58 protein-coding genes and 1 pseudogene are annotated in these 56,223 nt (G+C 69.7%); 34 read left to right on the plus strand and 25 right to left on the minus strand.

Annotation, left to right across the window (positions count from 1 at the left end):
- Positions 1 to 158 precede the first annotated feature (158 nt).
- From ACFYPD_RS27180 to ACFYPD_RS27195, 4 genes are read right to left on the minus strand one after another with little or no spacing between them, the layout of a single operon-like run.
- Entirely contained in the window at positions 159 to 875 is a 717-nt protein-coding gene (locus tag ACFYPD_RS27180) for an isochorismatase family protein (RefSeq protein WP_387119220.1), read from the minus strand.
- Positions 872 to 2,296, minus strand: a complete 1,425-nt coding sequence (locus ACFYPD_RS27185; RefSeq protein WP_387119223.1) for a dihydroorotase family protein — start codon at positions 2,294 to 2,296, stop codon at positions 872 to 874. The genes ACFYPD_RS27180 and ACFYPD_RS27185 overlap by 4 nt, the downstream gene beginning before the upstream one ends.
- Positions 2,293 to 3,180: an oxaloacetate decarboxylase gene (locus ACFYPD_RS27190; RefSeq protein ID WP_387119226.1), complete on the minus strand. Its 888-nt coding sequence runs from the start codon at positions 3,178 to 3,180 to the stop codon at positions 2,293 to 2,295. Before ACFYPD_RS27190 ends, ACFYPD_RS27185 begins: the two co-directional genes overlap by 4 nt.
- Positions 3,177 to 3,881, minus strand: a complete 705-nt coding sequence (locus ACFYPD_RS27195) for a GntR family transcriptional regulator (RefSeq protein ID WP_387119229.1) — start codon at positions 3,879 to 3,881, stop codon at positions 3,177 to 3,179. The genes ACFYPD_RS27190 and ACFYPD_RS27195 overlap by 4 nt, the downstream gene beginning before the upstream one ends.
- 679 nt (positions 3,882 to 4,560) lie before the next feature.
- Between ACFYPD_RS27195 and ACFYPD_RS27200 the strand changes: the two genes are divergently transcribed.
- From ACFYPD_RS27200 to ACFYPD_RS27250, 11 genes are all read left to right on the plus strand, one after another.
- Positions 4,561 to 5,724 (plus strand): NAD(P)H-dependent flavin oxidoreductase, encoded by a 1,164-nt coding sequence (locus tag ACFYPD_RS27200; protein ID WP_387119232.1) that lies wholly within the window; start codon positions 4,561 to 4,563, stop codon positions 5,722 to 5,724.
- Positions 5,709 to 6,626: an ABC transporter permease gene (locus tag ACFYPD_RS27205; RefSeq protein ID WP_387119235.1), complete on the plus strand. Its 918-nt coding sequence runs from the start codon at positions 5,709 to 5,711 to the stop codon at positions 6,624 to 6,626. Before ACFYPD_RS27200 ends, ACFYPD_RS27205 begins: the two co-directional genes overlap by 16 nt.
- Positions 6,623 to 7,558, plus strand: a complete 936-nt coding sequence (locus tag ACFYPD_RS27210) for an ABC transporter permease (RefSeq protein WP_387119238.1) — start codon at positions 6,623 to 6,625, stop codon at positions 7,556 to 7,558. Before ACFYPD_RS27205 ends, ACFYPD_RS27210 begins: the two co-directional genes overlap by 4 nt.
- An 8-nt stretch (positions 7,559 to 7,566) precedes the next feature.
- Positions 7,567 to 8,640, plus strand: a complete 1,074-nt coding sequence (locus tag ACFYPD_RS27215) for an ABC transporter ATP-binding protein (RefSeq protein ID WP_387119241.1) — start codon at positions 7,567 to 7,569, stop codon at positions 8,638 to 8,640.
- A gap of 7 nt (positions 8,641 to 8,647) precedes the next feature.
- Positions 8,648 to 9,703 (plus strand): ABC transporter ATP-binding protein, encoded by a 1,056-nt coding sequence (locus tag ACFYPD_RS27220; protein WP_387119244.1) that lies wholly within the window; start codon positions 8,648 to 8,650, stop codon positions 9,701 to 9,703.
- A 64-nt stretch (positions 9,704 to 9,767) separates the two neighbouring features.
- Positions 9,768 to 11,273 (plus strand): ABC transporter substrate-binding protein, encoded by a 1,506-nt coding sequence (locus ACFYPD_RS27225; protein ID WP_387119246.1) that lies wholly within the window; start codon positions 9,768 to 9,770, stop codon positions 11,271 to 11,273.
- A 73-nt stretch (positions 11,274 to 11,346) separates the two neighbouring features.
- Positions 11,347 to 11,997, plus strand: a complete 651-nt coding sequence (locus ACFYPD_RS27230) for a cysteine hydrolase family protein (RefSeq protein WP_387119249.1) — start codon at positions 11,347 to 11,349, stop codon at positions 11,995 to 11,997.
- 32 nt (positions 11,998 to 12,029) lie between these two features.
- On the plus strand, positions 12,030 to 12,917 hold the full coding sequence (locus tag ACFYPD_RS27235; protein ID WP_387119252.1) for an amidohydrolase family protein: 888 nt from the start codon (positions 12,030 to 12,032) through the stop codon (positions 12,915 to 12,917).
- Positions 12,914 to 14,305, plus strand: coding sequence for a phenylacetate--CoA ligase family protein (locus tag ACFYPD_RS27240; protein WP_387119255.1), 1,392 nt, complete (start codon positions 12,914 to 12,916; stop codon positions 14,303 to 14,305). The genes ACFYPD_RS27235 and ACFYPD_RS27240 overlap by 4 nt, the downstream gene beginning before the upstream one ends.
- 16 nt (positions 14,306 to 14,321) lie before the next feature.
- The gene (locus ACFYPD_RS27245) at positions 14,322 to 15,131 is read left to right on the plus strand and encodes an aspartate/glutamate racemase family protein (RefSeq protein WP_387119257.1); all 810 of its coding nucleotides are present in this window, start codon (positions 14,322 to 14,324) and stop codon (positions 15,129 to 15,131) included.
- Positions 15,132 to 15,146: 15 nt separating this feature from the next.
- Positions 15,147 to 15,932: an IclR family transcriptional regulator gene (locus tag ACFYPD_RS27250; RefSeq protein ID WP_387119260.1), complete on the plus strand. Its 786-nt coding sequence runs from the start codon at positions 15,147 to 15,149 to the stop codon at positions 15,930 to 15,932.
- 106 nt (positions 15,933 to 16,038) lie between these two features.
- On the opposite strand, the gene ACFYPD_RS27255 is transcribed toward ACFYPD_RS27250, so the two are convergent.
- The 14 genes and pseudogenes from ACFYPD_RS27255 to ACFYPD_RS27320 all read right to left on the minus strand — a co-directional run bounded on the left by ACFYPD_RS27255 (position 16,039) and on the right by ACFYPD_RS27320 (position 28,095).
- Positions 16,039 to 16,215: a hypothetical protein gene (locus ACFYPD_RS27255; protein ID WP_387119263.1), complete on the minus strand. Its 177-nt coding sequence runs from the start codon at positions 16,213 to 16,215 to the stop codon at positions 16,039 to 16,041.
- Positions 16,216 to 16,274: 59 nt separating this feature from the next.
- Positions 16,275 to 17,020, minus strand: a pseudogene (locus tag ACFYPD_RS27260) (CaiB/BaiF CoA transferase family protein); the annotation flags it as partial.
- 166 nt (positions 17,021 to 17,186) lie between these two features.
- Positions 17,187 to 18,032, minus strand: coding sequence for an IclR family transcriptional regulator (locus ACFYPD_RS27265; protein WP_387119266.1), 846 nt, complete (start codon positions 18,030 to 18,032; stop codon positions 17,187 to 17,189).
- A 46-nt stretch (positions 18,033 to 18,078) separates the two neighbouring features.
- Positions 18,079 to 18,240 carry a hypothetical protein gene (locus tag ACFYPD_RS27270; protein ID WP_387119269.1) on the minus strand — a complete coding sequence of 54 codons (162 nt, stop codon included), beginning with the start codon at positions 18,238 to 18,240 and terminating at the stop codon, positions 18,079 to 18,081.
- Positions 18,206 to 19,090 (minus strand): alpha/beta fold hydrolase, encoded by an 885-nt coding sequence (locus ACFYPD_RS27275; RefSeq protein ID WP_387119272.1) that lies wholly within the window; start codon positions 19,088 to 19,090, stop codon positions 18,206 to 18,208. Before ACFYPD_RS27275 ends, ACFYPD_RS27270 begins: the two co-directional genes overlap by 35 nt.
- Positions 19,087 to 20,451: a M20/M25/M40 family metallo-hydrolase gene (locus tag ACFYPD_RS27280; RefSeq protein ID WP_387119275.1), complete on the minus strand. Its 1,365-nt coding sequence runs from the start codon at positions 20,449 to 20,451 to the stop codon at positions 19,087 to 19,089. The genes ACFYPD_RS27275 and ACFYPD_RS27280 overlap by 4 nt, the downstream gene beginning before the upstream one ends.
- Positions 20,452 to 20,478: 27 nt before the next feature.
- Positions 20,479 to 21,222, minus strand: coding sequence for an SDR family NAD(P)-dependent oxidoreductase (locus tag ACFYPD_RS27285; RefSeq protein ID WP_387119278.1), 744 nt, complete (start codon positions 21,220 to 21,222; stop codon positions 20,479 to 20,481).
- Between the two features lie 99 nt (positions 21,223 to 21,321).
- Complete coding sequence (locus ACFYPD_RS27290) at positions 21,322 to 22,176, minus strand: ABC transporter permease (protein ID WP_387119281.1); 855 nt, start codon at positions 22,174 to 22,176, stop codon at positions 21,322 to 21,324.
- A 13-nt stretch (positions 22,177 to 22,189) separates the two neighbouring features.
- The gene (locus ACFYPD_RS27295) at positions 22,190 to 22,969 is read right to left on the minus strand and encodes an ABC transporter ATP-binding protein (RefSeq protein WP_387119284.1); all 780 of its coding nucleotides are present in this window, start codon (positions 22,967 to 22,969) and stop codon (positions 22,190 to 22,192) included.
- A gap of 71 nt (positions 22,970 to 23,040) precedes the next feature.
- Entirely contained in the window at positions 23,041 to 24,162 is a 1,122-nt protein-coding gene (locus ACFYPD_RS27300) for an ABC transporter substrate-binding protein (protein ID WP_387119287.1), read from the minus strand.
- 61 nt (positions 24,163 to 24,223) lie between these two features.
- Positions 24,224 to 24,610: a nuclear transport factor 2 family protein gene (locus ACFYPD_RS27305; protein ID WP_387119290.1), complete on the minus strand. Its 387-nt coding sequence runs from the start codon at positions 24,608 to 24,610 to the stop codon at positions 24,224 to 24,226.
- Positions 24,610 to 24,921: a hypothetical protein gene (locus ACFYPD_RS27310; protein ID WP_387119293.1), complete on the minus strand. Its 312-nt coding sequence runs from the start codon at positions 24,919 to 24,921 to the stop codon at positions 24,610 to 24,612. Before ACFYPD_RS27310 ends, ACFYPD_RS27305 begins: the two co-directional genes overlap by 1 nt.
- Positions 24,921 to 25,997, minus strand: a complete 1,077-nt coding sequence (locus ACFYPD_RS27315; protein ID WP_387119295.1) for a class I SAM-dependent methyltransferase — start codon at positions 25,995 to 25,997, stop codon at positions 24,921 to 24,923. Before ACFYPD_RS27315 ends, ACFYPD_RS27310 begins: the two co-directional genes overlap by 1 nt.
- 70 nt (positions 25,998 to 26,067) lie before the next feature.
- Complete coding sequence (locus tag ACFYPD_RS27320; protein WP_387119298.1) at positions 26,068 to 28,095, minus strand: FAD-dependent oxidoreductase; 2,028 nt, start codon at positions 28,093 to 28,095, stop codon at positions 26,068 to 26,070.
- Positions 28,096 to 28,593: 498 nt separating this feature from the next.
- Between ACFYPD_RS27320 and ACFYPD_RS27325 the strand changes: the two genes are divergently transcribed.
- The 3 genes from ACFYPD_RS27325 to ACFYPD_RS27335 all read left to right on the plus strand — a co-directional run bounded on the left by ACFYPD_RS27325 (position 28,594) and on the right by ACFYPD_RS27335 (position 31,638).
- Complete coding sequence (locus ACFYPD_RS27325) at positions 28,594 to 29,406, plus strand: hypothetical protein (protein ID WP_387119301.1); 813 nt, start codon at positions 28,594 to 28,596, stop codon at positions 29,404 to 29,406.
- 2 nt (positions 29,407 to 29,408) lie between these two features.
- Entirely contained in the window at positions 29,409 to 30,608 is a 1,200-nt protein-coding gene (locus ACFYPD_RS27330; RefSeq protein WP_387119304.1) for an FAD-dependent oxidoreductase, read from the plus strand.
- 115 nt (positions 30,609 to 30,723) lie between these two features.
- Positions 30,724 to 31,638 carry an IclR family transcriptional regulator gene (locus ACFYPD_RS27335; RefSeq protein WP_387119307.1) on the plus strand — a complete coding sequence of 305 codons (915 nt, stop codon included), beginning with the start codon at positions 30,724 to 30,726 and terminating at the stop codon, positions 31,636 to 31,638.
- Here ACFYPD_RS27335 and ACFYPD_RS27340 read toward each other — a convergent pair.
- On the minus strand, positions 31,578 to 32,189 hold the full coding sequence (locus tag ACFYPD_RS27340; RefSeq protein ID WP_387119310.1) for a cysteine hydrolase family protein: 612 nt from the start codon (positions 32,187 to 32,189) through the stop codon (positions 31,578 to 31,580). The two genes, ACFYPD_RS27335 and ACFYPD_RS27340, sit on opposite strands and share 61 nt — an antisense overlap.
- Before the next feature lie 169 nt (positions 32,190 to 32,358).
- Here ACFYPD_RS27340 and ACFYPD_RS27345 point away from each other — a divergent pair, with 169 nt between their 5' ends.
- The 16 genes from ACFYPD_RS27345 (at position 32,359) to ACFYPD_RS27420 (ending at position 50,133) form a co-directional block, all read left to right on the plus strand.
- Entirely contained in the window at positions 32,359 to 33,153 is a 795-nt protein-coding gene (locus tag ACFYPD_RS27345) for an ABC transporter ATP-binding protein (RefSeq protein ID WP_387119313.1), read from the plus strand.
- A gap of 21 nt (positions 33,154 to 33,174) precedes the next feature.
- Positions 33,175 to 34,047 carry an ABC transporter permease gene (locus ACFYPD_RS27350; protein ID WP_387119316.1) on the plus strand — a complete coding sequence of 291 codons (873 nt, stop codon included), beginning with the start codon at positions 33,175 to 33,177 and terminating at the stop codon, positions 34,045 to 34,047.
- A gap of 124 nt (positions 34,048 to 34,171) precedes the next feature.
- Positions 34,172 to 35,239 (plus strand): ABC transporter substrate-binding protein, encoded by a 1,068-nt coding sequence (locus tag ACFYPD_RS27355; RefSeq protein WP_387119319.1) that lies wholly within the window; start codon positions 34,172 to 34,174, stop codon positions 35,237 to 35,239.
- Positions 35,236 to 36,984, plus strand: coding sequence for a thiamine pyrophosphate-dependent enzyme (locus tag ACFYPD_RS27360; RefSeq protein WP_387119322.1), 1,749 nt, complete (start codon positions 35,236 to 35,238; stop codon positions 36,982 to 36,984). Before ACFYPD_RS27355 ends, ACFYPD_RS27360 begins: the two co-directional genes overlap by 4 nt.
- Positions 36,977 to 38,401, plus strand: a complete 1,425-nt coding sequence (locus ACFYPD_RS27365) for an aldehyde dehydrogenase family protein (protein ID WP_387119325.1) — start codon at positions 36,977 to 36,979, stop codon at positions 38,399 to 38,401. Before ACFYPD_RS27360 ends, ACFYPD_RS27365 begins: the two co-directional genes overlap by 8 nt.
- A complete protein-coding gene (locus ACFYPD_RS27370) occupies positions 38,388 to 39,668 on the plus strand; it encodes an MFS transporter (protein WP_387119328.1) in 1,281 nt (426 codons plus the stop codon). Before ACFYPD_RS27365 ends, ACFYPD_RS27370 begins: the two co-directional genes overlap by 14 nt.
- Before the next feature lie 97 nt (positions 39,669 to 39,765).
- Positions 39,766 to 40,965: a CaiB/BaiF CoA transferase family protein gene (locus ACFYPD_RS27375; RefSeq protein WP_387119331.1), complete on the plus strand. Its 1,200-nt coding sequence runs from the start codon at positions 39,766 to 39,768 to the stop codon at positions 40,963 to 40,965.
- 28 nt (positions 40,966 to 40,993) lie between these two features.
- On the plus strand, positions 40,994 to 41,860 hold the full coding sequence (locus ACFYPD_RS27380; protein WP_387119334.1) for a cyclase family protein: 867 nt from the start codon (positions 40,994 to 40,996) through the stop codon (positions 41,858 to 41,860).
- Positions 41,853 to 43,277: an MmgE/PrpD family protein gene (locus ACFYPD_RS27385; protein WP_387119337.1), complete on the plus strand. Its 1,425-nt coding sequence runs from the start codon at positions 41,853 to 41,855 to the stop codon at positions 43,275 to 43,277. The genes ACFYPD_RS27380 and ACFYPD_RS27385 overlap by 8 nt, the downstream gene beginning before the upstream one ends.
- Positions 43,278 to 43,361: 84 nt before the next feature.
- The gene (locus tag ACFYPD_RS27390; protein ID WP_387119340.1) at positions 43,362 to 44,807 is read left to right on the plus strand and encodes a dihydroorotase family protein; all 1,446 of its coding nucleotides are present in this window, start codon (positions 43,362 to 43,364) and stop codon (positions 44,805 to 44,807) included.
- A complete protein-coding gene (locus tag ACFYPD_RS27395; RefSeq protein WP_387119342.1) occupies positions 44,804 to 45,685 on the plus strand; it encodes an HpcH/HpaI aldolase/citrate lyase family protein in 882 nt (293 codons plus the stop codon). Before ACFYPD_RS27390 ends, ACFYPD_RS27395 begins: the two co-directional genes overlap by 4 nt.
- Before the next feature lie 176 nt (positions 45,686 to 45,861).
- Positions 45,862 to 46,707, plus strand: a complete 846-nt coding sequence (locus tag ACFYPD_RS27400) for an FAD:protein FMN transferase (RefSeq protein ID WP_387119345.1) — start codon at positions 45,862 to 45,864, stop codon at positions 46,705 to 46,707.
- Positions 46,704 to 47,267 carry a flavin reductase family protein gene (locus tag ACFYPD_RS27405; protein WP_387119347.1) on the plus strand — a complete coding sequence of 188 codons (564 nt, stop codon included), beginning with the start codon at positions 46,704 to 46,706 and terminating at the stop codon, positions 47,265 to 47,267. Before ACFYPD_RS27400 ends, ACFYPD_RS27405 begins: the two co-directional genes overlap by 4 nt.
- Before the next feature lie 60 nt (positions 47,268 to 47,327).
- Positions 47,328 to 48,170: an alpha/beta fold hydrolase gene (locus ACFYPD_RS27410; RefSeq protein WP_387119349.1), complete on the plus strand. Its 843-nt coding sequence runs from the start codon at positions 47,328 to 47,330 to the stop codon at positions 48,168 to 48,170.
- Positions 48,167 to 48,925 (plus strand): alpha/beta fold hydrolase, encoded by a 759-nt coding sequence (locus ACFYPD_RS27415; RefSeq protein WP_387119351.1) that lies wholly within the window; start codon positions 48,167 to 48,169, stop codon positions 48,923 to 48,925. Before ACFYPD_RS27410 ends, ACFYPD_RS27415 begins: the two co-directional genes overlap by 4 nt.
- Complete coding sequence (locus ACFYPD_RS27420; RefSeq protein WP_387119353.1) at positions 48,922 to 50,133, plus strand: LLM class flavin-dependent oxidoreductase; 1,212 nt, start codon at positions 48,922 to 48,924, stop codon at positions 50,131 to 50,133. Before ACFYPD_RS27415 ends, ACFYPD_RS27420 begins: the two co-directional genes overlap by 4 nt.
- A 9-nt stretch (positions 50,134 to 50,142) precedes the next feature.
- Here ACFYPD_RS27420 and ACFYPD_RS27425 read toward each other — a convergent pair whose 3' ends face one another.
- Together ACFYPD_RS27425 and ACFYPD_RS27430 are read right to left on the minus strand one after the other, a co-directional pair.
- The gene (locus tag ACFYPD_RS27425; RefSeq protein ID WP_387119356.1) at positions 50,143 to 50,892 is read right to left on the minus strand and encodes a FadR/GntR family transcriptional regulator; all 750 of its coding nucleotides are present in this window, start codon (positions 50,890 to 50,892) and stop codon (positions 50,143 to 50,145) included.
- On the minus strand, positions 50,841 to 51,239 hold the full coding sequence (locus ACFYPD_RS27430) for a tetratricopeptide repeat protein (RefSeq protein ID WP_387119359.1): 399 nt from the start codon (positions 51,237 to 51,239) through the stop codon (positions 50,841 to 50,843). Before ACFYPD_RS27430 ends, ACFYPD_RS27425 begins: the two co-directional genes overlap by 52 nt.
- 127 nt (positions 51,240 to 51,366) lie before the next feature.
- Between ACFYPD_RS27430 and ACFYPD_RS27435 the strand changes: the two genes are divergently transcribed.
- Genes ACFYPD_RS27435 through ACFYPD_RS27445 form a run of 3 tightly spaced genes read left to right on the plus strand, consistent with a single transcriptional unit; the run spans position 51,367 to position 53,632 of the window.
- Complete coding sequence (locus tag ACFYPD_RS27435) at positions 51,367 to 51,762, plus strand: GntR family transcriptional regulator (protein WP_387119362.1); 396 nt, start codon at positions 51,367 to 51,369, stop codon at positions 51,760 to 51,762.
- Positions 51,759 to 52,667: an ABC transporter ATP-binding protein gene (locus tag ACFYPD_RS27440; protein ID WP_387119365.1), complete on the plus strand. Its 909-nt coding sequence runs from the start codon at positions 51,759 to 51,761 to the stop codon at positions 52,665 to 52,667. Before ACFYPD_RS27435 ends, ACFYPD_RS27440 begins: the two co-directional genes overlap by 4 nt.
- The gene (locus ACFYPD_RS27445; protein WP_387119368.1) at positions 52,655 to 53,632 is read left to right on the plus strand and encodes an ABC transporter permease subunit; all 978 of its coding nucleotides are present in this window, start codon (positions 52,655 to 52,657) and stop codon (positions 53,630 to 53,632) included. The genes ACFYPD_RS27440 and ACFYPD_RS27445 overlap by 13 nt, the downstream gene beginning before the upstream one ends.
- A gap of 128 nt (positions 53,633 to 53,760) precedes the next feature.
- Here ACFYPD_RS27445 and ACFYPD_RS27450 read toward each other — a convergent pair whose 3' ends face one another.
- From ACFYPD_RS27450 to ACFYPD_RS27460, 3 genes are all read right to left on the minus strand, one after another.
- Positions 53,761 to 54,027, minus strand: a complete 267-nt coding sequence (locus tag ACFYPD_RS27450) for an integrase core domain-containing protein (RefSeq protein ID WP_387119401.1) — start codon at positions 54,025 to 54,027, stop codon at positions 53,761 to 53,763.
- A gap of 249 nt (positions 54,028 to 54,276) precedes the next feature.
- The gene (locus ACFYPD_RS27455) at positions 54,277 to 54,642 is read right to left on the minus strand and encodes a DNA polymerase ligase N-terminal domain-containing protein (protein WP_387119371.1); all 366 of its coding nucleotides are present in this window, start codon (positions 54,640 to 54,642) and stop codon (positions 54,277 to 54,279) included.
- Positions 54,643 to 54,692: 50 nt separating this feature from the next.
- The gene (locus tag ACFYPD_RS27460) at positions 54,693 to 55,046 is read right to left on the minus strand and encodes a ThuA domain-containing protein (RefSeq protein ID WP_387119374.1); all 354 of its coding nucleotides are present in this window, start codon (positions 55,044 to 55,046) and stop codon (positions 54,693 to 54,695) included.
- A gap of 47 nt (positions 55,047 to 55,093) precedes the next feature.
- Here ACFYPD_RS27460 and ACFYPD_RS27465 point away from each other — a divergent pair, with 47 nt between their 5' ends.
- Positions 55,094 to 55,453, plus strand: a complete 360-nt coding sequence (locus ACFYPD_RS27465; RefSeq protein ID WP_387119377.1) for a hypothetical protein — start codon at positions 55,094 to 55,096, stop codon at positions 55,451 to 55,453.
- Between the two features lie 372 nt (positions 55,454 to 55,825).
- Here ACFYPD_RS27465 and ACFYPD_RS27470 read toward each other — a convergent pair.
- Positions 55,826 to 56,223, minus strand: a 398-nt coding sequence (locus ACFYPD_RS27470) for a hypothetical protein (RefSeq protein ID WP_387119380.1), incomplete at its 5' end; no start/stop codon positions are given.

Below are 56,223 nucleotides of genomic sequence, written 5' to 3' on the forward strand. Positions count from 1 at the left end.
GGTGGGTGGGCGCCCCGGTGCGGGACGCCCTTTTGTTTATGGGGGGGGGGGGGGGGGCCCCGGGCCCCCGGCCCCCCGGGGGGGGGGGGGGGGGGGGGGGGGGGGGCGCCCCCCCCCCCCCACCACAGCGCCGGCGACCACCACGTCCATGTCCGTGCTTAACCGGTCACCTTCGCCGGACGACGGGAGCGCAGCCGCTCCAGCAGCCGGTCGGTGCCGGTCACGTCCGCGTACTTCTGGGCCATGTCGAAGAGGTTGACCTCGTGTACCACCGGACTGCGGTCGTAGACCGCGTCGGCGGGCACGGTCACCTTGAAGTTGTACGAGAAGGCGTCGACCACACTGGATCGGACGCAGCCGGAGGTTGTGGCACCGGTGACCACGATGGAATCGGCGCCGACGTCGATCAGGTAGCTGGCGAGGGGGGTGCCGAAGAATGCGCTCGGGTGCCGCTTGGGCAGCAGGATGTCGCCCTCGACCGGGGCGATCTCCTTCACGAACTCGTAACCGTACGTGGGGATCGACATGATTCCCGGCACCTTCGCTCCGAGCCGGCCCGCGTCGTATGACGCCTTCGGCGCCACGTGGGGGTAGAGCACCGGCAAGTCGTTGGCCCGGAACTCGGCCAGCAGCTCGGCGATCCGCTCCACGGCGTCCCAGCCCACGTCGCCGCAGCTGGTGGTGAACTCCTCCACGGCGGCGTCGAACGGCTGCCGGCGGGTGCCGACCGTACGGTACTGCACGTCGATGATGAGCAACGCCGGCCGTGCGCCCAGGCCGACCGGACTGCCGAAGCCGGCGCGGCCGTACCGCCGGATGGTCTCGTTGTCGACCACCCCGGCGCCGCCGACGGTCCACGGTTGCTGCGTATTCATGGCTGGTCCTCCTCGCTGCCGTGCACGGCTCGCAGCGCGACCGAGCCGCTGTTGTGACGGGTCAGGTAGCGGCCGGTCGCCGTGGTGTCCAGCTGCCCGTCGCGGACCGCGAAGTGCCCGCGTACCAGGGTGTGCACGACCCGGACCGGCACCTTGCGGCCCTCCCATGGGGTGTACTGGGCGGCCGAGTGCTGCTCGTCGGCGGTGATCGTGGTCGTCCCGTCCAGGTCGACCACGACCAGATCGGCGTCGGAGCCCACCCGGATGGTGCCCTTGCGGGGATAGAGGCCGAACAGCTTCGCAGCTCGTGTGCTGGTGGCGTCCACCAGCCGGGCCAGGTCGACGCCGCGGGCCAGCCCCTCGGCGAGGGTGAGCGGGAAGAGCACGCCCACGCCGGGGAATCCGGCAGAGGCAGTCCAGATGTCCTTTTCCTTGAACGACCGGTGCCGGGCGTTGTGGTCCGAGCCGATCGTGTCGACGCTGCCGTCGGCCAGCCCCTGCCAGAGCGCCTCGACGTCGGCGGGGGTGCGCAGCGGCGGGTTCACCTTGCCGTAGGTGCCGCAGTCGGACTCGACGCTGAGCGTCAGGTAGTGCGAGCAGGTCTCCACGAACAGGTTCGGGTACGCCGAGCGCTGCATCCGGGATACGTCCAGCGCCGCCTTGCTGCCGGTGTGCACGGCGTACATCGAGGCGCCGGTGACGCTGGCCAGGTAGGACACCCTTTGCAGCGCCTCGGCCTCCACGTATGGCGGTCGCGCAGCGTTCCACGCCCACAGCGGCCCCTGCTCGTTGTCCGGCCGGGCGCCTTCGCGCAGCCGGCGGACCAGCTCGATGTTCTCCGGGTGGGGGTTGACCATCGCGCCGTGCTCGGCGGTCAGCCCGAGCAGCTCGTACATGAAGGCGTCGTCGTTGCCAGGCATGCCCAGGTAGGCGCCTTCGTCACCGCGAAAGTTCATGAAGAACTTGAAGCTGGAGACCCCCAGCTCGCTGACGTACGCCGGCAGTGCCCGCAGATGCTCGGGCGTGCCGAGGACGAAGTGGAACCCGAAGTCGGTGTGCGAGTGCTGCTCCATCACGGCCCGCGCCTCGACGAAGACGCTCTCATACGGGTCGGCGCTCATGAGGTACACCAGCACGGAGGTGACCCCGCCCGCGACGGCGGAGGCGGACTCCAATGCCGCGTCGTCTGGGTCCTTCGGCACCCGGATGTCCTTTCCGAGGTGTACGTGCGGGTCGATGGCGCCGGGTAGGACCATCGCGCCGTGCAGGTCGACCGTCTCGGCGGCGGCGCCCGGAGCGTCCGGGGCGACGATCCCGGCGATCCGACCCCTGGCCAGGAGCACGTCGACCTCGGTCAGCCCGGTGCCGTGCAAGAAGACCCGCCCGCCTTGCAACCGCAGGTCGACTCGGTCCGCGTTCATGCCGCCTCCTCCTTCCGGCCGACCGCGTAGCGGCGGTCCACGTCGTCGAACTCGGGCTTGCGAACCAACGCCTGCCGGTCTGTCCAGGTGATCATGAGGCCCTCTGCGGCACGAGTGTCGCCGTGCTTTGCCAGGTGGGCCAGGACGGACCGCATGCCGACCACCGCGCCGCGCATTGCGGCGTTGGCGTACAGCGCGATGGCGAAGCCCAGGTCGGCCAGCTCATGCCGGGACATCAGCGGGGTAAGGCCGCCCTCGACCATGTTGGCCATGTGCAGGCCCGCTACCTGGCTGGTGACCTGGCGCAGTTCGTCGACGTCCCGAGGTGCCTCAACGAAGAGGACGTCCGCCCCCGCTTCCCGGTAATGTGCGGCCCGCTCGCAGGCGGCGTCGATGCCGTCGACGGCCCGCGCGTCCGTACGGGCGATGATCACCAGGTTTTCATCGTCCCGAGCGTCCACCGCGGCGTGGATCTTGCCGACCATCTCCGCGGTGGAGATGACCTCCTTGCCGGCGAAGTGGCCGCACTTCTTGGGACTGACCTGGTCCTCGATCTGGATTGCCGCAGCACCGGCCCGCTCCAGCCGCCGTACCGTGCGCTGTACGTTCAGGGCGTTGCCGAAGCCGGTGTCGGCGTCCACCACCAGCGGGATCTCAACCGCGTCCGCCATCGCCGCCACGTGATCGGCCAGTTCGCTCATGGTCAGCAGGCCCAGGTCGGGCATGCCCAGGTAGGTGTTGGTCACGCCGGCGCCCGAGACATACACCGCGCCGAAGCCCGCCTCCTCCACGATTCGCGCGGCGAGCGCGTTGGGCGCTCCGGGCAGCAGCAGCGGTGGGCCGCTACCCGCGAGCAGCTCCCGGAGCCTGCGGGTGGTCCTCATGGCTGGTTCCTTTCGTTGGCCGGCTCCTCGTCGAACGGGAGACCGAGGACGGAGATAGCGCTCTCCATCGAGTGGTGGAGGTGTTCAGCCATCAGTCGGGTGGCCAATTCCTGATCCCGCGCCCGCAGCGCATCGAGGATGTCGGTGTGCTCGACGATGGCCGCGCGCGCCCGGGTAGGTCGATGGGCGGACATCGTTCGGGCAAGGGAGATCTGCCGCTGAGCCTCCAGCGCCGCGGCCAGCAGCGCCGGGTTGCCGACGAGCCTCACCAGCTGCAGGTGGAAGTCCAACTCCGGCGGATATGCCGGGTCCGCGCTGCCGCTGAGCCGGTTCTCCGTCTCGTCCAGCATCGCGGCGAGGCCAGCCAGGTCGTCGTCGGTGGCGCGCTGACAGAGCAGGCGTACGGCGTGCAGTTCCAACGCGGCGCGCAGTTCGTAGAGCTCGGCCACCTCGGCCCGTTCGAAGGTGCGGACGAAGGCACCGCGGTGACTGATCACCGTGAGCAGACCCTCGCTGGCCAGGCGCTGGATCGCCTCGCGCAGCGGGCCTCGGCTGATGCCAAGGGATGCGGCGAGGATTACCTCGTTGAGCCGCTCACCGGGCTTGAGCTCACCGTCGAGGATCATGTCGCGCAGCACCGACTCGGTACGCTGGGAAAACGTGCTGTCGCGGGTCAGCCGCTTGCTGACGGGCTGGGTCACCGGGGCTCCTTCTGGTCGTCACGCAGGCTGGCACCGGCAGTTTCCTGCACCCGCAGGGCGGCTACGAGCGTCACTGCCGCAGTTGCCAGGAACCGGCGAACCTCGGCGTCTCGGCTTGCCTGCTGCCGTGCTGGGCATGCTGATGGCCTCTCAGCTTGAGGGAGCGGGCGTCCGCCGGTGTGTCCCAACCCGCATCTGACCAGGAAGCCTGCCTACTGTCAACAGTTGGCAAGCCTGCCACCGGTCAGATGGGCCGCTGATGTCCTGCCCGTCGGGGTCGCGAACACGTCGTCTCGGTGTCTGATCGCGGCTACTCGCCCCAGCCCGCCTGTGCGGCCGGTCTCTCACAGCTACCACCTTGAAGGCCAGAAAGATGCTCCACATAGGTCTATCGGGAGGGTCGAAGCATTTTGGGGCAGTTGGGATCCGTTCCGCTGACAGGAACGTCGAAGACAAGAAGTCATTTGATACGCCTCTGGTCAACGGCCATTGGTTGCGGTAGCTTCCACTAACGCGCCTCTAGCAGTGCTTTTGAGAACCGAGGGGCATCTAGCCTCTCGCTCGATGCTGATCCGCTTAGCGGAACGACCTTGATGGACGGCTAACAGGAGGACTCCCCGTTACTGCGCTGGCGCCGGTCCGGGCCACGCCATCGGACCGGCGATTGGAGTCGAGGACTATGACGAACAGCAGGCTTCTACAAACGGAGGCTTGTCGAAGATTGGGCGTCAGCCTCCCGATTGTCGGTGCGCCGATGGGCGGGGTGGCCGGCCCAGAACTAGCCGCAGCGGTGTCCTCCGCCGGCGGTCTCGGCATGCTGGGACATGCCAACAGCGATCTCGCCGCAGTGCGCGAGGAGATTAGGCACGTCAAGGATCTGATCGACAAGCCGTTTGGTGTCGGACTGCTGTTTCCCACAAGCGACCGGACCGAGCCACCCGGTCTTGTACACGAGCCGCCACAGGACTCGCCGCCAGAACGCAACCCATTGCCCCTGTTCCTACGGCAGTTCCAGGCCGTGCAGCCGGCTGGTGTGCCCGCACCGTCGCGGTCGCCGAGACCCAGGCGTGTCCGTCCATACAGCTTGGAGGCGGCCGAGCAACGGCTCGACATTGTGATCGAGGAGAACGTCCCGGTGCTGGCGTGCGGGCTCGGCACGCCGGCACGGGTGGTCAAGCGCGCCAAGGCACATGGCATTCAGGTGATCGCGCTGGTCGGCAGTCGCCGTGCAGCAGTCGAGGTCGAGGAACGCGGCGTCGACATCGTGGTGGCGCAGGGGCACGAGGCCGGTGGGCATACCGGCCGCACCACGACCTTCGTCCTCGTCCCCCAGCTCGTCGACGCCTTACGGATTCCGGTGCTCGCGGCCGGAGGGATCTCGGACGGCCGACAACTTGCCGCTGCCCTGATGCTGGGGGCCTCCGGCGTGCTGCTGGGCACGCGTCTGCTGGCAACACCGGAGGCGCGCACAGCCGACAGTCACAAGGCCCGTGTCGTGGAAATGCGGGAGGACGACACGGTGGTGTCCCGCTGCTACACCGGCAAGCCGTCCCGAGTGCTCCGGAACGCGTTCACCGACGCGTGGAAGGGCCACGAGAACGAGATCCTGCCGATGCCGGAGCAGTGGGAGATGGTGGAGCCGGTGGTTGCCCCAGCCAAGGCGGCCGGCTCGCTGACGTTGGCGAACTGGCCGACCGGGCAGGGCGCCGTTCTGGTCCGGTCGATCGCGCCTGCCGCGGAGGTGGTTCGGCAACTGGCGGCGGAGGCGGCAGCGCTCATCTCGAACGGCGGTAGCGGAGGGGAAAGGTCCGACCGGGAGGGGGCGCGGTGCTCAGGTTCGTGATCCGCCGGCTTCTGCAGGCCGTGCTCACCGTCTTCGGAGTCCTAACCGCGACGTTCTTCCTGGTTCGGCTCAGCGGCGATCCCACCAGCCTGCTGCTGCCCGTCGAAGCCAGCCAGCGCGACATCGACCGGCTGCGCACCGAGCTGGGCCTGGACGAGTCGCTGCCGAGGCAGTACCTCACGTTCCTCGGCAACGCGTTGCAGGGCGATTTCGGCGAGTCGCTGAGGCACCACAGCTCGGCGCTCGGTCTCGTGATCGAGCGACTGCCGGCCACGCTCGAGCTCGCGGCCTGCGCGTTCGTGCTCGGCCTGCTGCTCGCGCTCCTCACCGGCGTCGGCCTGCGGCTCGCGGGAAGTCATTGGCTGCGGACGGTGGTGATGTGGTTGGCCTTCGTCCGGCAGGCCATCCCGGTGTTCTGGTTCGGACTGTTAATGATCCTGCTGTTCGCCGTCACCCTCGGCTGGTTCCCGTCGCTGGGATACGGCGGATTGCAGCACCTGTTCTTGCCGGCGGTGACCCTGGGCACGTACGAGCTGGCCCTGTATCTCCGGCTGTTCAACTCGGCCTTCGCCGAGGAACAGGAACAGGACTACGTACGGACCGCATATGCCAAGGGGCAGAGCAAGGCCGGTGTCGTGCTCCGCCAGATGCTCCCCAACGCGCTACTTCCGCTGATCACGATCGCGGGCATCAACCTGGGCGTGCTGCTCGGCGGAACGGTCGTGACCGAGACCGTGTTCAGCTGGCCCGGCGTCGGCCGGCTGATCGTCCAGTCGGTGAGCCAGCGGGATTATCCGGTGACGGTGGCCGGTGTCTTCCTCGTCTCCTTGGTCTTCGTCCTAGTCAACCTTTTGGTCGACCTCCTCTACGCCGTTCTCGACCCGCGGGTCAGGCTGTCATGACGATCTTCACCCGGCGTACCTCAACGCAGCCCGACGTCACCGCCCCGGTGGCGGACCCGGCCCGCCCCGGCGCGCTCCGACGGCGCCGGCCAATGCTGTCCGGCACCATGCTGCTGGCAGCCGCACTGCTGGTCGGTGTAGCCGTCCTCGTGATCATCGTGCCGTTCTTGCCCGGCTACGACCCGTACGGCCAGGACTTGGGTCGGGGCCTGTTGCGGCCGATGCAGTCCTTCAACGGCGACCTCTTTCCGCTCGGTACCGACAGCCTCGGCCGCGACCTGCTGAGCCGCCTCGCGCTGGCGGGGCGGGTATCGGTCCTGATCGGGCTGAGCGCCGTGGTCGTCAGCCTGCTGATCGGCGTGACGCTCGGCCTGATCGCCGGGTATTTCCGGGGGGTTGCGGAAAACGTCATCATGGGACTGGCGGACCTGCAGTTGGCCATCCCCAGGGTGCTGCTTCTGATCGCGGTGGTCGCGGTAATCGGTCCGAGTGTGCTGAACCTGACCGTGTTGCTCGCCCTGACCAGTTGGGTCGCATACGGCCGGATCGCACGGGCGATGGCAATGTCGTTGCGGGAGCGCGAGTTCGTGCTCTCGGCGGTGACCCAGGGCGCGACGGCCGGCTGGAACATCCGCAAGCACCTGCTACCGAATGTCGTGCCGCAGATGCTGATCGTCGGATCGTTCGAGCTGGGCCAGATCATCGTGTTGGAGGCGTCGCTCAGCTACCTGGGCCTCGGGGTCCAGCCACCCTTGCCGAGCTGGGGCTTGATGATCAGCGAGGGGCAGGACTACCTGAATTCGAACCCTTGGCTCTCGGTGCTGCCCGGGATCGCGATCTTCATGCTCGTCGGCGGGGTCCAGTTCCTCAGCCAGCGGTTCACCGCCGAGAGCCACCAGGATCTCGACATCACGGCGAAGACGTCGGTGTAGGAGTTGATGTGTCCGGACAACCAGACCGCGAAGCCCTGCTCTCCGTACGCGATCTCGTCGTCGAGTTTGCCGCACCGGACGGGTTCCACCGCGCTGTGGACGGAGTCTCCTTCAACCTCTACCCGGACGAGGTTCTGGGCGTAGTCGGCGAGTCCGGCTCGGGTAAGAGCGTCACGATGCTCGCCGTCATGGGCCTGCTACCGCCCGCACGTGCCCGGGTTGTTGGCGGGGAGATCTGGTACCGCGGGCGAAACCTGCTCACGGTGCCCCGCAAGGAGTTCCAGGCGTTGCGGGGCGGCGACCTCTCGATGATCTTTCAGGACCCGATGACGTCGTTGAACCCGGTACGCCGGGTCGGGAGCCAGATCGCCGAAGCGATCCGGCTGCACCGTTCGACTCTGTCCCGCTCGCAGGTCCGCGACCGGGTGGTGGAGTTGCTCGGCGTGGTGGGCGTGCCCGCGCCGGAGCGACGCTATCGTCAGTATCCGCACGAGTACTCCGGCGGAATGCGACAGCGGGCGATGATCGCGATGGCGATCGCGAATGAACCGTCCGTGCTGATCGCCGACGAGCCGACGACCGCGCTGGACGTGACGATCCAGGCGCAGGTGCTGGACGTATTGGCCGAGGCTCGCGGGCGGACCGGCGCCTCGGTCATCCTGATCACCCACGACCTGGGTCTGATCGCGGAAACGGCGGATCGAGTCGCGGTGATGTACGGCGGTCGAGTCATGGAGCTGACCGGCGTAGAAGAGATCTTCGCCGCGCCGAGGCATCCGTACACCGTCGGGTTGCTGGCCAGCCTGCCGAAGCTGGATTCGTCCGCCGACGTGCTCTACTCGATTCCCGGCCAGCCGCCTGGCATTCGCAACCGGCCCTCCGGGTGCGTGTTCCACCCGCGGTGTGGCATGCGACAGGAGCGCGTCGAGTGTGTGGAGAGGATTCCGGTCCTCGAACCTGTTGGCGACCCCGGCTCCGCTACGCCGCACAGCGCCGCCTGTCACTTCGTCGGGGAGACCGCCGAGTGGCGGCAGCGGGTGTCCACCGACGAGGTTCCGGCCGGCAATCCGGTGGGAGGGTGAGTTGACCATGGCCATCGACAAGGCTCGTCCCGGCGCCCAAGACACGGGGCCTGGGACGGACGAGGCACTGCTGCGAGTGGTGGATCTGCACACCCACTTCAAGATCCGAGGATCGGGCGGCTGGCGGAAGGACGCCCTGCGGGCCGTCAACGGGGTGTCGTTCAATGTGGCGCGGGGCGAGACGTTGGGCCTGGTCGGCGAGTCCGGCTGCGGAAAGACCACGCTCGGCCGCACCATCCTGGGGTTGCATGCCGCAACCAGCGGCGCGGTCCATGTCAGCGGAACCAACCTGGTGGGGCTACGGGGTCGCCGTCTGCGCCGGCACCGCAGCGGCATGCAGGTCGTCTTCCAGGACCCGTACGCTTCGCTCGACCCCCGCATGAGTGTGCACGACGTGATCGCCGAGCCACTGCGTATCAACGGCATGTACCGCCCGGAGCGGGTGGCGGAGTTGCTGGAGCAGGTCGGGCTCAGGCACGACATGGCGAGGTCGCGACCCGCCGAGTTCTCCGGCGGTCAGCGACAGCGGATCGGTATCGCTCGTGCCCTCGCTCTCCGGCCGGAGCTGCTGATCCTCGACGAGCCAGTGTCGGCCCTCGACGTATCTGTCCAGGCCCAGGTCATCAACCTGCTCAAACGCCTTCAGCGGGAGCTCGGGCTGACCTACCTGTTCATCGCTCACGATCTGTCCGTGGTTCGGCACATCTCGCATCGGGTGGCGGTGATGTACCTCGGCAAGATCGTCGAGATCGGCGACCGCGATCAGGTGCTTCGGAACCCGACGCACCCGTACACCCAATCCCTGCTGTCCGCAGTACCGGTACCGGATCCGGTACGGCGGGACGCGCGACGCCGGATCGTCCTGAAGGGCGACATTCCCAACGCGATCAACCCACCCTCGGGCTGTTCGTTCCGCACCCGATGCTTCCGTGCCGAACCGAGGTGCGCGACCGAAACGCCGGCGCTGGTCGAGCGCGTCGGCCCCGGCCGGCTCACGGCCTGCCACTTCGCTGCACCAGATCTGGTCAGTGACCGGGCCGCGACGGCGACTCCGGCCCCATGACGAGAGTCTTGTTGGAAACCCACGTGATTCCTCGAGGAGAGACATGTTTCGTCGACTAGGGAGAGTGAAGCCGCGCGCAGTTGCCGCGGTGATGGCTGCGCTGGGCCTGGTGTTGGCCGGATGTTCCGGTTCTCCCGTTGAGAACGGGGAAGAGGATCGCCTGGTGGTGGCGCAGAGTTCGGACATCCTGACCATGGATCCGAGCGTCGACACCTCACCGATCAGTCTCAATGCATTCAAGAACGTCTATGATCAGCTCACCGATATCAGCGCAGACGGCGACGTGGCCCCGCAGCTGGCCAGCTCGTGGGACTCGTCCGCGGATGCCACCACCTGGACATTCACGATTCGCACCAACGCCAGCTTCCATGACGGAACACCGGTCACGGTCGATGACGTCATCTGGACCTACAAGAAGATCATCGCCGACACCAAGTCGCCGGTGAATACCTACCTCTCCGACGTGGCCGACATCGAGCGGGTGTCCGACGAGCAGATCCGCTTCAAGCTGAAGAAGCCTTTCGCACCCTTCGACCGGCAGGTGTCGCTGATCTCGATCATGCCGCAGAAGGCGTACGAGAAGATGGGCGCCGCCGAATTCGCGAAGACGCCCATCGGTTCCGGTCCGTTCAAGTTCGTCAGCTGGCAGAAAGACACCCAGCTGGAACTCGCGGCCTTCGACAAATACTGGAAGGGCGCGCCGGCGATCAAAACCTTGATCTTCAAGCCGGTGCCGGACGAGAGCGCAAGGCAGGCCGGCCTCATCTCCGGCGAGTTGGACGTCGTGCCGGTCCTGCCGCCGTCGTCCCTCCAGCGAGTGAAGTCCACCAAGGGCGTCCGGGTTCAGCAGGTGGCCAGCAACCGGGTCCTCTATCTGGGCTTCAACGCCACCCAGGCTCCGCTTGACGACTTGAAGCTGCGCCAGGCCATCGACTACGCGATCGACCGCGAGGCGATCTCTCGCGACCTGCTCAAGGGCCTGGGCAAGCCGATCGGTCAGGTGGTGGCTCCGGTCACCTTCGGCTATGACCCGAACGTGGCGCCCGCCAAGTACGACCCGGCTCGTGCCAAGGCGCTGGTCGCCGAGTCGAAGTACGACGGGCGGCCGATCGTGTTCCAGTACCCCAACAACCGCTACGCCTTCGGCAACGAGGTTGCCCAGGCGGTCGCCGGCTACCTGGGTGCCGCCGGCATCAAGGTCGAGATGAAGGGCATGGAGTACTCGGCCTTCTTCCCGCTCTGGACGGGCAAGAAGCTCAGCGGCATCCACATGTTCGCCTACGGTCCGTCCATCATGGATGCCGAGCTGCCGCTGGGCAGCCTCTATGCATCCACATCACGGGGCTACTGGTCGAACGAGCAGGTCGACAAGCTGATCGAAGAGCAGCGTGCGGCCAGCAACCCCAAACAGCGTGCGGAGCTGATTGGCCAGATCTGGCGCCTCAGCCAGCAAAACGTGCCATACGCGTTCCTCTACAACGAGGTTCAGGCGTACGGAATCAGCGACCGGGTGAAATGGGAGCCCCGCCCGGACGAGCGGCTGCTGTTCCAGCAGGCATCGATTAAGTAGCCGACATGGGAAACATGCTCAGCAACCGGGCTGCGGCCGAATCGGCGGGAGCCGTCGAGCGGAGGTGGCGCAGGTGACGGCTCCTGCAATCCGGGCGGACCCAGCGCGAACGGCGCTGGTGATCGTCGACATGCAGAACGACTTCTGCCACCCGAGCGGCTACTACGCTGGAGCGGGGCGGGACATCTCGGCGCTGCACGCCACGATCGGGCCGGTTCGGCGGCTGCGGGACCGGGCCCACGACGCTGCTGTGCCGGTGGTCTTCACCCGGCTGTTGCACGACACCGCTCGCGGACCGATGGAGCGGCGGCATGACCTGGTGCCGCGCCGGTGGACCGCTTCCGGACGCCGGTTGGAGCCCGGCTCCTGGGGGGCGGACATTGTCGCGGACTTGACCCCCCGGCCGGACGAACTGGTGGTCGACAAGGCCGGTTACTCGGCCTTCGACGGCACCGGGCTGGAGCGGTGGCTGCGGGAACGACAGATCAAGACCCTGCTGCTGGCCGGCGTGGTCGGTTACGCCTGCGTCCTGGCGACCGGCTTCGCTGCGTTCGACCGGGACTTCGACGTACTGCTGGTCTCCGACGCCGTGGGGAGTTGGGAGCCGGAGCTGGGCAGGTCAGCGCTGTCCATCGCGGATCTGCTGCTCGGCTGCGCGGCTCCGGCGGACGAGATCGTGTTCGAGTCACATCGAGGGACGGGCGCCCCGGTCCCCCCGGGATGAGCCAGGACCCGACAACGGAAGGAGCGCGGTAAATGTCATATGCTTTCGGGGCGATCGACACGGTGTGCAACTTCGAGTTCGCCGACCCGGACATCGAACGGCCGGAATGGTCCAAGACCTTTATCACCGGGAAGATCGGCGCCGATCCGTCCTCGGTCGGCTCGTTCACCGTCGAGTCGTTCATTGAGAAGATGGACAGGGCCGGTGTCGAGCACGCTTTCCTGATCGCGGTCAAGGCGGGCAGCATCCAGCACAAGATCCACCGGCGGGTCGCGTACGAGAAGGTCGCCGAAGTGGTCCGGCAGTACCCGAACCGGTTCAGCGGCCTGGCCGGGGTGGACCCGACCGAGGGGATGGCCGGGCTGCGCGAGCTGGAGTGGGCGATCACCGAGCTGGGATTCGTCGGGGCGCACCTGTATCCGCACTGGTTCGAGCTTGCACCGGACCATGCCAGGTACTACCCGATCTACGCGAAGTGCGCCGAGCTGGACGTGCCGATCCAGATGCAGGTCGGCCACTGCCTGCGGTACTCCGAGGAGCGCCCGCTGGCCAGTGTCGGGCGCCCCATCACCCTGGACACGATCGCCTGCCACTTCCCGGAGCTCAAGCTGGTCGGCATCCATATCGGCTGGCCGTGGGTGGAGGAGATGATCTCCGTGGCGTACAAGCATCCCAACGTCTACATCGGCTCCGACGCGTATGCGCCCCGGTACTGGTCGCCGCACTTCGTCCACTTCATCGACTCCTGGGGCAAGAAGAAGGTGTTGTTCGGCACCGACTTCCCGGTGATCGATCCCGAGCGGGCCCGTAAGGAAATCGAGGAGTTGGACATCCGTCCCGAGTCCCGGAAGCTGTTCCTCCGGGACAACGCCATCGATCTTTATCGGCTGAACCTGCCCAAGGCCGAGGAGGTGCGATGACGGCGGAGGCGTCCCTCGCCGACCTGACCCTGCCGGATCTGCTGTTCCGGCCGCCAGCCGAGGTCGGCGCGTTGCAGGACCGGCTGTTGGCCGAGACCGTTGAGCGTTGCTACCGCGGTCATCCGTTCTATCGCCGACTGATGAAGCAGGAGGGCCTGGAGCCCCGGCACATACGCAGCCGAGCAGATCTGTCGCGGCTGCCGGTTACCCGCAAATCGGACTTCCTGGCGGACCCCGAGGCATTCCGGTTGCGCGCTGACGACGCGACGCTGCTGGAAAAGACGCTGTGGAAGGTGATCTATACCACCGGAACCACCAGCGGGCAGCCGGCACCGGTCTACGTGACCTCGTACGACCACTACGCCTACATGTACCTTGCGTCGCGACGGCAGGACCTCATCGGGATCCAAACCACCGACGTGGTCGCCAACCTGTTCCCGCTGACGGAGTTCCCCATGGGGGCGTACTCCCGAGCAACGGACGAGGCGGCCGCCTGCGGTGCCGGCATCGTCTTCGCCCACCCGGGTCGGCCCGGCTCCCCCTTCCCGCTCCACCGCGGCCTGAGCGAAGCCGTCCAGCTGGTCGAACGCCAACGGGTCACGGTGTTGTGGGGGATCGCGAGCTTCGTCCGGCGGGTGCTGGTGCACGCCCGGGAGGTGGGAGCGGACTTCACCGCGGTGCGGATGGCGATGATCACCGGTGAGGCCGCTTCCGGGGCGATGCGCGAGGACCTGCGGCGCCGGCTGCAGGAACTGGGCTGCGTCGACCCGCGGGTGGTGAACAGGTATGGCTCCACCGAGCAGGGCGCGAGCATGGTGGAGTGTCAGGAGGGGAGCGGATTCCACAGCCTTGCGCCGGACCAGGTCTTCCATGAGGTGGTGGACGCCGACACCGGCCAGCGGCTGGCTGATGGAAAGCTGGGAATGCTGGCATTCAGCCACCTGATCCGACGCGGCACCGTGTTTCTCCGATACCTTGTCGGCGACGTGGTGTCGATGACGCACGAAACGTGCCCGCACTGCGGCCGTAGCTGCCCCCGCCTCACCTCGCAGCCGGTGCGCAGCGGGGACTTCGTGAAGGTGAAGGGCACGCTGGTGAACCTTCAGGTGCTCCGCGACCAGTTGGAGCACGAGGAGTCGATCCAGGAATACCAGATCGTGCTGCGGCCCGTCGACGAGCACGACGAACTGTCGGTGGATGAATTGGTGATCAGACTGGCCGTGACACCGGGAACGGAGCAGGGTGTGGCATCAGCCGTGACAGCTGCCGCCGTGCGTACTACTCACGTCCGACCACGGGTCGAGTTCGTCGAGCCGAGCGAGATTTTCAACCCGGCACAGTCGATCAAGCCCGTCCGGGTGCTGGATCTGCGGCCGACGCGGGTGTGAACGGAGATACTGGGATATGGCTCGCATCTGGTTTCAGAAGCACACCGTCGCCGGCCGGTTGCCGGGGCTGGACGAGATGTACCACCAGCACTTCGATGCGGTGCGCAGCGCCGGCACCGAGGTGGTGGTTCATACTCTGCCGGAAGCCACCTACCCGGATCGGATCCCGGCCGGGATGGTGCGATACGGCGCGGTGGAAGCGTTGTTCGCGCCGTACTTCGCGGCGACGGCCCGCCGCGCGGAGAAGGAGGGCTACGACGCATACGTGATCGGCACCAGCCAGGATCCGGGGCTGTGGGAGGCCCGGGCCCTGGCGAGCATTCCTGTCCTCGCCTACGGCGAGACGGCATTCCACTTCGCGGCGATGACCGGGCGCCGCTTCGCGGTGGTTGGGTTCATCCCCGAGCTGCGAGAGCCGATCGAGGAAAACATTCGCCGGTACGGGCTGACCGACAAGCTGGTCGGGTTCGAGTACTCGCCCGAACTGGGGCCGGAGGCCGTGGTCGACGCACTCAACGGTGATCCCAAGGCCTTCCTCGCCGCGTTCATCGAGACGGCAACCAGAGCGGCGCGCCGGGGGGCCGAGCTGATCGTGCCGGGCGAGGGGCTGCCCAACGAGATCCTCGTCCACGCCGACGTGCGACAGATCGCGGGCGCGGCCGTCCTGGACGTCGACGGGCTACTGGTCCGGATGGCGGAACTGCTGGCGGGCCTGCGGTCGTCCGGCATAGCGCCGGATGCCGAAACCGGCTACCGTTCCCGGCGGCCGGACGAGGCCGTGCTTGACCACATGTTCGACCTCTTCGCCCCGAAGGTCCTGAAGTAGGACGGGAAGACTCCGATGACCGCGACATACGGCGACGCCGAGGCCGGCACTACCGCAGCAGCACGGGTGGCCGACGTGCTGCTGCTGTTTCTCGGCGGCCCTGAATCGCTCGGGGTCACCTCGATCGCTAACCACCTCGGCCTGAGCAAGGCCGTCGTCCACCGCATCCTGGTCTCTCTGGTCTCCCGAGGTTTGCTCGCAATGGACGGGAAGACTCGGCGGTACCACCTGGGCCCGGCCGCCGCAGCCGTGGGTGCGCGCGCCCTACGCGGGCTGGATGCACGGGAGATCGCCCTGCCGGTGCTCACGCGGCTGCGGGACGAGACCGGTGAGACGACAACGCTGTCAATGCGGGTGGATCGGGCGAGGGTATACGTGGAGCAGGTCGGGTCGCCCCGAGAGATCCGCATGTTGGTAGCGCTCGGCCGGCGCTTTCCGCTGCACGCCGGCAGCTCGAGCAAAGCAATCCTGGCATTCCTTCGCACCGACGTCCAGGAGCGAATCCTGTCGGAGCCGCTGGAGCGGTTGACCGACCAGACGATTGTCGACGTCGCGGCACTCCGCGATGAGTTGGCCAGAATCCGTCGGTCGGGCGTCGCGACCTCGCTTGGGGAACGCCAGGCGGGGGCTGGGTCGGTCGCCGCGCCATTGTTGGGATTGGATGGCTACTCGGTGGGGGCGATCAGCGTGTGTGGACCGGCTGAGCGCTTCGGCGGCGACCGGTCCCACCAATACCAATCATTGGTGTCCGAGGCCGCCCAGGCCATCTCCCGGAAGCTCGGGTGGGGAGGACCGCTCTGACCGGTTCGCCGGCTGTTCCCCTCCCGAATGTATCCAGATTCCAGCCAGCGAGCGGACGGTCATGGCGGCCGGCGGGATCGCGGCCGCCAGACCGATGCCGCAGTGGTCAGCCGGCCAACGCGCCCGCCCGCCGTACCACCTCGGCCGCGGTGCGGACCACGGCCCGGTCCAGCATTCGACCGTCGGCGTCGGTCGCCACACCGGAGCCACGGCGTTCAGCCCGCTCCATCGCCTCCAGCACGGCCCGCGCGGACGCCAACTCGGCGGCGGTGGGAGTGAACAAGCGGTTCTGGCAGTGGTGGCCACGGGGATTCCTCGCGTTTCGCTCTAGTCGCGGCGCCGTCAGGCGACGACGTTGCGGGCTTTCAGGTCGGCGATCTCGGCCGGGTCGCAGCCGAGCTCGTCGACGAGCAGAGAGTCGGTGTCGGCACCGGGGTCGCGTCCGGTGAACCGGATTCGGCCCGGCGTCTCCGACATCCGCCACATCACGTTGTGCATCCGCATCGAACCCAGGTCGGGGTCGTCCACCACAGTGATCATCTCGGTGGCCTGGACGTGCGGGTCTTCGACGATGTCCTTGGCGTTGTGGATTGGGGCGACGGCGGCACCGACCTCGGCGAACGCCTGGGTCACCTCGTCCCGGGTGCGCTCACCGATCCAGCCGCCGACGTACGCGTCGAGCTCATCGGCGTGCGCCACCCGCCCGAGGCCGGTACGGAACCATGGCTCGTTGATCACCTCGGGGTGGCCGACCAGCCGAAGGACCCGCTCGGCGATGCTTGGGCACTGGTGGACACGGCCGCCCACGAACCGTCTTTGGTCTCGTACGTGTTGCGGGGCGCGTTGTTGGTGGAGCGGTTGCCCTGCCGGCGTTCCACCACGCCGAGCTGGTCATAGATGGTCGGGCCGGGCCCGACGGCGGTCATGATCGGTTCCAGCAGACTCATGTCAATGACCTGGCCCCCGCCGCCGGAGCGCTCCCGGTGCCAAAGCGCCATCATCACGGCGGAAGAGGTGGTGATCCCGCAGATGCTGTCGGCCAGGCCGAACGCGGGCAGCATGGGCGGCCCGGCGGTACCGGTGAGGTGGGCGAAGCCGGATCTGACAGCACAGTGGCCCGGCCAGGATCGTCGAGACGTCCAGGACCCGCAGGCCCGTCAGCGGTCCGTTGCTCACCTGTTCCACCTCCCCAGTCATTGTTTGGTTTAGCGGAACGCGATTCCGCTGCGCAGAAAGTCCTGTCGTACCTACTGGTCAATGCCGCGTCGCGACCGGATCCGTCCCGCCTGTGGCGATGCGCTGCGCGGGCGCCCGGAAGCCAAGCTCGCCAGAGATCTCCGCCGCCGCCGCAGCGACGAGGGCGCCGTGCGCCGCGCAGACTTCGGGCGTGAACCGGTCCTGTGGCCCGCACAGCGAGATCGAGCCGAACACCTGGCCGGTGGAGTAGCGCACCGCCGCCGCCACGCTTCCCGCGCCGCTCTGCCTCTCGCCTTTGCTCACCGCGTACCCATGGCGCCGGATCCGGGCCAGCTCCGCCCGCAGCTGTATCGCGGAGGTGATGGTGGACGGTGTGACCGCCTCCAACGGCTGGTTGTCCAGATAGTCATCGACCTCTGTGTCGGATAGCGCCGCGAGGATAGCCTTGGAGGACGACCCGGAGTGCAGCGGATGACTGGTGCCCAGCGACACTGACATCCGCACCTCGTGCGACGAGAGCACCTGGTCGACGTAGACCCGGTACCAGCCCTGCCGTACCGACAACGTCGCGGTCTCACCGCTGGTGCGCACCAGCCGGACCAGGTACCGGCGGGCGATGTCCGGCACGTTCATGGCGCGCAGCGCAGCCAGTCCCACCGTCAGTGCGCCCGCGCCGAGCCGGTATCGCTTGGTCTCCTCGTCGAAGTTGAGGAACTCGTCGGCCACCAGCTCCTTGAGGATCCGGTGGGCGACCGCTTTCGGCAGCCCCAGCTCCCGTGCGATGGCCGACACGCCGAGGCTCTCCGGGGCACGGTCAGCGATGATGTTGATAACGTCGAGGGCACGCCCGAGGCCCGACCGGGCCCGACTGGCATCACTCGCGATGACGGGTGTCGTGGTCATCCTCAGTCCTTCCTGTCGATGTACGGGGGCGGGAACCGCCGGAGCATCAGGTGGGTGCGACGGGTGTGCCGGCTGGCAGGCCCTCGACCTGTTGGGGCCGTTGGACCGCGATGACCAGCGCCACCGAGGCGAGCACGGCCAGACCGGCGACCAACTGCCGGCCGGTGAACCTTTCATCCAGCGCCATCATGCCGAGCAGCGCCGCCACGGCCGGAGCCGCTGTCCCGAGCCTCATGCCGACCCTCCTGTCCCAGGTCGGCCCGCACCTGCGCGGCCACCGCGGCCGCGAACGCCTCGGGCTGCTCGTCGGCGACGAAGTCCGTCCCCCCTGGAATGGTGACCAGCGGCGCGTGCGGCAGCGCGGCCCGCACCTGCGGCGTCATCCGGTCGAGCAGGTCGTCGGCCCCGTGCAGCAGCACGATGGGCAGCCCGTCCAGCGCGGCGGTGTCCACGTGGTGGTCGAAGACCGCCCGGTAGGCCGTGGCGTAGTCCGGTCCGGTCAACAGGTACTCGGTGACCTGTCGGTTCGCCCCCTCCGGGGTCAGCCTCGGGTAGAGGCCGTGCACCCGGTCCCAGATCACCCGAAGGTGCTCGCCGTCGCGCGCCGGGACGTAACCCGGGGCATACGACCGCTTCTTCTCTGTCCGCTCCTGCTCGTCATAAAGCGGGATGCCCTGCAGAATCAACCGGTGCACCCGCTCCGGCGCGCGCATCATCGCCTCGGCCCCGATGATCGCGCCGGTGTGCTGCCCGAGCAGGTGCAGCCGGGGCAGATCGAGGGCGTCGGCGACCTGCCAGACGGCCTCGGCGTACTCGGGAATGGACCAGGGGCGTGGCGGCGGGTCGGACATGCCGAACCCCGGCGTGTCCAGGGCAATGACCCGCAGGCCCTGCTGCGCCACCGGCTCGACGACGGCGTCGTACGTCGCCGACGACAGCGGGGACTGGTGCAGGATCAGCAGCACGGGGCAGTCGGCGTCGCCGCCGTGGCGGTAGTGCACCTGTCCCCACGGCACGTCGACGTATCCCCGGCGGGCCACACCGCGTGCCCGGCTCACCGCGCCACCGCCATGGCCGCCATGATCTCGATGACGTGCTTGATTCCGGCCCGGTAGTCGTCCAGCCGGATGTGCTCGTTCGGTCCGTCCACTCCGGAGTCGGCCCGCGAGACGCCGATACCGACGATTGGGCGATCGGCGAGCACCCCCTGGTTGCCGATCCACTGCGTGTACGGCTCGATCACCGGCTCCGTCCTGTGCACCCGTCGGGCCGCGTCGGCGACCAGCGCGACGAACGGATCCCGGTGGTCGGTGATGTTGGGCCGGCTGATTGCCATCACGTCGATTCGCAGGTCACCGAAGCCGGTCGAGGCGAGGCGGTCCTGGATGCAGCCCAGCACCCGCTCCGGGTCCTGACCGGGGACCAGGCGGATTTCGAGCTTCGCCGACGCCGTCGACGGGATGCCCAGCGTCACGTCGTCGCGCATGTCCCCGCCGGCGAACCCGGCGACGGTCAGGGTCGGCACGGTACGGATGGCCACTGCCGCCTGCCGGTCGTCGAGATCCCCGGTGAACCGCTCGACCTGCGCCCGCTTGCGCAGGAAGTCCCCGTCGAATGCCACGTCCGCCAGCAACTCGCGCTCCGCGTCGGTTGGCGGCCGGGCGTCGTCGGCGAAACCGGGGATGGTCACGGTCCCGTCGGGGCGCTGCAACTGGGCCAGGGCGGCTGCCAGCCGGGCCGTCGCGGCCGGCAGCAGCGCGGTGTTCTGGCTGGTCAGGTCCCGGGGCAGCGTCTGCGCGGTGAGCCGCAGGTAGAGCACGCCCTTCTCGCCGAGCTTGAGCAGCGGCCGGTCGTCGCCATCGAGCCAGGAGTTCTCCCACAGCGCCGCGTTGCTGGCGAGACGGTCCGCGTGCGCCTGCACAAAGGAGCCGAGGCCTGGGCTGTGCAGCCATTTCTTGCCCTCGAAGATGATCCTGCTGGTGACCGGCGGGGTGAGGCCGGCCAGCCGCCAGGCCGCCACCGCGTGGATCCGGGACATGACGACGCCCTTGTCGTCGGCCACGCCCCGGGCGTAGAGCCGCCCGTCGTGGATCTCCGCCGCATATGGCGGGCTGATCCAGTCGTCGTCGCCCCCGGCCGGCTCGACCTCCACATCGTAGTGAGTGAAGTGCAGTAGTGCCTGGTCACCCTCCCCGGGCACCTCGGCGAGCACATACGGGTAGGACTGTTCCCAGGGGATGACTTCGGCGGTGCCGCCCCAGCGGCGTACCGAGTCGGCGATGAACTCGGCCGTGGCCGCCATCTGCTCCGGCTCCTGCCGGCGACTGCGAATGCGGCACAGCTGCTGCAGCTCCTCGACGAACTCGTCGAAGTGCGCGTCGACCGCCGCCAGGGCGGCCGCAGTGTCAGGGTGTGGCATGCGGTTCCTCACACGGGGTGGCAGGGCTCAGTGGATGGTGACGCCGCCGTCGACGAAGATCGTCTGACCGGTGATCATCGATGCGGCGTCGCTCAGCAGATAGGCGACCGCGTTGGCTACGTCCTGCGGCTCAGCCATCCGACCCAGCGGGATGGTGGCCATCTTGTCCGTCAGGTATGCCGGGTCGCCGCGAACGTCGGAGGTCATGTCGGTGGGCACGATGGTCGGCCCGACCGCGTTGATCCGGATCTGGTCCGGTGCCCACTCCAGGGCCAGGACCCGCGCCATGTGCATGACGCCGGCCTTGCTCACGCAGTAGCCCAGCGTGTTCAACACCGCGATGTGGCCGTTGGTGGACCCGATGTTCACCACCGCACCGCGGGTGTCCCGCAGGGCCGGGAATGCGGCCTGGCACATCCGGAACGTGCCGGTCAGGTTGACGTCGACGACGGCGGTGAAGTCCTCCTCGGACATCGTCGCCGCCGGCCCCCGGCGGACCACCCCGGCGTTGTTGACCAGGAGGTCCAGGCGGCCGTGCCGGTCCACGACCTCCGCGGCCAGGTCGGCGCAGGACCGCGCCGAACGCACGTCCACGTGGTGCCGCGTGTGCGTACCGCCGGTCAGTCCGCTGTCCCAGTCGTCGAGGACGTCGGCCTGGGCCACCGTTGCCCCTCGCTGCGCGAGAGTGGCGGCGATGTGGGCGCCGATGCCGCGCGCCGCGCCGGTGACCACGGCCACCCGGCCGTCGAACCGGTTCGGATCAATTGTCATGGCGTACTCCGTGCCTCCCGGGGCCGGTCAGCGGCCGTGCGGACGGACCCCCGCTCGACCCGTGTCCGGCACACGTGATACCGCTCCCGTCCAGGGTCGTCATGCCCCGATCACCTTGCTTTCCTCGGCCCAGAAGGCCACCCGCTTCTGCACCAGTCGGATGACGAAGTGCGCCACCAGCCCCATCACCGACAGGACCACCAGAACGGCGAACATGCCCGCGATGTCGAAGTTGTAGTTGGTCTGGAGCAGCAGATAGCCCAAGCCCTCCTTGGCACCGATGAATTCACCGACGACCGCGCCGAGGATGGCGAAGACGATGCCGATGTCGAGGCCGGCGAAGATGAACGGCAGTGCGCTGGGCAGCCGCACCATCCGGAAGATCTGCCCCTTGCTCGCTCCGAACACGGTTAGCATCTGGATCTTGTCGGCGTCGGCCGCCCGCAGCCCCTCGACGACGTTGACCAGCATCGGGAAGAACGAGATCACCGCCGCCATGACCACCTTGCTGGTCAGGCCGAAGCCGAACCAGACCACGAACAGCGGGGCCAGTGCGACCTTCGGCACGGTCTGGAAGGCGACGATGTAGGGCATCAGGGTGGCCTCGACGACCTTGATCTGGGAGATGAAGGTGCCGAGCAGCACCGCCGCCCCCACGCCGATGACGAACCCGACCAGCGCCTCCTGGCTGGTCACCCAGAGGTGGCCCCAGAACAGGTCGTCGCCGAGCTCCCGCCACAGGGAGTCGACCACCTGCGACGGCCGCGGCAGGACGTACTCGTCGACACCGATCAGCTGGATGCCGTACTCCCACAGCAGCACGACCACGACGAAGACCGCCGGGACAAGCCAGAGCTGCGGCTTCTCCCGGAAGTCCAGCCGCCGCCGGGCGGAGCCGCCGGCCGGCGACGTCGGTGGCTCGGCCGGCTTGTTTACCAAGTTGGTTGTTGCCATGGCTGCCCCCTGGTCAGTCGATTACGCCAGCGGCGTTGAAATGCCGGCGGATCCGTTCCACGTAGACCCCGGCCCGGTCGGAGGACATGACGCTGAGGTCGCGGGGCCGCGCCAGGTCGATCGGCATGATCTCGGCGATCCGGCCCGGCCGGGGGCTGAGCACGACCACCCGGTCGGAGAGGAACACCGCCTCCGGGATGGAGTGGGTGACCAGCACGATGGTCTGCCCGCTTTCCTGCCAGATCCGCAGCAGTTCGACGTTCATGTACTCGCGGGTCATCGCGTCGAGCGCGCCGAACGGCTCGTCCATGAGCAGAACCGCCGGGTCGTGCACCAACGCCCGGCAGATACCGGCCCGCTGCTGCATGCCGCCACTGAGCTCGTGCGGGTACTTACGCTCGAAGCCGTTGAGGCCAACCATGTCCAACAGTTGCTGGGCGCGTTCCCGGTGTCGGCGGGGATCCAGCTTCTGAATCTCCGCCGGCACCATCACGTTGTCGAAGATGGTGCGCCAGGGCAGCAGCGTCGGTGCCTGGAACACCATCCCGACCTCGGGAAGGGGCTTCGTCACGTCCCGCCCGGCGATCCGCACGGTGCCCCCGGTCTTCGGGCTCAGCCCAGCGAGGATCTTCAGCAATGTGGTCTTGCCACATCCGGACGGTCCCACAACCGAGATGAACTCGCCGCGGCGCACGGTCAGACTGATGTCGCTGAGCGCATGGGTCGGGGTCGACTTGCGGGGCCGGTACTCCTTGTCCAGCCCGGCGATCTCGATCCAGGAACTCTCCGACACCGATGTCGGTGTCTGCGTCCGGCGGGCCGTCGCCTTGATGGCCATCGAAATCCCTTCCGCTTTCGCTACTGCTAGCTGGCGGTGTAGTGGGCGGCCTTGTCGAGCACCGCGGCCTTGTCGAAGTTGTTGGCACCGGAGAGCAGGCTCGGGTCCCACAGCTTCTTCAGATCGACGTCACCCTTGATCTGACCCGCCTCCTTGGTGTACGCCTGCGTCTTTGCCCACTCCTGGTCACTGATCGCGCCCCAGTTGGCGAACTGCTCCGGGGTGCCGCTGGCCGGGGTGGCCGTCTTCAGCCAGGCCGTCAGGCTCTTGGTGTCGGCCGCCAGCCGTTCGTCGACGGGCTTACCGGCCAGGATCTGCGGGAACACCTTGTAACCGATCCGCATGGCGGCTTCCGGGTTCTTCGCCGAGAAGAGCATGGCCTTGTACGACGCGCGCAGGAACCGCGTGTAGACGTCCTTCTTATCGGCGAAGTCGCGCCCCCCGCCGGCGAAGGTCAGCGAGCGGATGCCGCTGAAGATGTCCGGGTTGTTCAGGTACTTCAGTTGGGTACCCGAGTCCTCGATCACCGCGTACGCCTGAGTGTAGAGCGCCAGCATGTCCACCTTGCCGCCGTTGAGGGCGGCGGCGGCCTGTGCGCCGACACCCACCGGCAGTAGTTCGACATCCTTGGCCGGGTCCAGCCCAGCGGCCTTGACATAGGCGCGGGCGTACGGGGCGGAGCCGGATGCCAGGCTGATCACACCGATCTTCTTGCCGCGCAGGTCGGCGCTGCCGGTGACCGTGCTGTCCGGCTTGACGGCCATCACCCACGGCCAGTTCTGCACCAGGCCGCCGATCGCCTTGATCGGGACGTTCTTCTCGGCCGCGCCGAGCACCGAACCCGCGTCGGCGGCGCTGATGTCGGCGCTGCCCGAGGCGACCGCCTGCAGGGCGGCGACCGAGCCGTCGGCGTTGATGGTCTCGACGGTCAGCTTCTCCTCGGCGAAGTAGCCGAGTTCCTTGGCGACCGCATAGACCGCCACCTCCTCCTTGGGGCCGATCACCGCGGAGGCGATCGCCATCGTCACCTTGGCCTCCTTGCCGGCCCCACCGCCGGCCGTGGCCCCGTCATCGGAGCCACCGTTGCAGGCGGACAGGACCAACGCGGCGGCCAGCGCCGCCGGGAGCAAACCCCACTTGCGTTTCATCTCAAACACCTCGTCATCAGTTGGAAGGTTCGGTCGGCCGCCGAAGGCAGCCGACCGTCGATCAGGTGTTCAGCAGCGAGGCGACCAGCGCCAGGTCGTTGTAGACGTGCTGCTCGACGATCAGCCCGCCGTCGAGGACGAACACGTCCGCGTAGCGGATGTCGTCGAACGGGCTGCCGTCGAGCCACTGCCCGAACAGCCTCCCGAGGGAGGTCACCGAGATCCGTCCTTCGGCCTCACCCACCAGGTATCGGTCGCGGTGCTTGCGCACCCACCGGTAGGTTCCGGTGGACGCGGCCGCCATCTGCGCCAGCGAGGAGTACTCCCGCTCGCCGGGAAAGACCAGCCGCGCTCCCGGCGCGAGGAGCCGGCCGGCCTCGTCGAGCTTGCGGTCCTCGCACAGTTGCAGGTAGCGGTCGACCAGGCGGGTCGGGTCGGGGGTACCCATCAGTCGGTCTTGCCGCTCAGTGCCGCGTCCCACTGGTCCCGCAGCGGGTGCTCGGCGGGTCCGTGCTCGGTGAGGATGCGCATCAGTCGGGCCAGCAGCTCCTCCCGCTCCCGGTCGAGGACCTGCTGTTCCTCCTGCCGGGCCACGAAGCCGTCGACGGCGTCCGCGGCGAGAACGTCTCCTCGAACCAGCAGCGCCTCCACGACGCGCAACCGCTGGCGGGTCACGTGCAGCTCGGTGGAGAGCTGCAACACCAGGTCGAGCAGCTTGCCGACCTTGGGGTCTCCGAAGTAGTCGAATTCGGTGCTCATCACGCCTCCGGCTTGGTCGCGGACAGTACGGCCCAGGGGAAGTGCCACTCCGATCGGTCGCCCCAGCCCTGCGGCTGGACGCCGTTGCGGCGCTCGTCGAACGGAGTCCAGGACACGTTGGTGAGGCCGGCCTCGGTGCACGCCGCGATCAGGTCGGAGCCGAACAGGGCCCGGAAAAAGGGCTCGTTGTTCCGCTCGGCGTGCTCGTAGATGGTGGCGTCACGCAGCGGATCGCCGGTGAGCATGAACTCCAGGAACCGCAGTGAGCCGCCTGGCTTGAGCAGGCGGGCCACTTCCTCGATCGTTTCCCGGATCGCATCTGCCGGCATTTCGTGCAGCACCATCGTCCCGGTGACCACATCGCAGCTGTCGGCCTCGATGCCGGTGGCCCGGCCGTCGGCCTGCCGGTAGTCGATCGCCAGCCCGGCCGCCTCCGTCTCGGCGTGGGCGAGCCGCAGCCCGGGGGCGGCCAGATCCACGCCGATCACCTGCGCCGTCGGGTACCGCCCCACCAGCGGGCGGGTGCTCTTGCCGAATCCACAGCCGACGTCGACCACCCGGGTCGCCGCCCACAGCTCCGGCAGAGCGGTCTCGGTGAACAGCTTGTGGAACTTGTAGCCGTCGTTGTCGCGCAGCATGACGATGCGCGCGCCGAACTCGTACACGTACGCAGACATGTCGTCGGAGAAGAAGCAGCCGGGCTGGATGTGGATGTCGTAGTCGGTGTACCAGTCCGGCAGGTCCAGCTCCGGGTGTAGCTCGAGAGAGCCCTTGGTCTGCTCGGGTAGCGCCCTCATCTGGTTGACCAGCTCCTCGCGGCGACTCAGCACTGCGTCGCCGGCGAGCTTCCACAACATCTTCTGCTGCACCCGCTCGAGGTGACTGAACCACGGGTACAGCGGCAGGCCGCGCAACACCTGCCCGGCGTCCGCGACGGTCGTCGCCGGCGCGCCAGCGACGTCGTACTCCTTTCGCAGTGCCGGGTAGACGGTGTCCGCCCAGCGCTTGCGCAGACTTAGGACGAAGTCCACGGCGGAACGCTCATCCAAGGTGAGGCGCTCCTCGACATCGAGCATGTCTCGACTCCTCTTCGGACTGTGGTGGGGGAGGGTCGGCCAGAGCGGTCCGGACGACCGGCCGGCCGGGTCAGTGGGCGTACAGCACCCGATGCGCGGATGCGGTGTCGTAGCTGCCGAGGAACGCGCCCGCCATCCGTCCCTCGTAGACGGCCTCGAAGGCGGTGCGGGGGGCGTTGGCGTCGCCGACGAGGTGGATCCGGGGCCCGTCGGGCAGCGCGTCGAGCTTCCGATACAGCTCGTCGTCGGCGTGTGCCGAGCCGGCGTCGACCACCATGGAGACCCCGCCGATATTGAGATCTTCGCCAGCGAGAGCGCCGGTGAGGGTGACCGCGGAGGCGCCCGCGCCGCGGACGGTCCGCAAGGGATGAGCCACGATTCCCAGGTCCGCGAAACGCTTGAGTAACGCCATCCGCGAGTACGTGGTGATCCGGGCGCTCACTCCGGCGGTGGGCGAGACCAGGTGTACGCGGGCACCCCGCCGGGCGAGGTTCTCCGCGACCGAAGCCGCCGCCCAGGTACCCTCGTCGTCGAGGACCACAACGGCGCCGGAGGGCCGGAAGGCCGGATCGGCCAGTTTGTCGACCGCCTGCCAGAGGTCGATCACCGGCGGGCCGCCGGGCAGTGGCCGGCGGGCGGGGCGGGAGCCGGTCGCCAGGATCACGTCCTGGTAGTCGCTGGCCAGCACTTCCTCGACGCTGATCCGGTGGCCGAGTCGTACCGATACGCCGGCGGCCTGCACGCCGCGTGCGAGGTCGCGGGTGAGCAGGCCGAACCGCTGCCGACCGAGGACTCGTGCGGCTAGCTCCACCTGGCCGCCGAGCTGCCCACGCGCCTCGACCAGGGTGACCTCGTGTCCGGCCCGCCGGCCCGCGAGCGCGGCCTCCAGGCCGGCGGGGCCACCGCCGACCACGAGGACCCGGTGCGGACCAGCCGGTCCGGGCAGCTCCGGCCAGGCTTCCGACCATTCGCGCTCGGCGCCAACCTCCGGGTTGACCACGCAGGAGATCGGCAGGTTCGTCTCCAACCGGCCGATGCAGCCCTGGTTGCAGGCCAGGCACGCGCGCACCTCGTGCTGGCGGCCTTCGGCCGCCTTGCGGACCAGGTGCGGGTCCGCGATGTGCGGGCGGGCCAGGCCGACCAGGTCTGCCTCGCCAGCGGCGATGAGTTCGGCCGCCTCCGGCAAGCTGTCGAGCCGGCACACCGCCAGTACGGGTAGGTCGGGGAATTCCCGCTTGAACAGGGCGGCGTGGTACCGGAACGGGGCGTGGCCGAAGCTCATGTCTGCCATCTGGGTCGCCAGCGAGCAACTGCCGTGGTAGGCGGAGTGGCTGACGTGTACGTACGCCAGCGGATACTCGGTGCGCAGCTTGCCGACGATCTCCAGCACCGCGGCCGGGTCGAGCCCGCCAGGGAGGAACTCGTCGGCGCTGACCCGCAGCCCGACCGGCAGCTCGGGGGCGGCGGCCAGTACCGCCGCCAGCACCTCGCGAGTGAGGCGCATCCGGTTGTCGAGGCCGCCGCCGTACGCGTCGTCGCGGGTGTTGGTGTGGGGCGAGAGGAACTGCTGGAGCAGGTGGCCGTGGCCAGCGTGGACCTCCAGCCCGTCGAAGCCGGCCTGCCGCATCCGCCGGGCCGCCGCAGCGAACGCCGCGACGACGACGGCGATGTCCCGACGTCCCATGGCGTGCGGCACGTGCGCGCCGGCCGCCCACGGCACCGGGGACGATGACCACGCGGCGGTGCGGGTGGCGTCGCCGTTGGCCTGCCGCCCGGCATGCATGATCTGGGCGAACAAGTGCGCGCCGTGGGCATGGACGGCCTCCGTCACCCTTGCGTACGCCGGAATCGACGAGTCGTCGAAGCTGCCGAGGCTGATGCTGCGACCCGCGCTGGTCGGGTGGACCCGGATCGCCTCGGTGATGATCAGGCCGACGCCACCCTTCGCCCGCTCCTCGTGGTAGGCGACGTGGCGCTGCGTCGGCACGTTGTTCCGGCCGAAGTTGGTGGTGTGACCGGGGACGAAGACCCGGTTAGGGAGTTGGAGAGAACCGAGCTGAACGGGGGAGAGAAGGGTACGGAGCTTTTCGTCAGGCATGCTCGGGCTTCCTAATTCGGGCCGCGCTCGGCTGGGCCGAGAGCGTTCGGATAAGCCGTACGCCGTTCGATTGAGTGGAACGGTAGGACCGGCGTTCGTGGTCCGTCAATGGGCTACCGTTGAGTAACTTCTTGAATCGCAACCCCACTGGGTGCTGTTCCGCCCAGCCGAACGGTTCCCGGGCTGGTGGGGGGTTTCACCAGGGGTCCAGCTCGTGACGCCGATCAACTTCCGCCTCGTCCGGTCCTGGCTGATCGGCCTCCACCCTCGTGAGCGGGAGCCTGCGCCAATCGGGATCCGGCAGAGCGAGATTGGGGTGCGTACGCCGCCGGGGAGGCCTCAGGCTCGGGTGCTCCCAGCTCAGGAAGCGTCTGGTGCCCGGGCGGCCTGCGTGGGCGGTGGGTTGACCGCGTTCCGGCGCAGGCCCTATCGTTCCAGCACGTAGAACGGCGTACGGCTGAGTCGAACGACTTGAGGGGCGTAATGATCGAGACGGCTGTGGGTGCCATTGTTCCGCCAGCCAACCCGACGGTGGAGCCCGAGCTGCGCCGCCTGCTGCCCTCCACCGTCCGCTACCACGTTGCCCGCCTACCAGTCGTGGACGGGTCGCTGGCGCAGCGACTCGATCAGTACGCCGAGCAGTTGCCGTCGTCCGTCTTCGGCTTGCGGGGTCTGGGCCTGCGGAGCGCGTATGTCGCGTGCACTGGCTGTTCCTACCGACCCGGACGGACGGACCAGGAGCTCGACCAGGCGGCGACCGAGCAGCTCGGCGCGCCGGTGTTCGGCGCCGCGACCGCAGTGCGGCGGGTGCTCGATCACCTCGCGGTGCGATCACTGACCCTGGTCTCACCGTATCCGGACTGGCTTACCGAGCAGGCGGCGACGTTCTGGCGGGCGACCGGCCGCACGGTCGCCGAGATCGTGTCCGTGCCCGGCACGGGTGCCATCTACGACCTTGCCTCCACCACGGTGCGGGACGCCGTGCACCAGGCGTTGCGGTCGCTGGCGAACGGGGCCCCGCTCGGGCGCGCGGTGCTGATCACCGGCACCGGCGCACCCAGCCTGGACGCGCTCGACCAGCTCGTGCCGGAGGCACCCGTGCCGGTGCTCTCCTCGAACCTGGCTGGCGCATGGCTGATGTTGGAGACCGCCGGCGCGGGTCACCTGGCGAGCGGGTCGCAGAGCGAGGCGCTGCGCCACCTGGCCACCACCATGGCCGCACCCACCGCCACGGGAGTCGCACCCGTTGCAGCGGGAGCTGCGCCCTCCACCACCGAAGTCGTCGGCGACGTCGCCGACGGGAAGGAGTGAACGTGGCGCTGCCTGGCCGCCCCGTGGAAGCGCCGGTCGTCGTCCTCGGGGGCGGGCCGGTGGGCATGGTCGCCGCCCTCGCGCTGGCCCGACGAGACATCCCGGTGATCGTCCTGGAACGTGGCGACGACGAGGTGCGGTCGGAATGGCGGGGTTCTACCGTGCACCCGGCGACACTCGAACTGCTGGACGAGCTCGACCTCGCCGCGCCGATGCTCAAGGAGGGAGTCCGGGCGCACCACCTGGACTACCGCGACCTTGAGCTGAGCGAGTCCGCCCGCTTCCCCTACGAGCTGTTGGAGCGGGAGACCCGGTATCCCTTCCGGTTGCAGTACGAGCAGTACAAGCTGGTCCGGCAGTTGCGCCGGGCGGTCGACGGGTCGCCCAATGTGGACATGCGGTTCGGGCACGACGTGGTCGGGCTGCGCCAGGACGACACGCGCGTCGAGCTGGACGTGACGGTCGGCGGGGAGCGGGTGGTGGTGGCCGGTCGCTGGGCGGTCGCCGCCGACGGCGCGCACAGCATCGCTCGCAAGCTGCTCGACGTCCCGTTCCCCGGCTTCACGTACCCCTTCCTCAGCCTGGTGGTGGCGACGCCGTTCCGGTTCGAGGACGCCCTGGCCGACCTCGGGACGGTCGGATACTGGTCCGGGCCGCGCGGCCGTTTCTCCCTGATCAGGACGCCGGACGTCTGGCGCGCCGCGCTGTCGACGGCCACCCGCGTTGACGACGACCCTCCGCCGGGTACGCACCCGGACTTCCACGCCGCCGTCGACCTGCTGCTCAAGGGCTGCCTCGATCCGCGAGAGCTGCCGTTGAGTCAGCACCAGATGTACCGGAGCCACCAACGGCTCGCCGCATCGTTCCGGCTCGGCCGGGTGCTGCTCGCCGGCGATGCCGCCCACCTGAGCAGTACGACCGGTGGCATGGGCCTGAACTCCGGCATCCATGACGCGATGGCGCTCGCCGCCGCGTTGGCCGCGCCCGACCAGGAGACCGCCACCTCTGCCTACGCCGAGCGTCGCCGAGCGGTGGCCGAGCGTTTCGTCCAGCCGGCGACGACGGAAAGCCGTACGTCGGCGGACGCGGTCGACGTGGCCGTGCGCCGAGATCGGCTGGTCCGCCTGCGGGCTCTTGCAGAGGACCCGGCGGAGGCCACAAGGTATCTGCGGCGTGTCAGTATGCTCGGCATCCAGAACTAGGCATGCTTGGATTCGAGGACTATGCGCCGGGCGTTCGCGGGCTGTCGTGCCTGCCGGTGTGCGGACGATGCATCGACGACAGGTCATGGTCGAAGATAGGGGATCGGCGGTGCCGGTGAGTGAGCCAGCGGACGGTAACCGCTACACCACGAGCGGTCTGGGTCGCGCGTTGGCGGTGATTGACCTCCTCGCCGAAGGTAGCCCGGAGATGATCGGGGTGTCCACCGTCGCGCGGGAGCTGAACCTGCCCAAGGCCGTGGCGCACCGCATCCTCAAGGAGCTGACCGCGAACCAGTTCGTCACCTTCGACGAGGGCACCCGGCGGTACCGGCTCGGGCCGGGCGCCCTGGCGGTCGGTCTGGCCGCGCTCCGCGCCATCGACGTCCAGGCGATCACGAACCGGCACATGCGGCGGTTGGTGGATGCCACCGGCGAGACCGCGACGTTGTCGATGCGTCAGGGCTGGATACGGGTTTACACCGACCAGGTGCTCTCGCCGCACGAGATCCGGATGTCCGTCACGCTCGGCTCCCGACATTCGCTCTCCGCGGGCTCCTCGTCCAAGGCGATCCTGGCGGCACTGTCGGACGCCGAGGTGGAGGAGTACCTGACGACCCATGAGCTGACCCCGGTCACCCCGGCCACCATCACGTCGGTCGAGCAGCTCCGCGACGACCTGCGGTCGGTCCGCAGGCAGGGCTACGCGGTGAGTCGGGGCGAGCGTCAGCCGGGTGCGGCGAGTGTGGCGGCGCCCATCCGCCTCGCCTCCGGGGAGGTCTACGGCTCGCTGTCGCTGTGCGGCCCGGCGGACCGCTTCTCGCCCCGGCTGCTGGCCGAGTACGGCGACCTGGTGGCCGACGCGGCTCGCCAGGTCAGCGCCGAACTGGGCTATCTGCCCGCCCAGGAGCAGGAGCAGCAGCAGGCCGCGGCGGACCCGGGGCCAGCGATCCCCAGCCGGCCGGCCCGGCGTCAGGCCTCCCGGGACCAGCCCGCGACCAACTCGGCCGAGGTCGTGGCCTCGCAGAAGTAGAACCCGAGGTTGCGAATCGCCGCGTCGGCGAGGTCCGCGCGGGTCCAGCCGACCAGGTCGGTCGGCATTGTGACGGCCAGGTCGGCCATGTAGGCGTCCCGGATGGTGGAGTCCACGCAGACGTTGGCCGCCGTGCCGACCACCACCACGTGGTCGCGTCCGCGTGCGCGCAGCAGGTTGTGCAGGGGAGTCCCGACGAAGGCGCTGTAGCGCGTCTTCTCCAGGTGGCAGTCGCCCGCTGCGGGCACCAGGCCGTCGGCGAGCTCCGCGCCCCAGGAGCCGGCCGCGCAGACGCTGAGCGGGCTGCGGCCCATCGCCTCGGCGCGCGCCTGCCGCGCCGGTGACACCAGCTGTTCGTGGGCGGCCTGCCGCACCCAGGCCACCAGGCAGCCGGCGGCCCGGGCCCGGTCGAGGAAGTCCGGCAGCCGGCCGGCGAGCTCGGCGTTGACGCGTACGTCGGCCCCGAGCGCCGCCATCGCGCCGGTGGGGGAGCAGAAGTCCTTCTGCATGTCGATGACCAGTACGGCCGTGCGCAGGGGCGGGTATTCCATTCGGTTCCTCCTCGAACGGGGGAAATGGCGCGACCGGCGGGCGGAGTCCGCCGTGCCAGGCCATTGACCTTGGCGCTGAACATAGCTTACGTTCGCACCAACAGAACGGCGTACTGCACAAGCGAACAGTCTCGCGGGTGCTGCCAGTCGGTCGGCGACAGGGGAAGCCATGAGTGCGATCACAGTGGAGGGCGTCAGCAAGGTCTTCGCGGGCGCGAACGGACAGTCGATGCTCGCCCTGAGCGACGTGTCTCTCGACATCGCCGACGGTGAGTTCGTGGTGCTCCTCGGCCCGTCGGGCTGCGGCAAGACCACGCTGCTGCGCATCATCGGCGAGCTGGAGAGCCCCACGACGGGTCGGGTGCGCCGCGACCACGGCGGGCCAGCCGACGGAGCCGAGAAGCCGTTGGGCTTCGTGTTCCAGGAAGCCACCCTCATGCCGTGGCGGTCGACCGCCGCGAACGTCGCCCTGCCGCTCGAGATGGCCGGCGCCGGGCGGCGGGAGCGGACGGCCCGGGTCCGCGAGATGCTGAGCCTGGTCGGGCTCGCCGAGGCGGAGGAGAAGTACCCGCACCAGCTCTCGGGTGGTATGCGGCAGCGGGTCTCCATCGCCCGGGCGCTGGCACACGACCCCAAGGTGCTGCTAATGGACGAGCCGTTCGGCGCGCTCGACGCGCAGACCCGCGACACGATGAACGTCGAACTGCAGCGGATCTGGCTGGAGACCCGCAAGACGATCGTCTTCGTGACCCACTCCGTCTCCGAGGCGGTGTTCCTGGCCGACCGCATCGTCATGCTCGGGACGAAGCCCGGCCACATCCACTCCATCACCGAGGTGACGCTGCCCCGTCCGCGCACCGTGGACATGACCGAGTCCGCCGAGTTCCGCCACCTGGCCGCCGAGCTGCGCCGCCAGATCGGCGAGGTCCAGGACACCGAAGCCCGCCCTGCCCTCTCGGCCTGACCAGCATTCGAGGTGCCGCACGTGACCAACATCGACCAGCGCCACCGAGCGCCGACGTCGCCTCCCGGGCAGCTGCTGCAGCCGCCGCGACCGAGCTGGTCGCAGCGGCTGCGCAACAACCGCTGGCTGTCCTTCTACACCAGCCCGCTGCTGATCGCGCTGTTCATCCTTGCGTGGAAGCTCTACGTGGAGGCCACCGACCTGTCGCGGTTCGTACTACCGCCGCCGGAGGCGGTGTTCCGATCGTTCATCGAGCAGATCATCGACCCGTTCGTGTGGCAGCAGCACATCTGGACGACCTTCTACGAGGTCATGATGGGCCTGGTCCTGGCGATCGTGCTGGGTGTCGGACTCGGCCTGATGATCGGCAAGTCGCCGCTGTTCGACCGCATCAGCCGGCCGTTCATCGTCGGCACCCAGGTGGTGCCGAAGGTCGCGCTGGTGCCGCTGTTCATCCTCTGGCTGGGCTTCGGTCCGTCGTCGAAGGTGGTCATCGCCGCGCTGCTCGCCTTCTTCCCACTGCTGATCAACACCTCGTTCGGCGTCCGCTCGGTACCGCGCTCCATGCACGACCTGATGACGACGTTGAAGGCGTCGCGCTGGGAGCGGTTCAGGCGGGCCGACCTGCCGTACACCACGCCGTTCATCCTGGCCGGCATGGAGTTGGCGGTCGTGCAGGCGACCATCGGCGCGATCGTCGGTGAGTACCTGGGCGGCGACAAGGGGCTCGGCCGGTACGCGGTCAACCTCCAGAACGGCCTACAGGTCGACCGGCTGTTCGGCGCGATCCTGATCATGGCTCTGTTCGGCTTCACCCTCTACAGCATCGTGACCAGCGTCCGCCGGCTGCTGATCCCCTGGCACGAGTCCGTGCAGCCGCGACGCACCCCCTGACGGGACGTCGCCGCCACATCCCCCACATCCCCTGGTCAACGCCGCAGCGCGGCGCTGGCGGATCTCCTCTTGCCGTTATCCGTCCGCACATCCCCCATCCTTTCAAGCCCCCCGGGAGACTCCCGTGACAGAGAACCGTTACCTCGGTGCGCCGGTCTCGCGGCGCTCGTTCCTCCGGCTCGGTGCCACCGCCGGGCTTCTGGTGCCCAGCGTCGGAGGCCTGACCCTGCTCACCGGCTGCGGTGACGATGAGAAGACCAACCCCGACGGCAGCCTCCCCGGCACGTACATGACCGCGTCCGGCATGACCCTGAGCTTCGTCGAGACGATGGTCGCCAAGGAACGCGGCTACTTCTCCGACTACGGGCTCAACCTGGAGATCAAGGGCGGTCAGGGCACCGCCACGGCGATCCAGGCCGTGCTCGGTGGCTCGGCCGACCTGACCCGGGCGAACGGCATCAACGCGATCATCGCGGTGGCCAACGAGCAGGCGCCGTTCATTACCATCGCCAGCGTGCGGCAGAAGTCGCAGTTCGAGGTGGTCTCCCTGCCGGACGACCCGATCAGCGACCCGGCTCAGCTGGCCGGCCGTACCTGCGGCATCGTGTCGACCGGTGGCGCCACCGAGAACCTGCTCGACGTCATGCTGATCAATGCGGGCGTCGACCGCAAGTCGGTAAAGCGTCCGGTCACCGGCGTCGGCACCGCCGCGTACGAGTTGGCCCGCAAGGGCCAGGTCGACGCGTGGATCTGCGTCAACACCGACCGGGCCACCATCCAGAGGGACGTCGGCAAGGTCAACTTCTTCAGCACCGACGACTTCGCGCCGATGCCGTCCGACTCGTACAACACGAGTCTGAAGATGGTGGAGTCGGGCAGCGACATGCCAGTGAAGTTCCTCGCGGGCGTGCTCAAGGCCATGGACTACGCCAGCAAGGAGGAGAACTGGGACCAGGTCATCAACGACCTGCGCAAGTACAACCCCGAGGCCGACCCGAAGCAGGCGCGCGCCGAACTGCCGCTGTTGGTGGAGAGCTGGCTGGCGGCCGGACCGGACAAGACCCTGCAGATGAACGAACAGGTCTGGGCCAAGGGCCAGGAGAGCCTCGTCAAGGCCGGTCTGGTCAAGTCCACGGCGCCGATCGACAAGCTCATCCACCCGGAGTACCTCGAGCGCGCGAGGAAGCTGTGACCGCCGCAACCACGCCAGGCGCCGGTGACAGCGCCGCTGCCGCCGTCCTGGCGTCGGCCGCGGCCAGCGGCGTACAGCGGCTCTGGTTCACCAGCGGCTCCGAGCTGACCTCGTTCCAGGAGGCCGCCGCGCGAGCCCGGCACGCGGGCGAGCCGACTCCGGAGATCGTCACCTGCCCGCACGAGCACGTCGCACTTACCGCGGCGATGGGCGACACGATGGTCTCCGGTCGACCTGCCATGACAGCCGCCCACGCCGACCTCGGTCTCCTGCACCATGGCGGTGCCATCCACAACGCGATGTGGGGCGACCACCCTGTGCTGATCATGTCGGGTTACCCGCCGACCCGCGCGGAGTCGCGGACCTCACCGGTGTTCTGGAAGCAGCAGCGCTGGGACCAGGGCTCGATCGTCCGGCAGTACGTGAAGTGGGACTACAAGCTGTCGGCCCTCGACGACCCCGGCCTGATCGTTGCCCGCGGCCTGCAGGTCGCGCTCGCACCACGACGCGGTCCCGTGTACCTGGCCGTGCCGGAGGAGGTGGGCCGGCACCCCGTCCCCGCCACCGGACGGGTCCCCAGCGCACAGGCGCTGGGCGTCCCGGTCCTCGGCCCCGGCGACGCCGGGGTGGTCAGCGAGGTGGCCCGCCGCCTGACGACAGCCAGGCGACCGGTCATCGTCACCGACCGCGTCGGCGAGTACCCGCGCGCCGTGGCACTGCTCGCCGAACTGGCCGACAGTCTCGGCGTCGAGGTACGCGCCACCCGGTACCGGATGAACCTGCCCGACGACAGTCCGTGGCGCTCGACCGCGCCGCTGGACGAGTTCGATGTCGTCGTCGTCCTGGACCACCCGGTGCCCTGGATGCCTGCCATGGAGCAGCCGCGCGACGACGCGTGGATCGGCTGGGTGGGACCCGACCCGATCGAGAGCCGCGTCCCGCTGCACGAACTGCGTGCCGACGCCCGTACCACGGCCGACCCGGCGGCGTTCCTCGCAGCCGTGCTGGGCGAGGTGGGCGGGGCTGGGGCGAGCGACGCCGACCAGGTGCGACGGCGCCGGCAACGACCCCCGGTCGACGCCGCGGCCCGGCCGGAAACCAGCGGCGTCCCTGCCGCCGGCATGCCCACCCCCGCGCTCATCGCCGCGGCGCTGGACCGGCACCTGAGCCCCGACGACCTGCTCACCTGGGAGGTATTCGACACGGCCACGGTCACCCGCACGAAGCCGGGCACCCTGTTCGAGAAGGGCGGCTCCAGCCTGGGCTGGTCGGTCGCGGCGGCGACCGGCGCGAGCATCGCCTCCGGCGGCGCCCACGCGGTGGCGGTGACCGGCGACGGGTCGTACCTCTTCGGCTCACCGGATTCCTGCCTGTGGCTGCAGCAGCAGCACGACGCCCCGGTGGTCACCGTGGTGGTCAACAACGGCGGCTATCGGACCGGCACGACCACGCTGGCCGCCCACTACCCGGGCGGGTTGGCCGCCGCCGAACCCACAGTGATCGGCGGCCACCTAACCCCCTCGCCGGACTTCGCGGCGCACGCGCGTTCGCAGGGCTGTTACGGGGAGCGGGTGGTCCGGGCGGCGGATCTCGCCGCCGCCCTGGACCGGGCCCGGACCGCGGTCGAGCGCCACCGCGTCCCCGCCGTGCTGGACGTCTGGGTGCCCGAACACCTCACCGGGTCGATGGACCCGGGACGCCGGGAGCGTGCCCGTACGACGACCGAAGGGAGCAACGATGGTTGACGTCTTCTCACCCATCGACGCCCGGGTACTGGCCCGCCTCACCCCCGCCACGCCGTCCGACGTAGACGTCGCGGTCCGCGCGGCGCGTGCCGCGCAACCGGCCTGGGCACGGCGCACCGCCGGCGAGCGCGGCCGGATCCTGCACGCGGTGGCCGACCTCATCGAGGCCAACCTGGAGGAGTTGGCCGAGACCGAGACCTGCAACACCGGAAAGATCCTCGGTGACACCCGCCGGGAGGTACGCCGGGCCGCGGGCACGTTCCGCTACTACGCCGGCTGCGCCGAGCAGGTACGCGGCGAGACGATCCCGGTCGGTACCGAGTACCACACCTACACCGTGCCCGAGCCGTACGGCGTGGTCGCCGGCGTCATCCCGTGGAACGTGCCGTTCTTCTTCGCCGCCAAGAAGATCGCGCCGGCGCTCGCCTTCGGCAACGCCTGCGTGCTCAAGCCGGCCGAGGAGACGCCGCTGACCGCCCTGCGGCTGGCCGGGCTGCTCGCCGAGGCAGGTGTTCCGGAGGGCCTGGTCCAGGTCCTGCCAGGGGGCAGGGAAACCGGCGCCGCGCTGGTGTCGCATCCGGGCGTCGACCTGATCGTGTTCACCGGGCACCACGAGACCGGCAAGGCGATCGCCCGTACGGCGGCGGCCAACCTCACGCCGGTCGCGCTGGAACTCGGCGGCAAGTCGCCACAGGTCGTCTTCCCCGACGCCGACCTCGACCGGGTGGTCGACGCGGTGGTGCTGGGTGTCTTCGCCTCCTGCGGTCAGATGTGCATCGCCGGCTCGCGGCTGCTCCTGCACGAGTCGATCTACGACGACGTGCTCGACCGGGTGGCCGAGCAGGTACGGGCGCTGCGGGTGGGCGACCCGTTCGAGGAGGAGACGGACCTGGGTCCGCAAATCACCGCGGCACAGCGGGACAAGACGTTGGGGTTCATCGCCGAGTCCCACTCGACCGGCCGGGTGGTGGCGCAGGCGGCGCTCCCGGACGACGTGCGGTTGCGCGACGGCTTCTACGTACCGCCGACGGTGGTCGACCGGCTGGCCGACGGCGCGCGCCTCCTGCGCGAGGAGGTCTTCGGGCCGGTGTTGGCGGTGTCGTCGTTCCGCGACGACGCCGACGCGCTCCGGATGGCCAACGACTCGCTGTTCGGCCTGGCCGCCGGCGTCTGGACGGCCGACATCGCCCGGGCGCACCGCTTCGCCGGGCAGGTCCGGGTGGGCACGGTGTGGATCAACACCTATCGGGTGCTGTCCGACCTCGTTCCGTTCGGTGGCGTCGGCCTGTCCGGGTACGGCCGGGAGAACGGGACCGAGGCCGCGCGCCTCTACCTGCGTCCGAAGTCGGTCTGGACGTCGTTGACGACGGGATTACCGCAGGGCTACGGGCTGGGAGGCGCGGGTGCCGCAGGCTGACCGCACAGCCACGGCGGCCACCGCGGAGGTGGGGCGCAGCGCTGCCGCGCTGCTGCGCGACCGCCGCTTCGGCCCGTACTTCTTCGGGTCGCTGGCGTCGAACACCGGCACGTGGTTCCAGAACGTCGCGGCGATCCTGACGATCTACGCGCTGACCCGGTCCGCCTTCATGGTGGGGCTGGTCACCGCGTTGCAGTTCGGGATGCAACTGGTGCTCGCCCCGGTGATCGGGGCGGTCGCCGACCGCGCTGACCGACGGCTGCTGATCGTCGTCGGTCAGACGCTGGGCGGTCTGGCCGCCGCGGTCCTCGCCATGCTGGCGTTCCTGGATCAATTGAACCCGTGGCTCATCCTGGCCTTCGTTGGACTGTCCGGGGTGGGACAGGCGATCACCGGACCGTCCGCGCAGGCGCTGGTGCCGAACATCGTCGGGCGCGCCGATGTCGCCCAGGCGATCGCCCTGCACTCGCTCACCTTCAACCTGTCCCGCGCGATCGGCCCCGTCGTCGGAGCGGCCACCTACACGCTGGCTGGCGCCGGTACGGCATTCGCCGTCAACGCCGGCAGCTTCCTGGTGTTCGCCCTCGCGCTGGCCCGCGTACGGCTGCCCCGGCCCGAGGGTGGCGTGCGTCCGCGGGGGCGGCTGGGGGTGTTCGGCGGCGTCGCCTACGTGCGCGACCGCCCCGACCTGGTGCGCTGCCTGGTCGCCGTGGCCCTCATCGGCCTGGCGATGGAGCCGATCAACACGCTCTCCCCGCTGTTCGCCGAGAGGTTCGGTGGTGGGGACGTCCTGGTCGGCATCTTCATCACCTGTTTTGGGGTTGGCTCGGCGCTGATCGCCAGCTGGGTCGGCAGGCTGCGACTGGTGGTGGGCAGCGGCCGGACGGGTGCGCTCGGCGTGCTCGCGCTGGGCGCCGGGATGACGGTGCTGGCGGTGAGTTCCGGCCCCGTGATGGCCGTCGTTGGCATCGCCGTGGCGGGCGCCGGCTATCTGCTCGCCGTCAGCGACGTCAACGCCACCATGCAGCAGGGTCTGGCCGACGCGGTGCGCGGCCGCGTGATGGCGTTGTGGTCGATGTGCTTCCTCGGCATCCGTCCGTTCGCCGCGATGCTGCACGGCTGGCTGGGCGACACCTTCTCCGCCCCGGTCGCAGCGTTCGTCGCGGCCGTGGCTGCGGTGGCCGCCGCCGTGGTCCTGAGCGACCGGCTGCCGGCGCCCGGTTGGCTGAGGTCGCGTCGGAAGGCTGCCGGTCCCGACGCGGAGTAACGGGGATGTCGGCGCGTTGACCTCGCGTTCGATCCCGGACTACTCTGCTGAGCGAAACGCCGTTCGCTTGACGCGAACGATTTGGAATGGAGGGCCAGTGCGCGACGGACCGCTGACCGGACTCCGCGTCATCGACGCCTCGACGATCCTGGCCGGGCCACTGTGCTGCCAGATCCTCGGCGACTTTGGCGCCGACGTCATCAAGATCGAGCACCCGGTAGCCGGAGACAGCATGCGGGGGCACGGCCACGCCAAGGACGGCGTGCCACTGTGGTGGAAGGAGATCTCCCGCAACAAGCGGACCGTCGGGCTGAAACTGTCCGCACCGGAGGGCGCCGACCTGCTGCTGCGCCTGGCGGCCACGGCCGACGTGCTGGTGGAGAACTTCCGCCCCGGCACGCTGGAGCGGTGGGGGATCGGCCCGGAGCAGCTGCGGGAGGTCAACCCAGGCCTGGTCCTGGTGCGCATCTCCGGCTTCGGCCAGCAGGGCCCATACGCGCACCGGCCCGGCTTCGGCACCCTCGCCGAGGCGATGAGCGGCTTCGCGCACCTCACGGGCGAACCGGACGGCCCACCGACGCTGCCGGCGTTCGGCCTGGCGGACAGCATCTGCGGCATCGCGGCGTCCTCGGCCGCCATGGTGGCGCTCTGGGCCCGCGAACGCAACGGCGGGAAGGGGCAGATCGTCGACATGAGCCTGCTCGAACCGATCATGATGGCGGTCGGGCCCGGCCCCACCGTGTACGACCAGCTCGGCGTGGTCCAGCAACGGCACGGCAACCGCTCCACGAACAACGCCCCGCGCAACACGTACCGCACCAGCGACGGCGCCTGGGTTGCCGTGTCCACCAGCGCGCAGACCATCGCCGAGCGCGTGCTGCGCCTCGTCGGCCATCCCGAGGTCATCGACGAGCCCTGGTTCGCGTCCGGACGGGAACGGGCCCAGCACGCCGACCTGCTCGACGACCTCGTCGGCGGCTGGATCGCCGAGCGCACCCGCGACGAGGTCATGCGTGCCTTCGAGGAGGCCGGCGCGGCGGTCGCACCCGTCTACAGCGCCCGCGACATCGTCGCCGACGAACACGTCCGGGCCACCGACATGGTGGTCAAGGTCCCCGACCCGGACCTCGGCGAGGTGCTCATGCACAACGTGCTGTGGCGCATGTCGGACACGCCCGGCCGGATCCGTTTCACCGGTCGGCCTCCGGGGGCCGACACCGACGATCTTCTCATCGACGAGCTCGGCTGCTCGCCCGACGACATCGCCGAGCTGCGCACCCGGGAGATCGTGGCCTGACGGCCGCCCCACGAACGTAAGGATTGCCGTGACCACAAGGAGCACCACCGCAGGGACCAGCCCGGCGACCGGAACCGAGTCGCTGTTGGCTGCCGTCCGCGCCGGAGTCCGGGCCTACGACCTGGGCCGCCGCCTGACGATCGGCATGCCGCAGTCGCCGAACCATCCACCGTTCTGGCACGCCCTTCCCCGCCGGCACGGGGACATGGTGCGGCCCGACGGCGGATCCGCCGCCAACGACATCATCACGATGGGCACCCACGTCGGCACCCACATCGACGCCTTCTCCCACGTGTCACAGGACGGGCAGCTGTTCGACGGCTCCGACGCCGCGGCGGCCGGACGCGGTGGACGTTTCGCGGCGCTGGGCGCGCACACCATCGCCCCGATGGTCCGCCGAGGCGTGCTGCTCGACGTCCCGGCCGCGCTGGGCCTGCCCGACGGCTGCGCCCCCGGGTACGAGATCACGCCGGAAGACCTGTCGAACGCGGTCCAGCGGCAGGCCACCCCGGTCCAGCCGGGCGACGTGGTGCTGGTCCGCAGCGGTTGGGGACGGCTGTTCGACCACGAGGACCGCATCCGCTACGTGGGCCACGCCACCGGCGTACCCGGCGTCGGCGCGGCTGGCGCCACCTGGCTGGCCGACCAGGGGGCGCACGCCGTCGGCGCCGACACAATCGCCTTCGAGTGCCTACGACCCGGCGCGGGCCACAGCAGCCTGCCGGCCCACCGCGTGCTGCTGGTCGAGCGCGGCGTCTACATCATCGAGACGATGGCGCTGGAGGAACTGGCCGCCGACGGCGTCCACGAGTTCCTGTTCGTGCTGTCGCCGCTGGCCATCTTCGGTGCCACCGGCTCGCCGGTCCGTCCACTGGCGGTGGTGACCAATGGCTGAGCCCACCCTCGCCGAGCAGCTCGCCGCCTTCGCAGCCCGTGCCGGCGCCACGCCGCTGCCCGAACAGGTCGCCGCCAGCGTGCGCCAACGGGTGCTGGACGTCCTCGGACTCTGCGTGGCCGCCCACCAGTTACCGACCAGCGGCGCCGCGCTGGACCTCGTGGCCGAGCAGGGCGGGCGCGGTCAGGCGCACGTCGTCGGGCTGCCCGAGGCCGTGCCTGCGGCGCAGGCCGCGTTCGGCAACGGCGTACTGGCGCACTCGCTGGACTATGACGACACCCACCTGCCCTCGGTGCTGCACCCCAGTGCCGCCGTGGTCCCCGCCGCGCTGGCCGCCGCCCAGGCCGGCGACGCTGACGGCGCCGCCCTAACGTCCGCGGTCGCGGTCGGGCTCGAGGTGACCGTACGGCTCGGAATGGCCGGCTACGACCCGGCGCTGAACAACTCGGTGTTCTTCGAGTACGGCCAGCACGCCACCTCCATCTGCGGTGCGATGGGCGGTGCCGTCGCCGCAGGCATGCTGCTGGGCCTCGACGAGCGCGGGCTACGGGACGTGCTCGGGGTGACGGCCTCGATGGCCGCCGGCGTGATCGAGGCCAACCGCACCGGCGGCACCGTGAAGCGGCTGCACTGCGGCTGGGCCGCGCACAGCGCCGTCACTGCCGCAGACCTGGTCCGACGTGGCTTCACCGGACCGCCCACGGTGCTGGAGGGCCGCTTCGGCTTCTTCACCGCGTTCCTGCGTGGACAGGCCGACCACGATCAGGTCACCGAAGGGCTCGGAGAGCGATGGGCGGTGCCGGACATCTTCTTCAAGCCGTACCCCGCCAACCACTTCACCCACGCCGCCATCGACGCGGGCTTGGCGCTGCGCGCGCAGGGGGTGCCGGTGGACCGGATCGAACACATCGAGCTGCGGGTGCCCGCCGCGGTGATCCGCACCATCGGGGAGCCGATCGCCACCAAACGCGCCCCGGACACCGGCTACCAGGCGCAGTTCAGCGGGCCGTACGCGGTCGTTGCCGGCCTCTGTGGCGGTGGCGGTCTGGGGGTCGCGTTGGGCGACTTCACCGACGAGTTGGCGCGCGACCCGCGACGCCGGTCGCTCATGGCACGCGTCGACGTGGTCCCGGACAACGAGTGCGACAAGATCTTCCCGTACCAGTTCCCGGCCGTCGTGACGGTGCGCACCGACGACGGACGGATGTGGCGCGAGAACGTGCTGACCAACCGTGGCGGCCCGCAACGGCCACTCTCCGACGCCGAGCTGGCCCTGAAGTTCCGGGACAACGTCGCCGGGCGGGTCGACCCGGAGATCGCCGATCAGGTGGTGGCCGCGGTGCTCGGTCTCGCCGAGGTCGCCGACGTCGGCGACGTGCTGCGCCCCCTGACCCGACTCCGGACCGGCTCCGACTGACCCGTCCGACTCCGACTGACGCACCGACTCCGACTCCCTGTTCCCCCATCCCAGGAGCACATCGTGGAACCTTTCGATCTCGTAGTGAAGAACGTCCGTGTGGTGCGGCACGACCAGACGGAGCCGGCGGCGCTGGACATCGGCGTCCGGGACGGCCGGGTGGCCCACCTCGCGCCGGCCATCGACACCGACGGTGCGCGGGCCGTAGTCGACGGCGGCGGCAAGCTCGCCTTTCCCGGCGTCGTCGACGCGCACCAGCACTGGGGCATCTACCACCCCTTGAGCGTGGACGCCGGCACGGAGAGCCGCGCCTGCGCGCAGGGTGGTGTAACGTCCGCGATCAACTACATCCGGACCGGGCAGTACTACCTCAACAGGGGCGGACCGTACCGGGAGTTCTTCCCCGACGTGCTCGCGGCCGCCGACCGGAAGTCCTACGTGGACTACGCGTTCCACGTCGCGCCGATGACGGCGCAGCACATCGAGGAGATCCCCGAGCTGGTCCGCGACCACGGCGTTACGTCGTTCAAGATCTTCATGTTCTACGGCGGGCACGGGCTGCACGGCCAGTCCGCCGACCAGAGCTCGTTCCTGATGATCCCGCCGGACGCCCGGTACGACTACGCCCACTTCGAGTTCGTCATGCGCGGCATCCAGGCCACCCGCGAGCGGTTCCCCGAGCTCGCCGACGCGATCTCGCTCTCCCTGCACTGCGAGACGGCGGAGATCATGCGGGCGTACACCCGGTTGGTCGAGCAGGAGGGCACACTGACCGGGCTGGCTGCGTACAGCGCCTCCCGACCGCCGCACTCCGAGGGGCTCGCGGTCAGCATCGCCGCCTACCTCGCCCACGAGACCGGCCTGCCCACCATCAACCTGCTCCACCTGTCCTCGGCGAAGGCGGTCGACGCGGCGCTGCGCATGGCGCAGGCCTTCCCGCACGTCGACTTCCGTCGCGAGGTGACCGTCGGTCACCTGCTGGCCGACATCGACACGGCCTACGGCCTGGGCGGCAAGGTCAACCCTCCGCTGCGTGCCCGGGAGGACGTCGAGGCGCTCTGGGGCTACCTGCTCGACGGCAAGCTCGACTGGGTGGTGAGCGACCATGCCTGCTGCCGCGCGGAGGTCAAGTTTGGCCAGCCCGAGGACGACGTCTTCGTCGCCAAGTCCGGCTTCGGCGGCGCCGAGTACCTGCTGCCCGGCCTGGTCAGCGAGGGCGCCAAGCGTGGCCTGTCGTACGCCCGCGTCGCCGAGCTGACCTCCTGGGCGCCGGCCCGCCGCTTCGGGTTGGCAACCAAGGGCGCCATCGCGGAGGGGCTGGACGCCGACTTCTGCCTGGTCGACCCGGATCACACCTGGACGGTACGGGCGGACGAGTCGCTGTCCGCCCAGGACTACACGCCGTTCGAGGGCATGGAGCTGACCGCCCGGGTCACCGACACGTTCCTGCGCGGAGAGCAGATCCTGCGCGACGGCAACGTGGTCGGGCAGCCGCGCGGCCGCTACCTGGCTCGCCCCACCCGCCCGTGACCGTCGGACGGAGCGTGGCGGCCGCCCGCAGCTACCTGTACGTGCCGGCGGACCAGCCGGACAAGCTGGCGCGGGCCGGTGACCGGGGTGCCGACGCCTGCATTCTCGACCTCGAGGACGCAGTCGCACCGGCGTACAAGGCCGCCGCCCGGTCGGCCGTCGGCGCGTTCCTCGCCGACGGCCCTGCGGAGCCTGCCGACCCGCAGTGGTGGGTACGCGTCAACGCGGACACCGCCGCGGCGGACATCGCGGCGGTGGCCGGCCCCAGGCTGACGGGCGTGGTGGTGCCGAAGGCGGATGTCGACCTGCTGGCCGAGGTGCACCGGCTGCTCGGCGAGGCGGAGCGGGCACGCGGACTGCCGGACGGCTCGCTGGCGGTGTTCGCGCTGCTGGAGACAGCCGGTGGCGTGCTGCGCGCCGAGGCCGTGGCCGCCGCCCCCCGGGTCGTACGGCTCGGCCTGGGTGAGGCCGACCTCGCAGCCGAGTTGTGCCTGCAACCCGGCCCGGACAAGGTGGAGCTGTGGCCGCTGCGCTCGCGTGCCGTCCTCGCCGCCGCGGCAGCCGGCATCGCTCCACCGGTGGGCCCCACGGAGACCGTCCTGCGTGATCCGGATCGCCTCGAAGCGACCAGCCGGCTCCTGCTGCGGCAGGGCTACCGTGGTCGTACGGCCATCCATCCGGCCCAGGTTGCGGTCGTCAACCGGGTGTTCTCGCCGACGCCGGCGGAGGTGGACGCCGCCCGGGACGTCGTGGATCGCCTGGCTGCCGCCGAGCGGAACGGCACGGGGGTGGCCGTCACCGCCGACGGGCGGATGATCGACGCGGCGGTTGCGCGCAGCGCGCGCGAGGTGTTGGACCGGGCGACCACGGGCCGGTAGGCCGCTGGCCCGGGGCGTTCCTCGGGCGGCGCGCCCCACCGGACCGTCCGGGCGGCGTCTTGCGAATAAAACATCATCATGTTTAGCCTCTTAAGAGAGTGGCCGAAGGGAGCTCCGCAATGGCCGTCGCCCAGGTCCCGCGGACCGCGCACCCTCAACCGTCGTCCGATCCCGCGATGCGACAGCACACCTGCCAGGTGTTCACCTGTGCGGTGACGATGGCCAGCTGCGGACCACCGACCGTGCCGTTCGCGGAGGCCGAGCGCCGCCTGCGGGCCCTGGACCGGCGATACTCCCGGTTCCGCACCGACAGCGAACTGTCCCGGCTGAACGCAGCCGCCGGGCGCTGGCACGACGTCTCCGGCGACCTGCGCGCAATGCTGAGCCACGCGCTGGCGGTCGCCGCCGCCAGCACCGACCTGGTCAACGTGGCGGTCCTGCCGCGTCTACTCGTCGCCGGCTACGTACGGTCGTGGGCCGAGGGCGCCCCCGACGCAGCACCGGCACCGCCCGTGGCACCGGTGCCACCGCTAGCGTCGATACTCGAACTGCGCGGCCGTGCGGCCCGCCTCGCGCCCGGATACGGCGTCGACGTCGGGGCGCTGGCGAAGGGCCGGTGGGCCGACGACGTGGTGACCTGGCTGGGTCCCAACTCAGCGGCCGGGGTCGGCGGAGATGTGGCGTGCCGTGGGCCGGGCCCAGACGGCGACGGCTGGCCCGTCGCCCTCCCGAACGGCGAGGTACTACTGGTACGCGACGGCGGCGTGGCCACCAGCGGTACGGCCAAGCGGCGCTGGGGCACCGACGGCCACCACCTGATCGACCCACGCACCGGTGTTCCCGCCGCGTCGGACATCGTTCAGGCCACCGTCCTCGCCGACACGGGCGCCTGCGCCGACTGGGTGGCCTCGGCGATGGTGATCGGCGGCAGCCCCGCCGCCGACCGGCTGGCCGGCCGCCCCGACGTGCACCGCGTGTGGCTGAGCCCAGCACTGGGGTCGGAAGGGGAAGCGGCGCGGTGAACAGCGACGACCGCACCTGCGCCGACCCGACTGCCGGGCGACGTCTGGTCGAGCCGGCCCGGTTCCGGGCCGCCTTCCGGCAGGTTCCCGCGCCGGTGGCGATCGTGCTCGTACCCGGCGGCGCGCTCGGCATCACCGGGATCACCTGCACGTCCGCCACGTCGCTGTCCGGCGAACCGCCGATGGCAATGCTGGCCGCCGACGAGAAGACCCGCCTCGCCCCGCTGGCCGAGCGGGCCGGCCGGTTCAGCATCAACTACCTGGCCGCGGACCGGGCCTCCTGGGCTCGTGCGTTCGCCTCCCGTGGCCGGGACCTCGATGAGCTGGCGGCGGTCGTGGTCGCTGGCCGCACCGGGGTGCCCACCCTGGCCACCGGCACCACCGCGGTCCTCGAATGCCGCACCGCCGCCGCGTACCGGGGCGGGGATCACTGGATCCTCTGCGGCGAGGTGCTGCACGCCCGATCCCAGACCGACGCCGAACCGCTGCTCTACCTCGGCGGGCGCTACGGCACCTTCCAGCCAGCCAACCCGCAACCCGGTCCGCACCCGTACCCGTAGCCCGACCCGGGCCTGTCCGCCCGCGACGACCGCAGGCACCGCATCCGGAGGCAGGAAAAGATGGCCCCACCACGTACGCGCACCATCGAGGCCGGCGGCTTCACCACCCGCTACTGGGAATGCGAACCGCCCGGGCGGCCGAAAGGGACGGTCGTCCTCGTTCACGACGGGGCATTCGGCGGCGACGCCATCGGCAGTTGGTCCGAGCTCATGCCGCTGCTGGCCGAGCATTACCGGGTGCTGGCACCGGACCTGCTCGGCTACGGCGACACCGACAAGGTCGTCTACCTGGACCGGCCGCCGTACACCTTCCGCGCCGCCCATCTCGCCGCGTTCTGCGCCGCCGTGGGCGTGGACGCCGCGCACATCGTGGGCCAGTCCTTCGGCGGCTCGCTAGTGCTGCGGGCCCTGGCCGCGCCAGCGCCGGTGCTGCCCGCGCTATCCGCGGTGAGCATCTGCGGCACCGGCGGCCCGTGGCGGTCGGCGAAGGGCATCAGCGAACTCGGGCGGTACGACGGCACCGAGCAGGACGTCCGCCGCCTCGTCGCCCTCACTGTGGACGACTACCCCGGATTCGACGAGGCCGTCCGGGTGCGGTACGCCAACACACGCAAGCCCGGACACGTGCAGGCGTGCCTCGCCGCCCGCCTGCGCCATCCGACACTGCCGAAGGCCGACGGCTCCGGAACCTGGCCGGCGGCGCTGCGGGACTGCACGGTGCCGACGCTCGTGGTCGAGGGCGCCCGCGACGACCTGCTCGAGCCAGGCTGGAGCCGGCACTTCGAAGGCCTGTCGCCGCTGGTGCGGGTGCACCGGATGGACTCCAGACACGCGCCGAACCTGGACCAGCCGGAGGCGGTCGCCGCGCTGCTGCTGGCCTTCTTCGAGGGGAGCGGACGGTGAGCCGGCTGCTGTTCCTGCACGACGTGGACGTACTGCCCGGACCTGTCGGCGCGTTGCGCCCGCTCGCCGACGGCGTCGACGTCGTCGTACCGCGCCACCCCGGGTTCGGGACCCCGGTCGACGACGTCGCTGAGCAGTGGGACAGCGTCGCCGACCTGGCGCAGCACTACCTGTCCGACGTGGTGCCCGGTCTGGTACGCAACCCGGCGGCCAGGCCGCTGCACCTGGCGGGCGCCGGTTTCGGCGGCTGGATCGCGTTGGAGATGGCGGTCCGCGCGCCGCACCTGTTCGCCTCCCTCGTCCTGACCTCGCCGTATGGGGTGAAGTTGTCCGGCCGGGACGAGCACGACTTCGCCGACATCCTGCTGCTTGACCCCGTCGAGGTGGTGGAGCTGGGCTGGGCCAACCCGGCGGCCTGTCGCGAGCTGCGGATGCCCGGATTCCCCGCCGGTCTGACCGACAGCGAGTACGAGCGCGCCTTCGCGGATCGGGCCGCCGTCGCTCGGTACGCCTGGAAGCCGTTCCTGCACGACCCGCGGCTGCGCCGGTGGCTGCACGTCGTCACCGTGCCCACGCTCGTGCTGGCGGGCGCCCGCGACCGGCTGGTGCCGCCGAAGCACAGCGCCGAGCTGGCCGGCCTACTCCCGGCGGCGAGTTTCGTCGAGGTGCCGGACGCCGGGCACTACCCGTACCTGGAGCGCCCCGACGAGTTCCACCGGCTGGTCCGATCCTTCCTGAGGGGAGTGCACCCGTGAGGCTCTACCACTTCACCGAGATGCCGTACCCGTTCGTCTCACCCGAGGCGGAGGAGGCCAACCGGGGGCTGAAATACTTCATGCCCAACCGGTACTACGACCCGGTCCGCGGCCACGAGCTATACCAGCGGTATCTCGACGAGTACGAACTCGCCGACGAACTGGGCTTCGACCTCATGGTCAACGAGCACCACCAGTCAGCGTCGACGCTGCAGGTGTCGGCCACGCTCAGCGCCGCGTCCGTGCTGCACCGGACCCGACGTGGTCGGGTGCTCGTGCTCGGCACGCCGTTGCCGCACCGGGAGAGCCCGGTGCGGGTCGCCGAGGAGATCGCGTACCTGGACGCGGTCAGCGGCGGACGCATCGACTGCGGCTTCGTCCGGGGCGTGCAGGGCGAGACGTTCCCCTCGAACCAGAACCCCGTGCACAACATGGAGATGTTCATCGAGGCGCACGACCTGATCAAGGCGGCGTGGACCCGCGGCGACGTCTTCTCCTGGGAGGGCCGGCACTACCACTACCGATACGTGAGCGTGTGGCCCCGGCCTTACCAGCAGCCGCACCCGCCGATCTGGGTCAGCGGCACCTCCACCCGCCTGGTGGAGTGGACCGCCCGGCACGGCTACACCCTGTGCAACCTGCTCGGCACCTACGACGACACCGCGACGTCCTTCCGGCTCTACCGGCGCACCGCTGTGGCGGCCGGCCAGCCCGAGCCGGGCCCGGACCGCTTCGCGTACATGGCGCTGTGCCACGTCGCCCAGACCGAGGAGCAGGCCCGCGAGACCGGCCGCAAGCTCATGTACTACCTCAGGTCCGGCCGGTTGCGGCTAGGCGCGGCCAGTCCACCCGGCTACTTCCCGCCCTCGGCGGCGGTGGCCGCGCTCCAGGGCCGGCTCGGGGCCGTGCGGCGGATGAGCTACGAGGAGCTGATCGACGCCGGCATCCTGCTGGTGGGCACACCCGACCGGGTTGCCGCGCAGATCCACGAGCTGTACGCGCAGACCGGTGCCGGGCACCTCATCCTGATGAACCATGCCGGTGACATGACAAGCAACGAGGTGCGCGACCACCTCACGCTGTTTGCTAGGGAGGTGATGCCGGCGGTGTCCGGTCTCGGTACCGACTGGCGTACGCAGGACACCACCTGGCGGGTGGACAACGACCGCACGCCGGTTCAGGCGGTTCTGTCCAGCGCCCTGTCCTGACCGGCGTCCTTACCAGCTGACGATCTCGTCGCGCAGGCCGGCGTAGTCGCGTTCGAGATGCGTGGCCAGCGCGACCATGTGCACCCGCATGAGCTCCTCGGCCACGGCCCCGTCCCCGTCGACGATGGCCTCGGCGACCGCCTGGTGCTCCCGCCGTACCTCCGCCCAGCGCTCGGGGCGGCGCTCGGCCGCGACGACCCGTTCGGTGTAGATCTCCTTCAGCGCCCGACCGAACAGGTCCAGCACGCCGTTGCCAGACACGCCGGCGACTACCCCGTGGAAGCGCTGCAGGACCGCCAGGTAGTCGCGCTCATCGCGGTCCTCCATGCTCTGGTGCTCGCCCATCGACTCGGCAAGCTCCCGCAGGCGCGCGGGATCACGGCGCTCGGCGGCCAGCCTCGCCATCATCGGCTCCATGATCACGCGGGCCTCGACCAGCTCACCGAAGGAAGTCCGGTCCATCTGTAGGAACAGCGCCAGGGTCCGGCCGAAGGTGTGCGGCTGGGCGGCCCCGACGACCGGCCCGCCGCCTCGACCGGGCCGGACCCGCACCAGGCCGTTGTTCTCGAGGATCCGTAGGGCCTCGCGCAACGTCCCGCGGCTTACCCCGTACGCCTGGAGCATCTGCGCCTCGGTGGGCAGGGCGGCGCCGGTGCGTAGCCCGTGCTCCACGATGTCCTCCACGACCTGCCGGGCCACCAGTTCGCTCATCTTCGCCGCGCGCTGACGAAACCGCGGGGTGGGCTGCGGATCGGGCATGGACCCAGTCTACGAGGCCGTGATCTCGCGGACCTGCTGGCCGTGATCGGCAGGGCAGCCGGCGGGATGCTGAGCATGATCCCGGTGAGTTTGTCCCGGACGTCGGATGCTCTGGCTGAGTCGACGGTCTCCAGGATCGCCACCGAATCGCTCCACGAGCGGCGGGCGTTCGCGGTCTCGCCGACGGCGGCGTAGGCGTCACCCAGGTGATCCAACACCTCCGCCTCGTCGAGGCGGGCGCCGACGCCGCGGAACAACCGGAGGGCGCGCTGGTAGTGCGAGATCCCCCGCCGGTAGAGGTTGGCGCGAACGAGCGCGTAGCCGAGGCTGTCCCAGGCGTTCGCCACACCCGCGGGGTTGTTCAACCGGCGGCGTGCGCCCGGATCTGGTGCCGCGGTCGGGCGGGCGCGTCGGCTCTCTTGACCGCCGGCTTACTGCTTTACTATGGTCCTAGTAAAGCAGTAAGGGGCTACCGTGTTCGTCTTCCGGCTCGACACCCACTCCGGCGTGCCGCCGTACCTGCAACTCGTCCAGCAGGTCCGCCAGGCGGTGCTGCTGGGCTTTCTCCAATCCGGTGACCGCCTCCCGCTCATCCGCGAGGTGGTCGAGGACCTGGCGATCAATCCGAACACCGTCGCCAAGGCGTACCGGCAGATGGAGCAGGAGAACCTGGTCACCGGCCGGCCCGGCCAGGGCACGTTCGTCAATGAACAGCAGTCGGCCGCGATACCGGCATCGACGTACACGTCGCTACGCCGCGGCCTGACGACCTGGCTGCGCCGCGCCTACGCGGCCGGCCTCGACGAGCAGGCGGTCAACGCGCTTCTTACTTCCGTCCACCAGCAGACCAGGAATGAGGACGTGGCGTGACAGAGACCGAGTTCGCGCTGCGCACCGACGCTGTGGGCAAGCGGTACCGGAAGGGCTGGGCGCTGCGCGACTGCACCCTGGCCCTGCCGGCGGGCGGCGTGATCGCCCTGGTCGGGCCGAACGGCGCGGGCAAGACCACGCTGCTGCGCCTGGTCGTCGGGTTGCTGGCACCGAGCACCGGCACGGTGGAGGTCCTCGGCCACGACGTCACCGCCAGCACCCCGCAAACTCTGTCCCGGGTCGGGTTCCTGGCCCAGGACCACCCGCTGTACAAGCGCTTCACCGTCGCCGAGATGCTCCGCTTCGGCCGGGCCTGCAACCTGCGGTTCGACCAGGGGCTAGCCGAGCGCCGGCTGGCGAAGCTGGGCATCCCGCTCGACTGCAGGGCCGGTACGCTCTCCGGCGGGCAGCAGGCCCAGGTCGCGATGGCTCTGGCCCTGGCGAAGCGGCCGGACCTGCTCGTCCTCGACGAGCCGGTGGCCAGCCTCGACCCGCTGGCCCGGCACGAGTTCCTGCAGGTCCTCATGGGCGCGGTGGCCGAAGGCGGGGTGACCGTCCTGTTCTCCTCCCACGTCGTGCACGAGCTGGAGCGCGTCTGCGACCACCTGGTCGTGCTTAACCACGGGCGGGTCACGCTCACCGGTGACATCGACACCCTCCTCGCCGAGCACCGGCTGCTCGTCGGCCCGCGCACGGCCGCCGACCTCGACCGGGCCGGCCCCGTCGTGGAGGCCGTCCACAGCGACCGGCACACGACCCTGCTGGTACGCGACGGCGCGATCCCGGCCGCGCCTGGGTGGCAGGCCCAGCCGGTCGCGCTGGAGGACCTGGTGCTGGCGTACCTGCGCCGGCCGTCCGAGGCGAGCGCTGCGGTCACGTCGGGGGTGGCGGCATGGCGTGGTTGATCTGGCGCCAGCACCGGACCGAGGTCTGCGTCCTGGGTCTGCTTGTCGGCATGTTCGGCATTGCCCTGCTCGTGCTCGGGACGCAGGCCCACGACCTGTTCCCCGGCGGTCCCGCCCGGTGTGCGGGAGAGGCCGGTATCAACGAGGCCTGCGCTGCCTCCTTCCGCCGGCTCGACGAGGAGTACGGGTACGTCGAGAACCTCCTGGCGGGCTTCTATCTGGTCCCCGTCGTCATCGGTGCGTTCCTCGGTGCGCCGCTGCTCGCGCGCGAACTGGAGGACGGCACCTGGCAGCTCGCCTGGACGCAGGCCGTGCCGCGGATGCGCTGGCTGGCGGCCAAGCTCGCGGCACTGGCGGGCGTCACCGTCACGCTCACCGGGATGTTCACCGCGGTGCTCACCTGGTTCCGTCAGCCATTCGACGCGTGGGAAGGGCGGTTCCAGTACGACGCCTTCGACCTGGAGGGACTTGTTGCGGTGGCGTACGCGCTGTTCGCGTTCGGCGTCGCCACCGCCGCCGGGGCGATCCTGCGGCGCAGCCTGCCCGCGTTCGGCGTCGCGTTCGGGGCGTTCCTCGCCGCCCGGATGCCGGTGGCGCTGTTGGCCCGTCCCGCGTACGCCACGCCGCTCACCACCATGGAGCCGGTCCCCGTCGGCGGCTCGAAGGACCAGGCGGGCCACCGGCCCGTGTCCAGCTTCGCTGACTGGGTGATCGAACACGGCTACGCAGACGCCACTGGGCGCAGGCTGAGCTGGACCGAGTACTACGAACTGGAGGCCGCCGCCAACCGGGCCGGCACCAACCTCAACCAGTTCCTGCACGCGCGGGGCATCCAGCAGTTCAAGGTCTACCACCCGGCCGACCGGTTCTGGACGTTCCAGCTCATCGAGGCGGCCCTGTTCGTCGCCGTCGCGGCGGTCCTGATCGGTGTGGTGGTGTGGCGGGTACGGCGCCGTATGATCTAGTGCCCTGACCACAAACGTTCACGGTGTTGGTTGACACGCTGTTCGGCTTGTCGGCCGGGGCGGCGTGTCGCCGTTCACGCTGTGTGGATGGCGGAGCTGGGCTTCCCCCGGGGGGTGTGGACACCGGGTTATGCCGCGATCGGTAGCAGCGTAGTGGGTTCGAGGGTTCGTTCGTACTCGGCAGGGCTGCGGTAGCCGAGGGCGGAGTGGCGACGGCGGTGGTCGTAGAAGGCGATCCAGCGGAAGATGTCGCGTCGGGCGTCGGCCTCGCTGTTCCAGCGTCGACGGTCGACGGCGAGTTCGCGTTTGAGGGTGGCGAAGAACGCCTCCGCGAGGGCGTTGTCGAACGATGAGCCGATGCGGCCATCGAGCGGCGCACGCCGTGGCGGTGGCAGACGTCGGCGAAACCGCGCTGCCGTACCGGGCGCCGCGGTCGCTGTGAAAGATCACTCCGGGTCCGGCCGACCTGCGCAGAGCCCCAGGTCAACGCGCTGAGCACTGACGTCTCTGTCGCGAACCTACATCGAGCGCCCAGACTTGTGCATTACCGCTGCCCAGCAGGTCGACTGCCGGGCGGGGCCGGTTGAGCTGTTCAGCAGGAGATAGTCGTTCCCACGCTCGCGGGGGTGGACCTCGGTAGCCTGCTATCCGCGCTCGTCCGAAGGCTGCTCTTTCGTCAAGTGGAGCAGCCACCCCTCGCCGGTGCGGATGAGCGCGTATCGCCGGCGGCCGGTGCGGCCGTGCAACGTAAACAGCATGCGGCGCTCGGTGCGGTCGTGCTCCTCCCACGTGCCGATGTCGGCGATCGACTTGTCGGCGTCCTCGTAGGTGAGGTGATCAAGGTGGTGGTCGGGCACGGCGATCGCGAGCCGGTTGTCACTGGGATCGTCCGGCAGGCCGCGAGGCACCGCCCATGAGCGCAGCACTCCATTCTCCTCGAGCCGCAGGTCAAAGTGCGGTCGTGGTTTGCGGTGGTGGTGCAGGACGAAGACGAGCGGCACCCTTTCCATTGTGGTCGCCCGCCGACTCTGCCGCCCGTCAAATGCGCACGCTGAGTGCGTTACCGCTCAACAGCAGAGGCGGCCTTCGCACCGACGAGGTCCTGGTACAACGCCCAGTCCGGCTCGGTCTCGGCTGCGGCGTGCACACTGACGTACCCGCCGCCGGCGGTGACGTGACTTTCGAACGCGGCCTGCTGGCTGGGGTTGAGGACGTCGCCGGCGGTGTTGAGGAACACCACCGCCCGGAACTTGGCGAGGTTGGTCGTGGTGAACGCGCCGGCGTCCTGGGCCACGGTCGCCGTGAAGCCGTTGACTTGGGCGAGGGCGCGGATGCCCGCCACACCGTCCGGAATGCACGGCCGGCGCTCTCCGGCCGTCCTGGTGAAGACCAGTGCCGCCACCGTCCTCGCCATCCCACCACCATCCCAACACCCTAGGCCTGCGGGTCACCGTGACCGTCGTGGCCGCGTCGTGGCAGGACCGCGACGGCGCCAAGACCGCCCTGCTGAGCGCCTACATGGTCACACCGATCCGACACGTCTTCGCCGACCAGGGCTTCACCGGACGACTCGTCGACTGGACCCGCGACACCCTGCGCACCATCCGACAATGCGTCGCAACGGCCCAGCGGCGGCTCAGGCTGTCGGTCGGTGGGAGCCACGGTTGGGAGCCACCTGGGCGAACGGGTGCGGACGAGACCGGACCGTCCCAGTTGGCGACGCGGTGTCCGCTCTTCGGCACGTCCGGACGCGAGTCATCTCTGAGAACGGTCACCGAATGTAAAGCGAACTTGCGCAGCGGGCCGGCGTTCGGGCGGTGAGAAATGAGCTCGTCCCGGCCCTTCCCAGCGATGTGCGCAGCCAGCTCGTCGACGAGAAACCGCGGAATCGGAACCGACCGGCGCTGGTGTTCATGGGCGTCCCCTCGACCAGCTCCCCACCGACCTCCGCGAGCGCCACGGCCACCGTCACCCGACGCCGCAGCAGATCCAGTCGCGACACCCGCAGCGCCGACGCCTCACCCCTCCCAGACCCGTGTACGCAAGAAACCGGACCAGCAGCCCGTAGCGCCCGGATGCCTCCGCGAGCCTCGCCACCTCGTCGTGGTCGAGAAACACAGGCTCCTCACCGGCCTGCTCCTCGTCGCCGCCCTCGACGGCCCGCAGGACACCGACCTGAGGTGACGATGCCCCTCAGGCGAACGGGACGGTGGTCGCGATGAAGCGGTCGGGGCGCACGATCTTGGCTTGCCCTTTTGCAAACCCATCCACGTTGGCGAAGACCGCGCCGCGCGCGGTGAGCCACGCCCTGGTGCCGTGGTCGAGGGTGCCGGCGTCGCCGCAGATAACGCCCCACCGGTTGCCTAGCAGCGCGTCGAGGTTGGTGCGCCGGCCGTTGATGACGAGCGGGGCATCGGGCAGCTGCCGGGCGCCGCCGGGGAGGCGCTCAGGCGCTGCGGCTGCCTTGGCTACGCGCGCGTCGAGGCCGGGGAGCAACCCTGCGGTCCGCACGAACCCGCGCAGCGCGGCTGCTGTGAGACGGTTGCGGCCGAGCATGACCCGGCCGGTGAGTAGCGCGGTGCGGGTCATCC

This window comes from Micromonospora sp. NPDC005299 (assembly GCF_042872345.1).
Lineage (GTDB): Bacteria > Actinomycetota > Actinomycetes > Mycobacteriales > Micromonosporaceae > Micromonospora.

Excerpts from the sequence above, each read along its gene's own strand:
- ACFYPD_RS27290 (WP_387119281.1), bottom strand. The coding sequence starts at position 22,176 with ATGGCAACAACCAACTTGGTAAACAAGCCGGCCGAGCCACCGACGTCG.
- ACFYPD_RS27385 (WP_387119337.1), top strand. The coding sequence starts at position 41,853 with ATGGCTGAGCCCACCCTCGCCGAGCAGCTCGCCGCCTTCGCAGCCCGT.
- ACFYPD_RS27400 (WP_387119345.1), top strand. The coding sequence starts at position 45,862 with ATGCGACAGCACACCTGCCAGGTGTTCACCTGTGCGGTGACGATGGCC.
- ACFYPD_RS27245 (WP_387119257.1), top strand. The coding sequence starts at position 14,322 with ATGGCTCGCATCTGGTTTCAGAAGCACACCGTCGCCGGCCGGTTGCCG.
- ACFYPD_RS27285 (WP_387119278.1), bottom strand. The coding sequence starts at position 21,222 with ATGACAATTGATCCGAACCGGTTCGACGGCCGGGTGGCCGTGGTCACC.
- ACFYPD_RS27445 (WP_387119368.1), top strand. The coding sequence starts at position 52,655 with ATGGCGTGGTTGATCTGGCGCCAGCACCGGACCGAGGTCTGCGTCCTG.
- ACFYPD_RS27455 (WP_387119371.1), bottom strand. The coding sequence starts at position 54,642 with ATGGAAAGGGTGCCGCTCGTCTTCGTCCTGCACCACCACCGCAAACCA.
- ACFYPD_RS27250 (WP_387119260.1), top strand. The coding sequence starts at position 15,147 with ATGACCGCGACATACGGCGACGCCGAGGCCGGCACTACCGCAGCAGCA.
- ACFYPD_RS27305 (WP_387119290.1), bottom strand. The coding sequence starts at position 24,610 with ATGGGTACCCCCGACCCGACCCGCCTGGTCGACCGCTACCTGCAACTG.
- ACFYPD_RS27235 (WP_387119252.1), top strand. The coding sequence starts at position 12,030 with ATGTCATATGCTTTCGGGGCGATCGACACGGTGTGCAACTTCGAGTTC.
- ACFYPD_RS27200 (WP_387119232.1), top strand. The coding sequence starts at position 4,561 with ATGACGAACAGCAGGCTTCTACAAACGGAGGCTTGTCGAAGATTGGGC.
- ACFYPD_RS27410 (WP_387119349.1), top strand. The coding sequence starts at position 47,328 with ATGGCCCCACCACGTACGCGCACCATCGAGGCCGGCGGCTTCACCACC.
- ACFYPD_RS27210 (WP_387119238.1), top strand. The coding sequence starts at position 6,623 with ATGACGATCTTCACCCGGCGTACCTCAACGCAGCCCGACGTCACCGCC.
- ACFYPD_RS27220 (WP_387119244.1), top strand. The coding sequence starts at position 8,648 with ATGGCCATCGACAAGGCTCGTCCCGGCGCCCAAGACACGGGGCCTGGG.
- ACFYPD_RS27340 (WP_387119310.1), bottom strand. The coding sequence starts at position 32,189 with ATGGAATACCCGCCCCTGCGCACGGCCGTACTGGTCATCGACATGCAG.
- ACFYPD_RS27310 (WP_387119293.1), bottom strand. The coding sequence starts at position 24,921 with ATGAGCACCGAATTCGACTACTTCGGAGACCCCAAGGTCGGCAAGCTG.
- ACFYPD_RS27190 (WP_387119226.1), bottom strand. The coding sequence starts at position 3,180 with ATGAGGACCACCCGCAGGCTCCGGGAGCTGCTCGCGGGTAGCGGCCCA.
- ACFYPD_RS27425 (WP_387119356.1), bottom strand. The coding sequence starts at position 50,892 with ATGCCCGATCCGCAGCCCACCCCGCGGTTTCGTCAGCGCGCGGCGAAG.
- ACFYPD_RS27280 (WP_387119275.1), bottom strand. The coding sequence starts at position 20,451 with ATGCCACACCCTGACACTGCGGCCGCCCTGGCGGCGGTCGACGCGCAC.
- ACFYPD_RS27315 (WP_387119295.1), bottom strand. The coding sequence starts at position 25,997 with ATGCTCGATGTCGAGGAGCGCCTCACCTTGGATGAGCGTTCCGCCGTG.
- ACFYPD_RS27300 (WP_387119287.1), bottom strand. The coding sequence starts at position 24,162 with ATGAAACGCAAGTGGGGTTTGCTCCCGGCGGCGCTGGCCGCCGCGTTG.
- ACFYPD_RS27265 (WP_387119266.1), bottom strand. The coding sequence starts at position 18,032 with ATGACCACGACACCCGTCATCGCGAGTGATGCCAGTCGGGCCCGGTCG.
- ACFYPD_RS27460 (WP_387119374.1), bottom strand. The coding sequence starts at position 55,046 with ATGGCGAGGACGGTGGCGGCACTGGTCTTCACCAGGACGGCCGGAGAG.
- ACFYPD_RS27180 (WP_387119220.1), bottom strand. The coding sequence starts at position 875 with ATGAATACGCAGCAACCGTGGACCGTCGGCGGCGCCGGGGTGGTCGAC.
- ACFYPD_RS27320 (WP_387119298.1), bottom strand. The coding sequence starts at position 28,095 with ATGCCTGACGAAAAGCTCCGTACCCTTCTCTCCCCCGTTCAGCTCGGT.
- ACFYPD_RS27345 (WP_387119313.1), top strand. The coding sequence starts at position 32,359 with ATGAGTGCGATCACAGTGGAGGGCGTCAGCAAGGTCTTCGCGGGCGCG.
- ACFYPD_RS27185 (WP_387119223.1), bottom strand. The coding sequence starts at position 2,296 with ATGAACGCGGACCGAGTCGACCTGCGGTTGCAAGGCGGGCGGGTCTTC.
- ACFYPD_RS27365 (WP_387119325.1), top strand. The coding sequence starts at position 36,977 with ATGGTTGACGTCTTCTCACCCATCGACGCCCGGGTACTGGCCCGCCTC.
- ACFYPD_RS27240 (WP_387119255.1), top strand. The coding sequence starts at position 12,914 with ATGACGGCGGAGGCGTCCCTCGCCGACCTGACCCTGCCGGATCTGCTG.